The sequence below is a fragment of the Brevibacterium sp. HMSC063G07 genome (genome assembly GCF_001810665.1).
Classification (GTDB): Bacteria; Actinomycetota; Actinomycetes; order Actinomycetales; family Brevibacteriaceae; genus Brevibacterium.
Genome location: NZ_KV802321.1, coordinates 229,506 through 287,176, shown reverse-complemented (window position 1 = coordinate 287,176; position 57,671 = coordinate 229,506). Strand labels below are relative to the sequence as shown.

Here is a 57,671-nt window from a genome sequence, read left to right as displayed (position 1 = left end):
TCACCGGCGTCTACCAGGGTGACGCAAGCGGCGACGGCATTGTCCTGACCACCGAAGCGTTCGCCACTGTTTCCTCGTGGTTCCCGATCTTTGTCACCGTTGCGGCGATTCTGTTCGGCTTCTCGACGGTTCTGTCCTACGCCTACTACGGCGAGGTTGCCATCGGCTTCCTCACCAAGAAGAGCCGCGCAGCCGTTCGGGGCTTCCACATCGTGTGGGTCTTGGCCGTCGTCGTCGGTTCGGCTATGACCCTTGAGAGCGTCGTCGGCATTTCTGACGCCACGCTGTTCATCATGGCCTTCCCGAACCTGCTGGGAATCTACTTCCTGGCGCGCAGGACCAAGAAGGAGATCTGGACCTACCGTGCCCGCGTCAAGGCCGGAACTCTCGACGAGATCCCAGAAGACCTGCAGGTCGGTCTGCGCGATCACGAACCGACACAGCAGCAGATCAAGGAAGAAGACGCCCGCCTGAAAGCAGAAGGCGAGAAGCAGTCGCGCGTTCGCCGGGCATTCCGAAAGATCACCGCTGACCGTCGCGAAGGACGCGAAGACAAACACACCAAGCTGTAGACAGCAGCTTTACGCAGCGGACGTCAGTATGCCGCAGCGACTGAGGGCCTCGCAGCGTATGGCTGCGAGGCCCTCAGTCATGATGCCGACAGGATCTGGATACGGGGCAATAGGCGCAAACACGCATCGCACTGCGCATCCGTCTGATTCCGCATCTGCACAAAAAGCGCCGCTGCCGTTGCGGCAGCGGCGCCTATGCGCGGCTTAGGTCCTACTGGAAGCGGACGATGAGTCCCAGAAGCACAATGCAGGCAACCCACACAATCGCCGTCAGCGCGGTGAACCTGTTGAGGTTGCCTTCGGCGACGCCGGACGAACCGAGGTTAGAGCTCATACCGCCGCCGAACATATCGGACATGCCGCCGCCCTTGCCTTTGTGCAGAAGAATGAACAGCACAAGAATGAAGCTCGAGAGCACGAGCACGCCAGTCAGAATCCACGTCAGAATAGTCACGCCGAATATCCTATCAGTCAGCCGAAGCGCGGACAGCGGTCTTGCACAGTGCGGCGAAGCCAGTCGGGTCCAAACTCGCCCCTCCGACCAGCGCACCGTCGACGTCTGACTGGCGCATGATGTCCCCGACGTTGTCCTGGTTGACCGACCCTCCGTAGAGGAGTCGCACCAACTGCGCGAATCCATCACCGTAGGTGTCGCTCAGCAGTCCGCGCACGGCCGTCGCCATCGTCCCGGCGTCATCAGCCGTCGCAGTTTCTCCCGTGCCGATCGCCCAAACCGGCTCATATGCGATGACAAGGCCTTCGAGCTCGTCTGCCGATTGGCCTTCAAGTGCCCCGGAAACCTGAGCCAGGGTGTATTCGATGTGCGTGCCCGCGGCGCGCACGTCCTGTGATTCGCCCACGCAGAGGATCGGGGCCAGCCCGTGGCGACGAGCCGCCCGAACCTTCTGGCCAATGATTTCGTCGTCCTCACCGTGATGTGCTCGCCTTTCAGAGTGTCCGACGACAACGTACTGACAGCCGAGCTGATTGAGGAAGCGTCCGCTGATCTCGCCGGTGAAAGCGCCTTCGTCATGAGCCGAAAGGTCCTGCGCGCCATAGGACACAGGGATCTTATCGGCCTGAACGAGGGTCTGCACCGAACGGATGTCGGTGAACGGAGGGATCACCGCAATGTCAGCGGTCGATCCGTCGAAACGCGCATCGCGCAGCGACCATGCCAGCTTCTGGACCGAGGCGATCGCCTCGAGATGATCGTTGTTCATCTTCCAGTTGCCGGCCAGGAGTGGTTTGCGGGTCATTGGTGTGCTTTCAGTTGAGTGCTGTCAGTCCGGGGAGTTCTTTGCCTTCGAGGTATTCCAGGCTCGCGCCGCCCCCGGTGGAGATGTGGCCGAAGTCGGCTTCGGAAAAGCCCAGGGAGCGCACTGCTGCCGCGGAGTCTCCCCCGCCGACAACTGTGAGGCGGCCGTCGGCTTCAGATCCGTGAACTGTCGTCAGCGCCTCGGCTACCGCTTTGGTGCCCGCAGCGAAGGCAGGGATCTCGAATACGCCCATGGGGCCGTTCCAGAACACCGTCTTTGCCTTCTTGATGATCTCTGCGAAGTGCGCTGCGGATTCGGGCCCGATGTCGAGCCCCATAGCGTCGGCACCGGCCGGAGTGCCTTCCAAAGCGTCGACGGACGCAACCCAGTGGTCCGCGTCAGCCCCGAACTTCTCGGCCATGACGATGTCAGTGGGCAGGACGATGTCGACGCCGGCTTTTTCTGCCTTTTCCAGGTATCCCCGGACGGTGTCGATCTGGTCTTCTTCCAGCAGCGACGAGCCGACCTTGCAGCCCTGCGCTTTGAGGAAGGTGAAGACCATGCCGCCGCCGATCAGCAGCGAGTCAGCCCGGTCGATGAGCGAATCGATGACGCGGAGCTTGTCGGAGACCTTCGAGCCGCCGAGAACAACAGCGTAGGGCCGCTCAGGATCATGCAGCAGACGTTCGCTGACTTCGACTTCAGCCGCGACGAGCCCCCCGGCATAGTGCGGGAGTCGTGCGGGAAGGTCGTAGACGCTTGCCTGTTTGCGGTGGACCACGCCGAAGCCGTCAGAGACGAAGACGTCGCCCAGAGCTGCCAGCTGATCGGCAAAAGCAGCGCGCTCGGCGTCGTCCTTCGAAGTTTCGCCCGGGTTGAAGCGCAGGTTCTCCAAAAGCAGCACCTCACCATCAGCCAGTGCAGCGACGCAGGCCTGAGCGTCTTCGCCCACGGTGTCCGCGGCGAACTGCACCGGACGGCCGATGGCCTCCGTCAGGACCGGCGCCACCGGGCCAAGGCTGAATTCGGGGTTCGGCTCTCCCTTGGGTCGGCCCAGGTGGGCAATGACGATGACGCGCGCACCCGCTTCTGCAAGAGATGCGATGGTCGGCGCGGAGGCCTCGATCCGACCGCGGTCGGTGATTGTGTCGCCGTCCATCGGGACGTTGAGATCGGAGCGGACGATGACGCGCTTGCCGGCGAAGTCACTCGGGTTGGTGAGAGTCTGCATAGTGTCCTTTTCTCGGTGCCGGAACTCAGAGCCGTTCGGCAACATAGTCTGTCAGGTCGACCAGGCGTTCGGAATAGCCCCATTCATTGTCGTACCAGGAGACCACCTTGATCTGGTCGCCGACTTTGCGGGTCAGCTGAGCGTCGAAAATCGACGAACGGTCTTCCATGACGATGTCCGATGACACGATTGGGTCTTCCGTGTAGCCCAGAATGCCCTTGAGGGAGCCTTCCGCGGCCTTCTTGACCGCGGCGTTGACTTCGTCGACGGTGACGCTCCTGCTCGGCAGGAAGGTCAGGTCGACGAGAGATCCCGTGACAACCGGAACGCGGACGGCGAAGCCGTCGAGCCTGCCTTTGAGCTCAGGCAGAACCTTGCCGACGGCATTGGCCGCGCCGGTGGTGGTCGGCACGATGTTGACCGCGGCGGCACGTGCTCGGCGCAGATCTTTGTGCGGGCCGTCAACGAGGGCCTGACCACCGGTGTAGGCGTGGATCGTAGTCATGATCCCGGATTCGATGCCGAACTCTTCGTGAAGGACTTTTGCCAGCGGGGCCAAGCAGTTGGTGGTGCAGGACGCGTTGGAGAACACGTGATGCTTCTGCGGGTCGAATTCTTCGTGGTTGACGCCCATGACGAACATGCCGTCGTCTTTTTTGCCCGGTGCCGACAGCAGGACCTTCTCAGCGCCGGCGTCGATGTGCTTCTGCGCCTGATCGCGCTTGCGGAACTTGCCGGTGGCTTCGATGACGATGTCGACCCCGAGCTCTCCCCAAGGGATGTCGGACGGGTCTTTGTGGGCGCTGGCGTGAATCGACTTGCCGTCGATGATGAGCGAATCGTCAGTGTGCTCTACGGTCCCGCCGAACCGACCCCACACGGTGTCATAGCGGAAGAGATGGGCGAGGCTGGCGTTGTCGGTGAGGTCATTGACGGCAACCACTTCGAGTGAAGTGCTTCCGGCGAGGATCTGGCGCAGAACGGAACGGCCGATGCGGCCGAAGCCGTTGATTCCGATGCGGACTGTCATGGTGTCTGCCTTTCGCGTGTTCTGAGTTCCGTGAGTTCGAGGTGGGGGGGGTCAGACGTCGTCGAGCATTTCGGGTGTGAGACTGGCTTTGGTGTCGGGAACGCCCGTTTCCTCGGCCTTTTTGTCCGCGGTGGCCAGCAGCCTGCGAACACGGCCGGCAATGGCGTCTTTTGTCATGGGGGGATCGGCCAGCTGGCCGAGTTCTTCGAGCGAGGCCTGTTTGTGCTTCAGCCTCAGCTCTCCAGCGTAGCGGAGGTGATCGGGTACGTCGTCACCGAGAATCTCCAGGGCTCGCTCAACACGCGCACCGGCTGCGACTGCAGCCCGCGCGCTGCGGCGCAGGTTGGCGTCGTCGAAGTTCGCCAGGCGGTTGGCGGTGGCCCGGACTTCGCGGCGCTGCCGTCCTTCTTCCCATTCACTGCGCACTTCGGCGGCACCCATGGCTTCGAGGAGTTCGCCGATTGCCTCACCGTCGCGGATGACAACGCGATCGACCCCGCGGACCTCCCGGGCTTTGGCGATGATGCCCAAACGCCGCGCAGCGCCGACCAGCGCCAGTGCTGCTTCCGGTCCGGGACACGTGACTTCGAGAGCTGACGACCGGCCTGGTTCGGTGAGTGACCCGTGAGCGAGGAATGCTCCGCGCCAGGCGGCTTTGGAATCGTTGGTGGAGCCGTTGACGACTGCCGGGGGCAGTCCGCGGACGGGACGGCCCCGGTTGTCGATAAGCCCGGTCTGTCGGGCCAGCGCAGGCCCTTCTTCGGTGACGCGCACAATGTAGCGTTCCCGCTTGTTCAGACCCGAGGCTCCCGCAACGGCGACCTCCGGCGAAGCCCCGTAGAGAGTTGCAATCTCGCCGTAGAGGCGGCGGGCAGCCGCCGCAGTGTCGAGCTCAGCTTCGATGACGATTGAACCGGCCACGATGTGCAGAGCCGAAGCGAAGCGCAGCGTCGAGGCGACCTCGGCCTTGCGGGCGGGCGAGCGGCGTTCTTCCACCCTCGTGAGTTCGTCTTTGACCTTTGCGGTCAGGGACATGGGGTTCCTTCCTCAGTCACCACTGTTCATCGGTCTTGAGACCGGCGTTGACAAACATATCGCGATAGCACGCGGCAAGCTTCAGCGTGTCGTGCTGACCGCGGATCCGCGCGGCCAGGGGCCGGGCCCACAGCCTGGCCGCAAACAGCTTCTCTGCGGCATCGCGCAGACCGGCTTCTTCAGCGGCTGCAGCTTCGTCGACGAGAATGTAGTCGAAGCTGAGCCCGGGCGCGTGCTCTTTCAGCGACTCCAGGTGCTCGGTCAGGCTCAGGCCTCGGGTTTCCGCTGTCGCTCCCGGCAGGTTGAGAGTCAACGACTTCACAGCGGTCGAGGAGCAGATCGTCTCCGCCAGTTCCGGCACCAAGAGGTGCGGCATGACCGAGGTGTACCACGAACCGGGGCCGAGGTTGAGAACATCGGCCTGCTCCACCTCGGCGATTGTCTCCTTCCGCGCCGGCGGCGCGGCTGGAACCAGCTGAACCTGGGACACGGTCGCCCGGCACGAGGCGACTTGCGACTGACCGCGGATCACACCGGAAGTTCCCTGGCTGTCAGTGAAATCTGCTTCGATTGTCAGCGGCACCGACGACATGGGCAGCACGCGGCCGTGCGCCCGCAGGAGCCGAGCCACCCAGTCGAGGCCCTCGACTTCGTCCCCGTGGATCTGCCACAGAGCGCTGATGAGCAGATTGCCCACCGAATGCCCGTCAAGGCAACCGGAAGAGTCGAAGCGGTGCTGAATGACATCGCGCCAAATGCGACCCCACTCGCTGTCATCAGTCAAAGCGGCAAGCGCCATGCGCAGGTCCCCCGGCGGTAGACCGCCGAACTCCTGGCGCAGCCGGCCAGACGAGCCGCCGTCGTCGGCGACGGTGACCACGGCGACGAGATCTTCCGTCAGCAGGCGAAAAGCGCGCAGAGCGGCATACAGTCCATGACCGCCGCCGAAGGACACGACCTTCGGCCCGGTGCGCCGGGCCGGGTGCTTCAGATACAGGGGAAGTTCCGCAGTGTTGACTGGGGGCTCCATGTCATTCCTTCCCCAGGTCCCTGTGGCGCAGGGTGACCGATGCGTGAGTCAGTTCGGCAAGTCTGCGGTGGACGGCTTCGGCGACCGCGACCGAACGGTGTTTGCCGCCCGTGCAGCCAATCGCAATGGTCGCGTAGGGGCGGTGATCGGCGAGGTAGCCGTCGATGACGATTTCCAGCGCTGACACGTAGCGGTCGATGAAGTCCTGAGCACGCGGCTGTGTGAGCACATATTCGGCAACCGGTTCGTCTGTTCCGCGCAGGGCTTTGAGCTCCGGCACCCAGAAGGGATTCGGCAGAAAGCGGACATCCGCAACGTAGTCGGCGTCTTTCGGGGTGCCGTATTTGAAGCCGAAGCTCATAACCGTAAGCCGCAGCGCCGATGAACCGTCCTTGTCGAACAGACGGCGGATTTCATCGCCCAGCTGGTGGACATTGAGGTCGGAGGTGTCGACGATGACATCGGCACTGGAGCGCACCGGCTCAAGTTCTCGGCGTTCGGCTTCCAGACCGTCGACAATGGTGCCCTCGCCCTGCAGCGGATGGGGGCGGCGAACAGATTCATAGCGGCGCACAAGAGCGTCGTCGGACGCATCGAGGTAGAGAACGCGGATGCCTTCGGGGCCGTGGAGATCACGCAGGGTGTCCTTCAGTGTTGCGAACATGCCCCGCCCGCGCACATCGGCCACAACAGCGACTTTCGGGGCGTCACCGTCAACCCGACTGACAATATCGACAAGACCGCTGATCATCTGCGGCGGCAGATTGTCGACAACGTACCAGCCCATGTCCTCGAGGGCCTTTGCCGCGGTTGAACGTCCGGCACCGGACATGCCCGTTACGACGAGCACGGTGTCACGCTGATTGGTCGTCATGCGATCTCCTTATTCTTCCCCGCTCAATTCTTTCAGTCTTTTCTGAACGCGGCCACAATGCGCTCCACCAAGGCCGGGCCGATCCCCTTGACCTGGGTCAGCTCATCAGCGCTGGCCCTTTTGATCTTCGTAACAGACCCGAAGTGGTCAAGCAGCGCCTGCCTCTTGGCCGCGCCGAGGCCTTCGACCGTATCGAGTGCGGAAGCTGTGATTCTGCGTTTGCTGCGCTGGAAGGTGATGGCAAAGCGGTGGGCTTCGTCACGCACGCGCTGCAGCATGAACAGGCCCTCGGAGTTGCGCGGAAAGATGACGGGGAATTCGTCCCACGAAACCCACACCTCTTCGAGCCGCTTGGCCAGGCCGACGACGGTGATGTCGACAAGGCCCAGGTCATCGAGCGCTCGCCTGGCAGCTGACACCTGCGGCAGGGCGCCGTCGACTACGAGCAGCGACGGCCGGTAGCCGAACTTGGGATCATCGTCTTCACTGGCCAGGGACTCCAGGTACCGGCTGAATCTGCGAGACACCACGTCGTACATGGCCGAGGTGTCGTCCCTGGCCGCGTCACCGGTCACCGAGAACCTGCGGTAGTCGCGTTTGACCGGCAGCCCGTCTTCGAACACCACGAGCGAGCCCACGACGTCTTCGCCGTGGAAGTGCGAATTGTCAATGCACTCGATGCGCAGCGGAGGCTCTTCCAGACCCAGGTTCTCTTGGATCTCGTTGAGCGCCTGGCTGCGGGTGGTCAGATCCGACGACCGGCGCTTCTTGTGCAGCTCCAGAGCCTGTTCGGCATTGGCGACGACAGTTGTCAGCGCGGCAGCTTTTTCACCGCGCTCGGGAACGCGGATTGTGACCTTCGCGCCCCTGGTCTGGCTGAGCCAGTCCTCTAGGGTCGCGTGGTCTTCCGGCAGGGTGTCGACGAGGATTTCCTTCGGAATCGCCTCTGCTTCAACATCGAGGTAGGCCTGGCGCAGGTAGTCGCTTGTGAGCTGAGCGGCCGAAAGGTCCTGCATCCGCTCGATGATCCATCCGCGCTGACCGCGAATCCGACCGCCGCGCACGTGGAAGACCTGGACGGATGCCTCGAGCTCTTCGACTGTCAGTCCGAAGATGTCTGTGTCGACGTTCTGCGAGAGGATGACTGAGGACTTGTCGACGATCTTTTCGAGAGCTTCAATCTCGTCGCGCAGCTTCGCGGCCCTCTCGAAATCGAGTTCACCGGCGGCTTCTTTCATTGCCCGCCGGCGCGTGGAGATGATCTTCCCCGTGCTGCCCGACATGAATTCGGTGACGCCCTCAACGAGCTCCCGGTGCGCCTCCGGGGTGATCCGATCAACACACGGGGCAGAGCACTTGTCGATGTAGCCCAGCAGACAGGGCCTGCCCGAACGCGCGGCGCGGTCGAACACCGTCTTTGCGCACGTGCGCACGGGAAATGCCTTCAGCAGCAGGTCGAGAGACTCTCGGATGGCCCACACTGCGGTGAACGGACCGAAGTACTTCACGCCCTTGCGCCGTTTGCCCCGCGTGACGAAGACCCGCGGATAGCGGTCTTTCACCGTGACCGCCAGGTAGGGGTAGGACTTGTCGTCGCGGAACATGACGTTGAACCGCGGCTTGAATTCGTTGATCCACGTCCATTCAAGCCGCAGCGCCTCAACTTCGCTTTCCACGATCGTCCATTCGACGGACATCGCCGTATGGACCATCGTGAATGTCCGCGGGTGCAGGCCCGCCGGGTTGGCGAAATAGGAATTCAGCCGATTGCGCAGGTTCTTCGCCTTGCCGACGTAGATGATCCGCCGCTCATCATCGCGAAATCGGTAGACCCCGGGAAGAGTGGGGATCTCCCCCGGCTTAGGCCGATACTGACTGGGGTCAGCCAATGCGGCTCGCAATCTCGGGCATGGCTGCCAGATAGCGTCCGGTGTGGCTTGCCTCAACCTGAGCCACTTCTTCAGGCGTGCCGGCAGCCACAACCGTACCTCCGCCTCGACCGCCTTCGGGCCCCATGTCGATGATGTAGTCACTGGCGGCAATCACGTCGAGGTTGTGCTCGATGACGATGACGGTGTTGCCCTTGTCTACGAGCCCCTGAAGCACCAGCAGCAGTTTCCGGATGTCCTCGAAGTGCAGGCCCGTGGTCGGTTCGTCAAGAACGTAGACGGCCCGGCCGCGCGTGCGCTTCTGCAGTTCTGCAGCGAGCTTCACGCGCTGGGCTTCGCCACCGGACAGCGTGGTTGCCGGCTGGCCCAAGCGCACATAGCCCAGGCCCACCTTGACGAGCGTGTTGAGGTGACGGGCAATTGCGGGAACCGCCTCAAAGAACTCGGCGGCCTCTTCGATCGGCATGTCGAGCACTTCGGCAATCGACTTGCCCTTGAACTTCACTTCGAGCGTTTCGCGATTGTAGCGCGCTCCCCCGCACACTTCGCAGGGCACGTAGACGTCCGGCAGGAAGTTCATTTCGATTTTGATGGTGCCGTCACCCGAGCAGTTCTCGCAGCGGCCGCCCTTGACGTTGAACGAGAAGCGGCCCGGCTGGTAGCCGCGCATGCGCGCTGTTTCGGTTTCGGCGAACAGGCGCCGCACGTGGTCGAAAACGCCCGTGTAGGTGGCCGGGTTCGACCGTGGCGTGCGTCCGATGGGCGACTGGTCGACGTGGATGACCTTGTCGAGCTCTTCAACGCCCGTCACCCGCTTGTGCAGACCCGGGACCCGCTTGGCGTTGTTGAGCTTGTTGGCCAGTTCGCTGTACAGGATGTCGTTGACCAGCGTCGATTTCCCAGACCCGGACACGCCGGTCACAGATGTCAGCACCGACAGCGGGAACTTCACCGAGATGTCTTTGAGATTATTGGCCCTCGCCCGCTCCACGCCGAGCATTCGCTTGCGGTCGACCCGGCGGCGCTCGTCCGGGACCCCGATCTTGCGGCGCCCGGCAATGTAGTCGCCCGTCGCGGACCCTTCCGCACGGGTCAGCTCCTTCACGGGACCGGAGTAGACGACCTGACCGCCGTGTTCGCCAGCACCGGGGCCGATGTCGACAATCCAGTCGGCCGCATCAATCGTCTCTTCGTCATGTTCGACGACGATCAGGGTGTTGCCCAGGTCGCGCAGCTTCATGAGTGTGTCGATCAGCCGCCTGTTGTCCCGCTGGTGCAGGCCGATTGACGGTTCGTCGAGCACGTACAGCACGCCTACGAGTCCCGAGCCGATCTGGGTGGCCAGGCGGATGCGCTGTGCTTCGCCGCCCGAGAGCGTGCCGGCGGCGCGGTCGAGTGACAGGTATTCCAGGCCGACGTCCAGCAGGAACTGCAGGCGGGCGCGAATTTCCTTCATCACCTGGTCGGCGATCTGCGCATCGCGCGCGCTCAGTTCGAGGCCGCCGAGGAATTCTGCTGCCTGATCAATCGCCATCCGGCTGACATCCGCTATCGAGGTGTCGGCCACCGTGACGGCGAGTGCTTCCGGCTTGAGCCTGGTTCCATCGCAGGAGGCGCACGGGACTTCCCGCATGTACGCTTCGTAGCGGTCACGGGCGGTATCGGATTCGGTCTCGCCGTGTTTGCGCAGGATGTAGTTGAACACACCCTCAAAGCCCGTTGAGTAGGTGCGCTCGCGTCCGAAGCGGTTGCGGTACTTAACGTGGACCTTGTAGTCCTTGCCCTGAAGAATCGCCTTGCGGGCTTTCTTCGGCAGATCCTTCCACGGGGTTTTCAGGTCGAAGCCGATTTCATCGCCCAGTCCCTTAAGCAGGCGGTTGAAGTACTTCATGGTCGACTTGCCGTGCGACCACGCGGCGATTGCGCCCTCGCCGAGTGTCATTTCGTCATCGGGGACCACGAGGTGTTCGTCGACCTGCAGGCGCACCCCGATTCCATCGCACGCGGGGCAGGCGCCGAACGGCGAATTGAATGAGAATGTGCGCGGTTCGATCGTGTCGGTGGTCAGCGGGTGGTCATTGGGGCAGGACATGTGTTCGGAGAACGTTCGCATCTCGTCTGAATCGACCAGCAGAACGTCGAGGCGTCCGTCCGCCGTGCGCAGGGCGGTTTCCACCGAATCCGTCAGGCGCTGCCGGATGCCGTCTTTTGCGATGAGACGGTCGACGACAACCGAGATGTCGTGCTTGTACTGCTTCTTCAAGGTCGGCGGTTCGCTCAGGCTGATCTGTTCGCCGTCAACCCATGCACGTGAGAAGCCCTGGCTCTGCAGCTGTTGGAACAGATCGGCGAACTCGCCTTTGCGCTGCCGGACTACCGGCGCCATGACGATGAACTTGGTGCGCTCCGGCAGACCGAGCAGCTGGTCGACGATCTGCTGGGGGGTTTGGCTGGAGATCTCCTCGCCGCACTGGGGGCAGTGGGGAATTCCGATTCGCGCCCACAGCAGGCGCATGAAGTCATAGACTTCGGTGATGGTGCCGACAGTCGAACGAGGGTTTCGCGAAGTGGACTTCTGATCGATCGACACCGCCGGCGACAGGCCCTCGATCATGTCGACGTCGGGTTTGTCCATCTGCCCTAAGAACATCCGCGCGTAGGAGGACAGGGATTCGACATAGCGGCGCTGGCCCTCGGCGAAGATCGTGTCGAACGCAAGTGACGATTTGCCGGAGCCGGACAGGCCGGAGAAGACGACGAGGCTGTCCCGCGGCACCTCGACATCGACGTTCTTGAGGTTGTGCGCCCGTGCGCCCTGCACGATGATCGTGTCGAGGTGAGACACTCCCCCGCCCGCGGGCCGATGAATCTGAGATTCGTATGTGGTCATGTGTCAGCTCTCCATTTCCGAACGCGGGGCGACGTCGATGATCGTCACCGCGGGTTCTCCAAGATCGTCCGAGGCGTCGAGGTCGACCCGGGCGCGGATGGCCCAGTCTTTGTCGCCTTCCGGATCGTCGAGTATCTGGTCGACCAGCCAGGTTCTGCCGTCGCGGCGGATGTGAATGAAATCAGCCGAACGCGCGTCGGCTCCCACCCCGAGCTCACCGTATTCGTCGTAGAACGCCTCGACGGCGTCCTCCCAGCGCCGGTGGTCCCAACCGTCGTCCCCGTCGAGCTCTCCCAGCGCCCGGTAGGCGGCGCGTTCAGCCAGCAGCACCCGGTGGAACAGTGCGTTGCGAACCAGGACTGTGAAAGCGCGCTCGTCGTCTGTGAGCTTACGCGTCGCGTGTTCCAACGGCAGTGTGTCGGTTTCCTCCGCACCGGCCCTGCGAAGCGCTTCCCATTCCTGCACGAGAGAAGAATCGACGCGCAGAACAAGATCGCCCAGCCAGTCGATGACGTCCTTCAGCGGCTCTGTCACGAGGTCTTCCGGCACGGTCTGCACCAGTGCGCGATAGACATCAGTCAGATAGCGAAGCAGTCCGCCCTCCACGCGTGCGAGCTTGTAGTACATGACGAACTGCGAAAAGTTCATGGCCTGGCTGATCATGTCGGCCACAACCGCTTTGGGCTCAATCCCGATTTCGCGCAGCCAGGGCGCGTGCTGCGTGAACGCCTCGAAGGCTTCGTCCAGAACTTCGCCGTTGGGGCGGGGCAGCTCCATTTCGTCGATGATCGCCATGCGCTCGTCATAGGGCACGCCCTCAGATTTGAGCGCTTGGATCTCTTCGCCCTTCAGCCGGTCCAGCTGTCCGCGAAGAACGTGGTACGGGACCTCCGTTGTCGCTTCGATGACGCTGAGCACATTGTCCGCCCAGTCGTCTGCTTCGGGATCGAAAAGCTCCAGGGCCGCCAGGGCGAACGGCGAAAGCGGCTGGTTGAGAGCGAACTGCGGGCCGAAGTCCTCGGCGAGCTCAAAGCGGACCTGACCGCTGTGTTCTGTGCGCACGAGAACTTCCGCGTTCAGCAGCGCACGGCCGATCCGCAGTGCGCGCAGCTGCATATCGAGCTTGCGGGCGGGTGTTTCATGGGTCGAGGCGATGAAGTCGCGCACGGTCTTGACGACGTCTCCCCCGCGTGCGGCAAGGTTGATGACGGTCGAATGCGCAATCTTCATGCGGGAGCGAAGCTCTTCGACCTCGCTGTCGCGCAGGTTCTCAAAAGTCTCCTGCGACCAGCCGACGAAGCCCGCCGGCGGCTGTTTCTTGGCCGGTTTTCGCTTCTTGCCGCTGTTGGCAGCCTTATCAGCTGCCTTCTTGTTCTCGATTTCGTGTTCGGGCGCCTGCGCGACCACATAGCCGACCGTGTCGAACCCGGCCCGACCCGCACGTCCGGCAATCTGCTGGAATTCACGAACCGAGAGCCTGCGCATCTTCGAACCGTCGAATTTCGTCAGAGCGGTCAGCAGCACAGTTCGGATTGGCACGTTGATGCCGATGCCGAGCGTGTCCGTGCCGGATATGACCTTGAGCAGACCCCGGCCCGCCAAGTGCTCGACAAGCCTGCGGTACTTGGGCAGCATGCCGGCGTGGTGAACGCCGATGCCGTGCAGCAGCAAGCGTTTGAGGGTTGTTCCGAACCCCTTCTGAAAGCCGAAGCCGCGGATCTCATCGGCGATCGCCTCGCGTTCTTCCCGGGTGGCAAGGTTCGCGCTGACAATCGACCCGGCGAGTTCCGCGGCCTGCCGCTGGGAGAACGAGACAACGTAGACGGGCGCCTGGTCGTGGCGAACGAGCGCGTGGAGTGTTTCGTGCAGCGGCTCTTCTGAGTAGCTGAACTCCAGCGGCACCGGCCGCTGCGCACCCGTGACATAGGAGGTCGATCTGCCGGTGAGCTGTTCCATGCCTTCGGCTATCGCTGTCGTGTCGCCGAGCGTGGCGGACATGAGAACGAACTGCGACTGCGGCAGCGTCAGCAGCGGCACCTGCCACGCCCAACCGCGCTGAGGGTCGCCGAAATAGTGGAATTCGTCCATGATGACAATTCCCACGTCCAGCAGCGGACCTTCGCGCAGCGCCTGGTTGGCAAGAATCTCCGCTGTAGCGCAGATGACGGGAGCGTCCGCGTTGACTGAACTGTCGCCGGTGACCATGCCGACGTTGTCAGCGCCCAAGCGCTCGCTTAGGTCGAAAAACTTTTCTGAGACGAGCGCCTTGATCGGCGCGGTGTAGTAGACCCTCACCCCGGTGCTCACACCCCAGTAGGCGGCGGCGAGGGCGACCATCGACTTACCCGAGCCAGTGGGAGTTGCAACGATCGTGTTGTCGCCTGCGAGAACTGCGAGTATCGCTTCCTGCTGCGCGTCGTACAGGTCCAGACCCAAACCGCTTACATAGTCTTCGAATGCTTCGTACACGGTGTCGGCAGAGGCGAATTCCTCCGGTATCTGCTCAAGTGCACTCACGAAGCGATTACCCATTCCTCAACTAGACTGACTGGGACTACCCATTATTCCCCATGAGAGGAACGCCATGGCTTTCTATGCGGTCACCTATCGCTACAGCGACGACGAGCAGACGCGGATGGAGGTCCGTCCCACGCATCGGGAGTGGCTGGCCAAACTGGCTGACGCCGGAATGCTCATGGCTTCAGGCCCTCTTGTCAACACTCAACAGCCGGGAGCCCTCCTGATATTCCAGGCTGAAGAGAAAGCCAACGTCGAAGACCTCTTGACGAATGACCCCTTTGCCGAGGCTCGGGTGATCATCGAAACCACCATCGACGAATGGGATGTCGTCATCGGCGGCTTCGGTCAGGCACGCTGATCTGATCTTCACTGACAAGGGCGGACGCCGGTGCGTCCGCCCTTTCTGTGTGCCCGACTGGCATCACCCGCCGAGGTGCTCGCTGCGGAAGTGCCGGTAGTCGCGTTTGCGCTTGAGAAGGCTGGCGATGACAGCCACCGTCATGGAAACCACGATCACACCGAGCGAAACCGCCAGCGGGATCTCCGGCAGCTGGTGGGCCAAGGTTTCCCGGGCTGCCGTGTAGATGAGCTTGAAGCCGATGTAGCCGAGGATGACAGCGATGCCGTACTTGAGGTACTGCAGTTTGTCAGCCAGGTTCTCCAACAGGAAGTACAGCTGACGCAGCCCCATGAGCGCAAACAGGTTCGCAGTGAAGATGATGAACGCCGAACGAGTCACCGCCATGATCGCCGGAATCGAGTCGAGCGCGAACATGACGTCCGTGGTGCCGATGGCCAGGAACACCAGAAGCATCGGCGTGGCAAATCGCTTGCCGTCAATCTTCACGAAGATCTTGTTGTCGTGATAGTCATCCGTGAAGGGAAAGCGCTTCTTGACCATGCGGACGAGGAAGTTGTCGCCGCTGCCCTCGCCGTCGCCGTCTTTTTCCATGGCCTGCTTCCACGCAGTCCACAGCAGGAACGCGCCGAAGATGAAGAACACCCAGATGAACTTCTCGATGATCCACACGCCCGCAAGAATGAAGATGCCGCGGAACACCAGCGAAATGATGATGCCGACCATGAGCACTTCCTGCTGATAGCGCGGCGGCACCTTGAAAGCAGACAGCACGATGATGAAGACGAAGACGTTGTCAATCGACAGCGAATACTCCATGAGCCATCCGGCTAGGAACTCACCGCTTGCCTGCTTGTTGCCGAACAGGAAGAGCACTCCCGCGAAGATCAGCGCGAGGACAACGTAGAAGCCGACCCACAGGCCGGCTTCGCGATTCGAAGGCCGGTGGGGCCGTTTGAGGATGAGCAGCAGGTCTGCCAGGAGAAGAGCGCAGAGTACGCCGAGAACGATGAATTCGAAGGTCAGCGACAGTCCGCTGGCTGATTCGTGGTGCACGGGAGTTCTTTCTTAGGGGTCGTTGGAATCCGTGAAAGTCTTTCCTGCGCCGAAGCACCTGCTGCGTACGCTGCTGACCCGGATCCCGGTCCGACCGGACGCCGGACGGTTTCGTGTTGACGAGTCAGCACATGAGGATACTCCCCTTCACCGATCACCCAGTCTAGAGCACAGTGAGGGCCAGCCTGTCAGCTTTCGCGCTGGATCTGACGCAGATCACGTTTGAGCTCCTGCAGTTCATCGCGCAGGCGGGCTGCGAGCTCGAACTGCAGGTCGGCTGCCGCCTGGTTCATCTGCTCGGTGAGTTCGGCAATGAGCTCAGGAAGGTCGGTCGTCGGCGGACGCACGGATGTCGGCTGTCCTGTCTCCTGACCTGCCGAGCGGGCGCGCTGCTCATCGGTTTGGGCCGAGTTGTAGCCGCGTTTGCCCTTGCCGTAGTCGAAGTCGTTGAGAAGCTCGGCGGTGTCTTCGTTGTCGCGTTTGAGCCGCTCCGTGATGTCGGCGATCTTCTTGACCAGCGGCTGCGGATCGATTCCGTGTTCCCTGTTGAACGCGATCTGCTTTTCGCGTCGGCGTTGTGTTTCGTCGATGGCCCGCTGCATGGATTCGGTTCGCGTATCGGCGTACATGTGCACTTCGCCGTTGACGTTTCGGGCGGCACGGCCGATGGTCTGAATGAGCGAGGTGGTGGACCGCAGGAAGCCCTCTTTGTCGGCATCGAGAATCGACACGAGCGACACCTCGGGCAGGTCGAGACCCTCACGCAGCAGGTTGATGCCGACCAGCACGTCGAACACACCGGAGCGCAGTTCGCTCAGCAGCTCAACGCGGCGCAGAGTGTCGACGTCCGAGTGCAGGTATTCGACCCGCACATTGTGGTTCAGCAGATAGTCCGTGAGGTCTTCCGCCATCTTCTTCGTCAGCGTCGTCACGAGCACGCGTTCGTTGCGCTCCACCCGCAGATTGATTTCATCCAGCAGGTCGTCAATCTGACCGCGCGTGGGTTTGACGATGACCTTCGGGTCGACCAGGCCAGTGGGGCGAATGATCTGTTCGACAACGCCGTTGGAGCGCTCGAGTTCGTAATCACCGGGTGTAGCCGAAAGGTAGACGGTCTGGCCGATCCGATCCTGGAACTCCGAGAACCGCAGCGGCCTGTTATCCAGGGCGCTCGGCAGGCGGAAGCCGTGCTCAACGAGTGTGCGCTTGCGCGACATGTCGCCTTCGTACATACCGCCGATCTGCGGGATCGTCACGTGTGACTCGTCGACCACAAGCAGGAAGTCTTCCGGGAAGTAGTCAAGCAGACAGTTCGGAGCGGTGCCCGCCGCACGACCGTCGATGTGCCGCGAATAGTTCTCAATCCCGGACGTGAAGCCCATCGACTGCATCATTTCGAGGTCGTAGGTGGTGCGCATCTTCAGCCGCTGGGCTTCCAGCAGCTTGTTCTGCCCCTCGAGTTCAGCCAGTCGCTCCTGCAGTTCGGCCTCGATGTCTGCAATCGCACGCGCCATACGGTCTTCGCCTGCCACGTAGTGCGAAGCCGGGAAGATGTGAATGACCTCTTCTTCGCGAATGATTTCGCCCGTCAGCGGGTGAAGAGTGTAGAGAGCTTCGATTTCGTCGCCGAAGAACTCAATTCGAATGGCGAGCTCTTCGTACTGAGGGATGATTTCGACGGTGTCGCCGCGCACGCGGAAAGTGCCGCGGGTGAACGCAACGTCGTTGCGGGTGTACTGCATTGTCACGAACTGCTTGAGCAGCGCGTCGCGGTCAACTTCTTCGCCGACCTCGAGGGAAACCATGCGCTCCACGTACTCTTCCGGTGTTCCAAGACCGTAGATGCACGACACGGTGGAGACGACGACAACATCGCGTCGGGTCAGAAGCGCATTTGTTGCCGAGTGGCGCAGGCGCTCGACTTCGTCGTTGATCGACGAATCCTTTTCAATGAACGTATCCGTCTGCGGTACATAGGCTTCCGGCTGGTAGTAGTCGTAGTACGACACGAAGTACTCGACGGCGTTGTTCGGCAGCAGCTGACGGAACTCATTGGCCAGCTGGGCTGCCAGCGTCTTGTTGTGCGCCATGATGAGCGTGGGCCGCTGCACCTCTTCGATCAGCCACGCTGCTGTCGCAGACTTGCCCGTGCCCGTCGCACCCATGAGGACAACGTCTTTTTCTCCCGCGCGAAGCCGCTCGGCCATTTCGGCAATGGCCGTGGGCTGATCGCCCGACGGCTTGTATTCGCTGACGACCTCGAACGGGGCCACCGAACGGGTGACTTCCGGCCGGTGTCCGATCTTGGGAACGGGAAGAGACTGCTGCGCCATGCATCCAGGCTACTCTGCACGGCAGCGCTCCACGAGCGCCGGAGGGGCCAGAGCGCATAGAGTTGGAGTGAACCCCAATCTGAGGAGGCAAAATGAGCCGCGTAACAAAAGCACAGGCCACCTGGAAGGGCCACCTGGCTGACGGCGAAGGATCCGCTTCGCTGGAAAGTGCCGGAATCGGCCCGTTCACCGTCAACTGGACAAACCGCGCCGAAGCCGAAGTCGACAAGGTGACAAGCCCCGAAGAGCTCATCGGAGCTGGTCTTGCGTCGTGCTTTTCGATGGCGCTTGCCAACATCGTCGCTGAAGAGGGCGCCACTCCCGAGCAGATCACCACGGGGGCCGACGTCACCTTCGACCCAGTCAAGGGCATCAAGGAGATCCACCTCGTCACTGTCGGCCGCGCAGGGGGCATAGAGCAGAAGACGTTCCAGACACTCGCTGAGCGGGCCAAGAAGACCTGCCCGGCGGCAAAAGCGCTGTCGGGTGTGAAGATCACGCTCAGCGCCACTATGGCCTAAAAGATCAGAGAGCCACGAGAAGAGAACAGCGCCGTCATCGACGGCGCTGTTCTGTGCTCATGGACGGCTCGCGCCCACTGCTTCCCAGAACTCACGGGGTAGTCAGCAGCAGAACGCTGTCACCGGCCGGGCTGGGAGCTCCTGGCTTTGCGCGCGGCTGGTTGGATCACGCTTTGGAAGGCCTCTTCGAATCGCTCTTCGAATTCCTCGGGGGTGCCGGAATTGTCGAGAACAACATCTGCGATTGACTTGCGCTGATCGTCTGAGGCCTGGCGGAGAATCCGCTGGCGAGCATCAGCTTCGTCCATTCCGCGCAGCTGCACCAGCCGCTGTAAGCGCACTTCGGCGGGAACGTCGACGACGACGACAAGGTCATAGTCGTCTTCCATGCTGTTCTCAGCCAGCAGAGGAACATCGTGGACGACGGTCCCGCTTCCGGCCTGCTCGGCAAACAGCTCAGCGGTGCGCTGTGCAATAGCCGGGTGCATGATGTCGTTGAGGGCCCGTGTGGATTCGGCGTCGACAAATGCGATTCGAGCAAGTTCAGCGCGGTCCAGTTCTCCGTCCTTGACAACTGACTCTCCGAAGCGCTCACGCAGTGCCCGCAGGGCGAGCTGTCCGGGTTCGACGACTTCGCGTGCAACAACGTCCGAGTCGATGACGGGTACGCCCCGCGCTCTGAACAGCGCTGCCGCAGTTGACTTTCCGGCTCCGATACCGCCGGTCAGACCTATTTTCAGCATCCTTGCTCCTTGTTCAGCTTGATCATCCACACCCCGCCTGTATGTTGAGGCGTCACACCGGCGGCTTCGCCGACGGCCTGTGCGATGTCCGGGGCTGACTGCGGCAGGTAGAAGCCGTCGTCGGCAATGAGGATGTAGTCAACTCCCCCGCCGCACAGCTCTCTGACTCCGTCTTGCAGTTCTGCAGCACTCGGCACGGGACCGCCGCGCTTTTCTTCTAGGAGGATATCCAGCGAATCGGCGGGCGCGGCATAGGTTACGGGTGCGTCGTCGCGCCCGCCGATGAAGTAGCCCCCGGTCTCGCGGTAGTGCATACCGGACACGGCCTGCCAGACCATCGCCTCGTCTGCCCGAGGATAGGCCCAGGCCCGCGGCCTGGGAAGTGTTTTGACCAGCGATCCTGCTGGGATCGTGTCGTGAATCGACTGGGTGTAGAACGCGGGGATGTGGAGGTCACGCGCGGGAACTGGGGCCGCGGTTGTCAATACGAGCACACTTGCCAGTCCAGCGCCGGTCAGAGCGCGAACCGGCAGAGCACGCGCACGTTCCATCAGCAGCGCCGACAGAACAGAACAGGCGAGCACAACATGGATCATCAACCGCATCGGAAGAATATTTCCAAGCACGGGTGTAAGCTCCACCAGCCGGAACGGCCCTAGGGGCAGCACCTGCTCGCCGCCTAAAAGCACCGGTGAGCCCAGGGACAGAACCCACACGCCAGCCCCGGTCAGGGCAGCGGTGCGGGCCGCTGGGCTTCGCTTCCACAGCACGATGAGGGCGATAAGACACAGCACAAGCCACAGTGCGCTCAGGTAGCCGCCAAGTTCCGAGGGGTCAATCGGCTCAATCCGCGGCAGCTTCGCTCCCCCGCCGATTCGGGTGTAGTGGCCCGGGGTGACCGCATCGAGAACATCGGTGTTCCACACCCCGTGCGGGCGGATGGCTTCCCGCGGAGCGTTCGGTCTGAACCACATGGTGAACAGCAGAGGCGCAGCTATGACAAGTCCAATGACCGCAGCGATTGCACCTCGGCGAAGAACAGCAGGCGCAGAGGCCCGAACGTGAGACCACGCCGACAGGCTTGCTGAAGCCGCGAAGACAAGGACTGCGAGGAAGGTGCCCGCCAACAGCTCAGTTGAAATATAGAACTGCCAGCCCAGAACAATGCCGAAGGGCACCGTCCAACGGCGGTCGCGTGCAATGAGCAGCATCAGCAGCACCACCAAAGGCGGGAAGGCCGCGCTGGCCAGATTCAGGTGGCCCGAAGACTGGGCGATGGTGTAGGTGGAGAAACCGTACAGGGCGCCGGCGAAGAATGCGGGCAGATGAGCGGTGAAGCGTCGGCAGAGAAGCGCTGCCGCAAGGGCTGACACCACCGGGGCGCACACGATGGCGAGGTTGTAGCTTACGATCGGACCAAACGCCCAGGTGATCGGCACGAGCGGCAGGCCTATGCCGACAAGCGAGGTGTTCCACGCTCCGTTGACACCGTCTGGGGCGTTCATTGCGGTGGTGTAGAGCAGAGAACTGTCAAAGGTGGGTCTGCCCAGCCATCCGCCGACAACATCGGCCGTGTGGGCTATCCACCAGATGAAGAGGGACGAATCGTCGTTGTCAGCAAAGACTCTTGAGCCGAAGCCGCCGAAGAGCTCCGCGTAGACGACCGCGGACAAGCAGGCCAGGACGGCAGTGTAGATCAGCCAGGGAGCGAGTTTTCTGATGTGGAAAGCAGAAGCCGCGGCCCCTCCCCGTGGGAGTGGCCGCGGCTTCATCTCAGAGGAGATCAGCTGCCTGCAAGCTTCTCGCGCAGAGCGGCGAGAGCTTCGTCCGAAGCGAGGGTGCCTTCGTCATCAGCCGATTCTTCCGTGCTGAACGAAGCGCCCGCACCGGCGGCGTCGTCGCCGGCCTGAGCGGCGGCTTCGGCGTCGGCGGCGATTGCGCGCGCAACCTGCTTCTTGTGCTCTTCCCAGCGCTCCTGGGCTGCAGCGTACTGCTGCTCCCATTCTTCGCGCTGCGCTTCGTAGCCTTCCATCCATTCCTGGGTTTCGGGGTCGAAGCCTTCGGGGTACTTGTAGTTGCCGTCTTCGTCGTACTCCTGGAGCATGCCGTACAGAGCCGGGTCGAGGAATTCCTCCGCGTCCGGGTCGACACCTTCGTTGGCCTGCTTGAGCGACAGCGAGATGCGGCGGCGGTCCAGGTCGATGTCAATGACCTTGACGTAGATGGTTTCGTCAACCGACACGACCTGCTCGGGCAGGTCGATGTGCCGAACGGCGAGCTCGGAGATGTGAACGAGACCTTCGATGCCGTCTTCGACGCGAACGAACGCACCGAACGGAACGAGCTTGGTGACCTTGCCGGGCACGATCTGGCCGATGACGTGAGTCCGAGCAAAGTGCTGCCACGGGTCTTCCTGGGTGGCCTTGAGCGACAGTGAAACGCGTTCGCGGTCCATGTCGACATCGAGAACCTCCACCGTGACCTCGTCGCCGACTGCGACGACCTCGGAGGGGTGGTCGATGTGCTTCCAGGACAGTTCGGACACGTGGACGAGTCCGTCGACTCCGCCCAGGTCCACGAATGCACCGAAGTTGACGATCGACGACACGACACCGGGGCGCACCTGGCCCTTCTGCAGGGTCTGCAGGAAGTCGTGGCGGACGGCCGACTGGGTTTCTTCCAGCCATGCGCGGCGCGACAGAACGACGTTGTTGCGGTTCTTGTCGAGCTCGATGATCTTGGCTTCGACTTCCTGGCCGATGTACGGCGTGAGGTCGCGCACGCGGCGCATTTCCACAAGCGAAGCAGGCAGGAAGCCGCGCAGTCCGATGTCGACGATGAGGCCGCCCTTGACGACTTCGATGACCGAACCGGTGACGACGCCGTCGTCTTCCTTGATCTTTTCGATGTCGCCCCAAGCGCGCTCGTACTGTGCGCGCTTCTTCGAGAGCATCAGGCGTCCGTCTTTGTCTTCCTTCGTCAGCACGAGTGCTTCGATCGGATCCCCGACTTCGACAACCTCAGAGGGGTCGACGTCGTGCTTGATCGACAGTTCGCGCGAAAGGATGACGCCTTCCGTCTTGTATCCGATGTCGACCAGGACTTCGTCGCGGTCAACCTTGACGACTGTGCCTTCAACGATGTCGCCGTCGTTGAAGTACTTGATGGTTTCGTCGACTGCCGCGAGGAAATCTTCCGCAGATCCGATGTCGTCGACAGCGACCTGCTTGGTGTTCGCCGCGTCCGGCGTGGTAGTGGTCATAAAGTTAGGGACTCCGATTTGGATTATCCGGTCCGGGCGGGCTGCTCGGTCCGGAGCTCGTGTTGATATGGACAGATTATTGTGTGTACGCGGGCGAGCAGAGCGGCGCAAGCATTACACAATGATCAAGCGTAACATCCATTGAGTCGCTTTAGAATAGACAGCCCGCTGCTTAATGAGGATGGAAGTGTATGAGCACGTCTGACGGCTACCCCAGCATCATCTCCGGCGGATACTTTCCGATCGACGAGGAGGCCTCTGTTCGGGCCAATCGCACCTACTGGGACAACTCCGCGGAGGACTACCTGGCCGAGCACGGCTCTTTTCTCGGTGCCAAAGAATTCATCTGGTGTCCAGAAGGGGTTAACGAAGACGACGTCAACCTGCTCGGCGATGTTGCGCGCAGACAGGTGCTCGAGATCGGCTGCGGGGCCGGGCAGTGTTCGCGCTGGGTTGCAGAACAGGGCGGAATCGTCACCGGATGCGATGTATCGTCCGGCATGCTCGAACAGGCCGCCCGACTCTCCAGGGAAAACCCGCTGAGCGACTCCGCCACCCCGCCGACGTTCCTGCTGGCAGATGCCCGCCAGCTGCCGTTCCCCTCGGGCTCATTTGACATTGCCTTTTCGTCCTACGGTGCCCTCCCCTTTGTCAAAGACGCCGAAAAGGTGCTTGCTGAAACCGCGCGCGTTCTGCGCCCCGGTGGTCGGTGGGTATTCTCCGTCACCCATCCGCTGCGTTGGATATTCCCTGATCTGCCCGGCGAAGACGGCCTGTGCGTCGAATACTCCTATTTCGACCGCACCCCCTATGTCGAACTCGACGAACAGGGAAATCCGGTCTACGCAGAACACCACCGCACTCTGGGCGACTGGATCTCACTGATCCACGGAGCCGGCTTCACACTGGAAAAGCTCACCGAACCCGAATGGCCCGAAGACAACGAAACCTCGTGGGGCGGATGGTCCCCCCTGCGCGGCAAGCTCATGCCCGGCACCGCGATCTTCTCCACCCGCTTGGCACAGTGACTCAGTACGGCTGTGGCCCCACTTTTCGGGTGGGACCACAGCCGTATGAGCGCCGCGTCAGTGAGCCGCGGACTGCCAGTCCGGCCCACGGCCCACATTGACGTCAAGGGGAACGCTGAGCTCAGCGGCATCGCGCATCGTATCGACCACAATCTTCTCGACGCTGTCGAACTCTCCGGCGGCGCACTCGACAATCACTTCATCGTGCACCTGCAGGAGAATGCGCGAGGCGAGATCCGCCTCGGCAAGGGCGTCGGCAATGCGGAACATTGCGATCTTCATAATGTCCGCCGCAGTTCCCTGGATAGGACTGTTGAGAGCCGCCCGCTCGGCCATTTCGCGCTGTGGGCGGCTTGAGGACTGCAGTGCCGGCAGATAGCGACGGCGACCGTACATTGTCTGGGTGTAGCCCCTCTGGCGAGCTTCTTCGACCGAACCGTCAAGGTACTTCTTCACCGCACCGAAACGCGAGAAGTACTCGGCCATGAGATCCGACGCTTCGGTCGGGCTGATGCCCAGCTGATTCGACAGCCCGTAGGCCGACAAACCGTAGACCAGCCCGTAGGACATGGCCTTGACCTTTTCGCGCTGCTGCCGACTGACATCCTCAACCGGGATCTGAAAAACCTGGCCGGCCACGAAGGAGTGCAGGTCCTCACCGGCGCGGAAGGCCTCGATGAGCGCTTCGTCACCGGACAGGTGAGCCATGATCCGCATTTCGATCTGCGAATAGTCAGCGCTCATAAGGTCCGTAAAGCCCGCATCGGCATCGGCCGTGAATACACCGCGGATTCTCCGGCCCGAATCGGTGCGGACCGGTATGTTCTGCAGATTGGGGTCTTTTGAGCTCAATCTGCCGGTTGCAGTCATCGTCTGCAGGTAGGTGGTGTGAATCCGTCCGTCGTCGGCGATCTCCTTCTTCAGACCCACAACCGTCTGCTTGAGCTTGATGCGTTCGCGGTGAGCCAACAGGTGCTCCAAGAAAGGGTGCTGGGTTCTGCGAAACAGGTCGTGCAGAGCATCGGCGTTGGTGGTGTAGCCGGTCTTCGTCTTCTTGGTCTTCGGCATGTCGAGTTCGTCGAAGAGCACGGTCTGCAGCTGTTTGGGCGAACCCAGGTTCACGGTGTGGCCGATGGCGCTGTAGGCGTCTTCGGCGCTCTGGTCGGCTTCGCGTCCGAACTCGTCGATGAGGTTCTGCAGCTGCGTGGAGTCGATGTTGATGCCGATTCGCTCCATCGCCGCCAGGACCGCCTGCGCGGGCATCTCGATGTCGTCGAGAACTGCAAGCTGACTGTACTCTTCGAGCTGGTCCCGCAGAATCGGGGCCAGCCGGGATGCGAGAAAAGCCTTTCTGGCCGCTGCTTCATCATTCGTGTTCTCCAGCAGAGTGCCGGCGTTTTCGTCCGGCTCAGCCGCAGCGATGCCAGCACGGCTCTGGGCAAGTTCTTCGAGGTCATAGCCGCGCGCGTCCGGTGTCAGCAGGTAGGCGGCAAGCTCCGTGTCCGTCCACACGCTCACCCGAAGACCGTTGTCGGCTAAAGCTTTGATCTGCGGTTTGGCGTCGTGCATTGCAATCTGCGGATGCTCAGTCAGAAGGGCCGACAGCTGCTGTTGGGCGTCCGGGCTGAGAGTGCTCAGGTCAATAAGCCACGCGCTGTCACCTGCGGCAAAGCCCAGGCGGTCGGGCGTGTCGAGATCGACGTCCACACCCAGGACACTGCCGGAAGCGGCTTCCGCAACAGCGCGGATGCTGTCGGTCTTCTGTGGAGCGGGAGCTTCGCTCCCGGTGGGCGCAGGGATTTCCCCGCCGCCGAGGAATGGCCCGATTTCTGCTGCCAGCTGACGGAATTCGAGCGCGTCGAACAGCTCGGTGATCTCTTCGGCGCTGCCGCGGCCCAGAGCTGCATCAGCAAGATCCAGCGGGATGTCAAGGTCGTCGATGAGCCTGTTGAGGCGGTAGTTGCGTTCGACATCCGCAATGTGATCGCGCAGGCTCTGCCCGACCTTGCCGCCGACGTCCTCGGCGTTGTCGATGATCGAGGGAAGGTCACCGTACTTGGTCAGCCATTTTGCGGCCGTCTTCTCGCCCACCCCGGGCACGCCGGGCAGATTGTCCGCCTTTTCGCCCACGAGCGCGGCAAGGCCCCGGTAGTTCGCCGGAGTGACACCGTACTTGTCTTCCACTGCCTGCGGCGTCATGTGCTGCAGATCGGTGAAACCCCGTTTGGGGTACATGATTGTGATGTTGTCATCAGCCAACTGGAAGGAGTCTTTGTCACCCGATGCGATGAGGGTGTCATAGCCCTCCCCCGCACCCCGGCGCGCCAGCGAGGCCAGGAGGTCATCCGCCTCGTACCCCTCCCGAGTGATGACCGGGACGCCGAAGGCGGTGAGCATGTCCTTGATGAGGTCCACCTGACCGTGAAAGTCCTCCGGAGTCTTTGCCCGACCGGCTTTGTACTCCGGGTACTCTTCGAGCCGAAAGGTCTGCCGACCCAGGTCGAACGCCACGGCCACGTGAGTGGGTTCGAGCGAATTGACGGCGGTCAGCAGCATTCTGGCAAAGCCGAAAACAGCGTTCGTGGTCTGACCGTCAGCCGTTGAGAAGTTCTCCGGCGGCAGAGCAAAGTAGGCCCGGTAGGCAAGGGAATGACCGTCAATCAGAAGAAGTCTCTTGGTGCTCACACCCCCCACACTACCGGCAAAACCACTGCGCTAACCGCCGGCTGGGATCGGCTAGAGTGACCACAGCAAGGAGGAACATGAAGCAGATCACACCACTGGCACCGGGACTGAGCGAAACCGAGTACGCGGCGATCCTCGCCGGCCATCCGCAATTCGGCGATGACACCCTCATGGCCGCAATGAACATGTCAATTGACTCACTCGGCTACGACTTCCTGAGCGGAAGCGTGCCCGTTGAGGGCAACAAGCAGCCAGCCGGGCTGTTCCACGGCGGCGCCCACGTAGCACTTGCAGAAACCCTGGCCTCCCAGCATTCCTTTCTGCGCGCGGGCACCAACGTCGTCGGCGTCGACCTCAACGCAACTCACCTGAAAGCCGCCCGCAGCGGTCGCGTCCGGGGACGTGCCGAAGTGATCCACGCCGGTCGGACCATCATCAACCACGAAGTCCGCATGACCGACGACGACAGCAGACTGCTGTCGATCGTGCGGATCACCAACCTGGTGCTCCAGCCCCAGGCCTGAGGCTAGAGCATCAGCTTTACACCAGGTCCGGCCGTTCACGGCCACCGCACGGCGAAGGCGGTCCTGTCCGAGCGTCGGTCAGGACCGCCTTCAGCGAAAGCTCAGTCTTTCGAATCGAGCTGGTTGAGAACAGTTTCGGCGACTTCGCGCATTGTCAGACGACGGTCCATTGACGTCTTCTGAATCCAGCGGAACGCTTCGGGTTCGGTCAGCCCCATATTGGAGATGAGCAGGCCCTTGGCTCGTTCGACCAGCTTCCGGGTTTCGAAGCGGTCGGTCATGTCCGCAATCTCAGATTCCAGTGCTTGGATCTCCTGATAGCGCGACTGTGCGATCTCCAGGGCCGGAACCAGGTCGGCGGCCGTGAACGGCTTGACGACATAGGCCATGGCACCGGCATCGCGGGCGCGCTCAACGAGTTCCGTCTGGGAGAACGCGGTGAGCAGCACGACGGGAGCAATGCTGGCCTTGGCAATCTTTTCGGCTGCGGAAATGCCGTCGAGCTTCGGCATTTTGATGTCCATGACCACAAGGTCGGGACGGAGCTCTTCGGCAAGGCGGACGGCTGATTCGCCGTCGCCTGCTTCGCCTACGACGTCGTAGCCGACTTCCCGGAGCATTTCCACAATGTCGAGTCGGATAACGGATTCGTCTTCGGCGACGATGACTCGGCGTACGGGCTGAAGTTCTTGATCTGGGTTAGACACGCCTCCATCGTAGTCGGCTCAGCGCGCAAACGGTATGGCAGGCCAGGTCTGCGCACAGAAGACGGCGCTGGTGGCGCCTGTTTTGTGCATCTGAGCGCGTGCACTACGATTACCCTGATGCCGGATTGGCGGAATTGGTAGACGCGGAGCACTCAAAATGCTCTATCGCAAGATGTGCGGGTTCGAGTCCCGCATCCGGTACAGGTCAACACCCCACCTGACCAGGGAGAACACTAGGCGGAATACCGAAGTGTGACTCAGAATCAGGGAGAGTGTGACTCTTGCGGCTCGTTTCTTCGCTGATGAAGGGGCGAGCCGCACGTGTAGCATCCGCATAGGGCGGATGCCCAGTGCAGGAGCTCGCTGTGTTTGAAACGACTTCGACGATCATCGCCCGCCTCGCCCGCGCACACGAGAGCGGAGTTTCCGAAGCCACCATTCAGTCAGATGTACGACAGCTCATCCTGTCGTCGAACCTCAACCTCATCGACGACAACGTCGAAGAGGTCAACCTCGAATCTCCGACCGGAGACGGCACCCGCCGCAGGATCGACATCGAAGTCGCCACCACGGTCATCGAGGTGAAGCGAGACCTCCACGCCGGCAAGGTGCTCGTCGATGCAGAAGCACAGCTCGCAGGCTATGTCCATCGCCGTGTGAGGGAGACCGGCACCCGCTTCTACGGCATCCTCACCGACGGCCGGCACTGGCGGCTCTACATTCCCGAAGTCGGCGACCACCGAGGTATCGTCCTCGTCGGCGACGAACTCGTCATCTCTTCAGCGGCAGACGAGACGAAGCTCCTCGACTGGCTCGGCGCGATCCTCTCCCGTGTTGAGGGCATCTACCCGACTCCCGAACGCATCGAGCAGGTGCTTGGTGCATCGTCTCCCAGCTATAAGGCCGACCACGCGACACTGCTGGCGCTCTTCGAGTCTGCAGTCGAGGATCCCGAAGTGCAGCTCAAACGGGAACTGTGGGACAAGCTGCTGCGGACAGCATTCGGCGAAGACTTCGACGGCGACATCCAGCTCTTCGTCGACCACACGCTCCTTGTCCTCACCGCTGAAATCATCGCCCACGCAGTCATCGGCTACGACGTGTCGAGGTCCGGATCACTCACAGCCGATCAGCTCGCACAGGGCACCCTCTTCACTCAGGCAGAGATCAACGGTGTCGTCGAAGCCGACTTCTTCGACTGGCCCCTCGAAGTCGACGGCGGTCACGAGTTCATCACAACGCTTGCCAACCGCCTGGCTCGTTTCGACTGGAAGCACGTCGACCACGATGTGCTCAAACACGTCTATGAGAGCATCGTCACCCCTGAGACTCGTCAGAACCTCGGAGAGTATTACACGCCAGACTGGCTGGCGGAGCACATGCTTGATGAACTTGGCTACGACCCGTTGGAGAACCGTGTCCTCGACGCCTCGTGTGGTTCAGGCACATTCATCTTCCACGCTGTCCGTGACTACCTCGAAGCCGCGGATGAGGCCGGGATCGACAACCGTGAGGCGATCAACGGCGTCGTCTCTCACGTCTTCGGCATGGACATCCATCCGGTCGCCGTGGCGCTTGCCCGAGTGACCTATCTTCTCGCGATCGGCACGGAGCGGCTGCAGAAGCCGCGTGATGGCTTCTCAGTTCCGGTCTACATCGGTGATTCAGTGCAGTGGGAGCAGTCGAAAAACTTGTTCGCTGCCGCCGACACGGTAACTATCCCGACGTCCGGATCTTCGATCCTCTCGGCTGACGAAGCGCTCATCTCAGAAGACCCGCTGAGGATTCCGGTCTCTCTCATGCGCGACACCCAGAGGTTCGACGAAATCATCAACTCGATCGCGGCTGCCGTCGTCAGCTTTGAGTCGTCCGATCAACGATCCCGCCACGACAACCTCTCCAAACTCGAAGGCACGTTCGCAAAGGATCTGAACAAGAGCCTGCAGGCGAATTTCCCGGAGCTGAGCAAGGACGAACTGGAGACGATGACGCAGACGGGAACCAGGATGTTCGGGCTCGAGCTCATGGGCCGTGACCGTATCTGGGCTTACTACGTCCGCAACCTCATCCGTCCCGTGTGGCTCTCCATGCCCGACAACCGTGTCGATATCCTCGTCGGCAACCCGCCGTGGCTGCGCTACAACAAGATGAACGCCTGGATGCAGAAGAAGTTCCTCGACCACTCCCGCGACCACAACCTCATCATCGGTCGACTCGGAGCCTCGGGTCGCGACCTCGCCACGCTGTTCGTCGCACGGGCGTGTGAACTGTACCTCCGCAGCGGAGGCCGGTTCTCCTTCGTCATGCCCCACTCCGCACTGACGCGGAAGTCGAGCGCTGGGTTCCGCACAGGCAACTGGGCACTCCATGTCGGTGAGGACCGCCCACACGAATACGCTCAATTCGACGAGGTGTGGGACCTGCAGAACGTCTCGACAGGCTTCCCCATCACGTCGGGTGTCATCGTCGGGCGCACGTCTCCGGACAAGGCCAACAAGATGCCGATGAAGGCAAAAGCGTTCTCAGGGCGCCTCAATCCCCCATCACAGCCGTGGGACAAAGCTCGTGATTCGATCACAACGAAGAACGTCCGGTTGGAGCAGGTCACATCGGACGACCTACCCAAATCTCCTTATGCGCGGCGGTTCAGACAGGGAGCGATTCTCGTACCGCGTCGGCTCATGTGGGCAGTTGAGCAGGAGGCTGGTCCGCTCGGGGTCGCAGCAGGCAAGGTCATGCTGCGGTCCCGCGTTGCAAGGCTGGACAAAGCACCGTGGAAGTCTCTAGCGCCGATCTCGGCAGCAGTCGGTGCTGAATATGTGTTCGACGGTGTTCTCGGCGAACACCTCATGCCCTATGACTCGCTCCCTACGGAGCGAGTAGTTCTACCGATTCGCGACGACAGTCTGATTCCGCGTGACGATGCCTTCCGTGATCCGAATATCGAGCCGTGGTGGCGAACGGCAGAAGCACACTGGGATGCGAACAAGAAGCCCGGCACGGAAGAAACTCTGGCTGAACACGTGGACTTTCTCGGTCAGCTTTCAGCACAGCTCGGCTCGTCGGGCGGCTATCTCGTCCTATACCCAAAGTCAGGGAACAACATCGCTGCATCTTGGATTAGGAACAGTGCAAGAACGATGATCGACCACCAGGCATACTGGATGCAAACGGATTCTCTATTAGAAGCCCGTTACCTCACCGGTATCCTCAATTCTCAGACGCTGGTCGAGCGAGTTCGCCCATTTCAAGCCGTAGGTTTGTTCGGCGCAAGGCACTTCGACAAATACGTGTTCTCAGTTCCCTTTGACCTCTTTGACCATGAGAACGACGACCACGCCCAGCTTGTCGATCTTGTCTCTCGGGCGGAAGAAGTAGCCTCATTGACGGATGTTTCTGGCGGAAAGACGTTCCAAGCCAAGCGCAAACTCATACGAAAGGCGTTGCAGAAGGACGGCATCGCGGAGAAGATCGAAGCCGTCGTCAACCGCATCCTGCCGGAGCTGACGTTGGATGATGATGTCGAGGACTAGGACACGCAGGGCCAGCTCGACCTTCACTGAAGACGTCTGAGCACTCTCCTAGAAATCGGGTCAGAATAGACCTGTCCGTCCCCGACAGAAAGGTGGCACTCATGTCCTCCTCTGGGGGCATTACGGCGAGCATCCGTTAAGGCAAACCGCGCAAGGATGGCTCTCATGGCTGGCAGGTGGTCTGGCGGCCGCATGGACGGGCAGGAAAGTAGGCCACGCAGCTTCTCAACACACGAGCTGAGGCTCAGCTCTACCAGTGCGCTGTGGAAGCCGCCGGCGGGAACCGAGATGAGGCCGACGACCGTTACATCGCCGCGGTCAGTGATGGCAGGCGCGAAACGATCTCGCAGTCGATCGCGAGGTGGATCGCCGACGGCAGCACGGCATCGGAGTCAGGACGCCCGGACTATGAGCGGATGAGTGCCCGCCACATCGAGGCCCACATCGGACACAAGGCCACGGAGGTACTCACGCACGACGATGTGCTCACCCTTGTCCGCGCGACGTGGAAGGCGATGGCACCCAAGACGGCGAAGAATCACTTGGCCATCATCTTCGGCGCTCTCGATCTCGCTGTTTGCCGTCAAGTGGTGACGACGAACGTCGCCACCCCATCGCCTTCGGACGTGTCTCTGAGCAGAGCCGCGACCGCTACATGACCCGGGAGATCAGCTACAGGCTCATCCGCGCGATCCCCGACCCGGAGGCGCGCCTCATGGCACTATTCCTCCAACTGACGGGCTGCCGCATCAGCAAGGCAACGGCGCTGAAGGTCGAGGACCTTAACATCGGCGCCCCAGAGGAGGCCACCGTCACGATTCGCTCTGAACGGAAGAAGACGGTGACCGAGAAGCCGGACGGCACAAAGACGATGGGCACAAAGGCAGACGGCACGACGAAGACGTCAGCAGGCGCTCGACGACTCCCTCTCCCCCGTGAACTCGCGCTTGTCCTCAACGCACATCTGGGCCAAAGCAGGCGTTATGGCAGCGACTACGTCTTCCAGAACAGGAACGGAGTCCCTTTCAACGACTCGGGTTTCCGCACTCACCTCTGGCACTCGGCACGACGGCAGGCGGGCATCACGATACCACATGCGCCACACGATCTGCGGCACAGCTGGATCAGCGGTCTCGCCGCCAGCGGCCTAACCGACATCATGACCATCTCGAAGCTGGCCGGGCACAGGAGCATCACCACGACCGCGGATAGATACGGGCACCTGACACCCGATGCGACCGACATCCTGCGCCCCCACTGGACCACGTCAACGCACAGGCCAAGCGAGAGAAGGACCGGCAGGCACACCAACCTAAGCGGTAAAAGCCTCCTCTACCCATCCTGTTCTCGCATTTTGTCCAGTCGCTCCTGAATCTTGGGAAACATCGAGCCGATGAAGACAGCTTCTCCGTTGGTGGCGCGAAGATGGCGGATCTTGAGCGCCTCGAAGTCCTCGAGAATGGCCCGCTCTGCCCTGCGGTCTCCGAGTCGTCGAAGGATGACTGCACTTTCCCACCAATACCACGGTGCGGGCGTGGCGGGCGCACGCATGTACCCGTCTTCCTCGTGCGGGTACAGCGCCTCCATCGTCACAGCTTCGCGGCAGCGACTGAGCAGGTCGAACGCCTCTCGGAATCGGCCTTCGCGCTTGAGCTGCTTGATCTCCTCGACCTGCTCCCAATACAGGAATCGCTCTGCCATCCCGCCTCCGTTGCCTCGTCCGTAGTGGTCATGCTGATCCTATGGGTCGGCGGTCTTGACACGATACTGCCCCGGCGAATATTGACGGGAAAGAAATCGACAACGACGTCACTACGCTGCCGCAAACACTCCTGACGACGCCCTCGACCCGCGCGTCTCTGTGCTCGCGGCTGAGAGCCTGACGCGCCGACGACGGCCCCGGAGTCATCTGCCTCTCGGGCGAGCACGCAGGCGGCTTCCAAGTCGGACTCGAGGCCACTCCGGCTGAATCGTGGAGCGCTTGAGCCGAACCGGCGGCAGGGTATCCGACCGAGATCGACCTCGCTCAGTAGGTACGCCTGGTAGCGTCCCAGAACGTCCGCGGCTTCGGCGCCGGTGAACGTCATTGGGGGCGGATACTCCACCATGCATCGTGTCTTTCATGCATATATTCCGTCGGGCGCCTACACACCGTCGATCACGTGTGACTCTAAATCACACATTCTCAGCCGAAGTCCGACCAAACGGCCTTTAGACGCCGCGTTCTGACCGGAGATACCCGCGAAAACAGCCCAAAATCAGCCAAAATGTAGGTTCGAGTCCCGCATCCGGTACGAAACAATCTCGGGACATCGTAGAAACGATATCCCGAGATTTTCTGTTTGGGGCAGCCTGCGCGGCACCGCTGGTGAAGCACACGAGGCGGCCGGCAGGTTCTGCCGGTTACCTCACGAGGCGCCGGTCACCGGTCAGAAGTTCGGTTCGGTGATCTTGCCGTAGCCTGCTTCCGGGTGGCTGAAGATCTGGTTGTCATCCCGGTATGCCGGCGCCAGGCCCTTGATGGCGTCACCGAGTTTGTGCACGCGCAGGGCGTTGGTCGACCCGGGCAGTCCCGGGGGCGATCCGGCCACGATGACGCAGTAGTCGCCCTCTTCGGCCATTCCCTCGCCCAGCAGGATTTCATCGGTCTGCCGGGCCATCTGGTCGGTGTGGCTGACTTCGTTCACGAGGATCGTTTCAACACCCCAGGTGAGTGCCAACTGGTGACGCACCTTGACGTCAGGCGTGAATGCAAGAAGTCGACGAGGCGCACGCAGCCGCGACATGCGGCGCACCGAGTCTCCCGTCTGCGTGAACACGCACATGTGGTCGATGTCGAGATCGTGGGCGACCTGCACGGCAGCCGCGGTGATTGCACCGCCGCGGGTCTTCGGCTCACTGCCCAGTTCGGGAATCAGGTGCAGGCCCTGCTGTTCGGAGGATTCGATGATGCGGGCCATGGTGCGAACCGCATCGAGCCAATGCTGACCGACCGAGGTTTCACCGGAGAGCATAAGAGCATCCGCCCCGTCGAAAACAGCGTTGGCACAGTCGGAGGCTTCAGCGCGAGTGGGCCTGGGCTCTTCGATCATCGATTCGAGCATCTGGGTGGCCACAATGACAGGCTTGGCTTCGCGGCGGCACTTGGCGATGGCGCGCTTCTGGACGAGGGGAACCTGTTCCAGCGGAACTTCGACACCCAGGTCGCCGCGAGCCACCATGAGGCCGTCAAAGGCGTCAACGATCTCATCGAGCTTCTCTACCGCCTGCGGCTTTTCCAGTTTGGCGATCACGGGGATGTGAATTCCCTCGTCGTCCATGATTGACCGAATGTACTCGGCGTCGGCGGCGTCGCGCACAAAGGACAGTGCCACCCAGTCAACGCCCATGCGCAGACCGAAGCGGAGGTCTTTGATGTCCTTTTCGGTCATCGCCGGCACCGAAACGGCAACACCGGGCAGGTTGACGCCCTTGTGGTCAGACAGGTAACCGGGAACCTCAACTTCGACCAGGATGTCGGTTTCGCCGACTTCGACAGCGCGCAGGCGCACGCGGCCATCGTCAACCAGCAGAGGATCGCCCACACTGACATCGCCGGGCAGGCCCTGATACGTGGTCGAGATGCGCTCGACGGTTCCTTCGACGTCTTCCGTTGTGATTGTGAACTGCTGGCCGCGCTCAAAATAGTGCTTCTGGCCGTCGGCAAAAGTGCCCAAGCGGATCTTAGGTCCCTGCAGGTCCATAAGGACCGCAACCGGCCGTCCTGTGTCGTTTGCCGCTTCGCGCACCCAGCCGTACAGGCGTTTGTGGTCAGCGTGAGTGCCGTGGGAGAAGTTGAAGCGGAGGACATCGACTCCGGCATCGATTATGGCGCGAATGTCTTCGTAGGTTTTCTGAGCAGGTCCGAGGGTCGCAACGATCTTGGCTAGCCGCATGGTTCCACCCTAGTCGAATGTCGTCCCCGGTGAGAGCTCCACCGCAGATCAATCAGCTTTCGCGCTGCTCATCCTCGCGTTTGCGCACCTGTGGAATGATCGAAATCGTCGATGTGACCGCCCCGAAGTAGCCGAACGACCGACCCGATACCGGAAGTTCAGCTGTTTCGGGGTCGGCAATCACCGGCAGTGTGTGCGTGACGGGTCCGAACCCGATCTCCTGGCCGCCGTCGGCCTGCAGGGGCAGCGCGGAGGTCTCAGTCGAAGGCCCGCTCGGCTGGGTGTCGGGAGCACCCGATGATCCGCTCAGGGTGATGTCCGGGTTGAAATCGGGGTGCCGAAGTCGCGACACGGCCAGCAGAACGGCTCCCAGCACGAACACCAGGATGGACGTCCACACATTGAGCCGCAGGCCCAGAATGTGCTCGGCGGTGTCGATGCGCAGCGCCTCGATCCACACGCGACCGAGCGTGTAATAGCAGATGTATGCAAAGAACACCTGACCGTGATCCAGGCGGAACCGCCTGCCCAGCCAAATGAGCAGCAGAGCACCCAGAATGTTCCAGACTGATTCGTACAGGAACGTCGGGTGGAACAGCGTGCCCTCGGGGATGGCGGGATCCGGCCAGTTGGGGTTGGGGCGGCCGTTGAGCACCCGGTCGATCTGCAGACCCCACGGAAGCGTGGTCGGAGCGCCGAAGAGCTCCTGGTTGAACCAGTTCCCCCATCGTCCGATCCCCTGTGCCAGGAGCAGGCCGGGAGCTGCCGCATCGAGGAAGGCCCCGAACCGGATGTCGAGCCTGCGCGCTGCAAAGTAGGCAGCCAGCACACCCAGGGCGACAGCGCCCCAAATGCCCAGTCCGCCGTTCCAGATGTAGAGTGCCGCGACCGGATTGCCGCCCGGTCCGAAGTACGGGTCGGGGGTAGAGAACACGTGGTAGAGGCGACCGCCGATGATGCCAGCCGGGATCGCCCACATGGCAATCGTCCACAGGTCATCGGAATCTCCGCCTCGTGCAGTCCACCTGCGGTTCGTCAGCCACAGGGCCACAAAGATCCCGGCGATGATGCACAGAGCGTAGGCGTGGATCGTCAGAGGGCCGAACGAAAAGCCCTGCCACGTCGGTGAGGGAATAGCCGCCTGATATGTCACGAGCGGACCGTGCCTTCGCTCAGTTCTTCAGCAAGTCGGCCGACCGCGGCCGAACCGCCCTCATCGAGAGCCCGCACCAGTGCGGAGCCGACGATCACACCGTCAGCATAGGCGGCAACCTCGGCGGCCTGTTCGCGATTCGACACACCCAGGCCCACGCACACGTGCTCGGCACCGGCCTCGCGCACGCGGCTGACGAGGCCTTCCGCGTGCGAGTCCACCTGAGCGCGGGTTCCGGTCACGCCCATAGTCGAAGCGGCGTAGACGAAACCGCGCGACCGAGAGCTGATGAGAGCGAGCCGTTCGGGAGTTGAGGACGGTGCGGCGAGGAAGATTCTGTCAAGGCCGTGTGCGTCCGAAGCGGCGTCCCAGGCTGCGCAGTCATCCGGAAGCAGATCCGGGGTGATGATGCCATGGCCCCCGGCCGATGCGAGGTCACGTGAGTAGGCTTCGACGCCGTACTGCAGGATCAGATTCCAGTAGCTCATGACGACGGGAACGGCCCCGGCGCTCGCCGCCGCTTCGACAGCGCGCAGCGAATCGGCAACGCGCACGCCGCCGCGCAGGGCAGCATCGGCTGCCCGCTGGATGACCGGTCCGTCCATCCCGGGATCGGTGTACGGGATGCCGATTTCAATGATGTCGGCCCCACCCCGAGCCAGTTCGCCGATGGCCTCAAGTGAACCGGGAACGTCAGGGAAGCCGACCGGCAGGTAGCCCACGAGGGCAGCCCGGCCGTCATTCTTGGTCTGTGTCAGGACTTCAGCCGTGCTCATACCTGGACTGCTCCTTCGTCGATGTAGTCAAACCACCGGGCTGCGGTGGTCATGTCTTTGTCACCGCGCCCTGACAGGCTCACGACGATAACAGCGTCTTCTCCGAGTTCCCTGCCGATTTTCATTGCGCCGGCAAGCGCGTGCGAGCTTTCGATGGCGGGGATGATCCCCTCGGTGCGGGCAAGCAGGCGAAAGGCCTCCATGGCTTCGTCATCGACGATCGGCCGGTATTCAGCTCGCCCGGAATCGTTGAGGTAGGAGTGTTCGGGCCCCACGGACGGATAGTCCAGTCCAGCAGACACAGAGTGCGAAGGCAGGGTCTGCCCATCTTCGTCCTGCAGAATGTAGGTGGCAGAGCCGTGCAGAACACCCGGCCTGCCGCCGGAGAATCGGGCTGCGTGACGGCCCGTGTCGACTCCGTCGCCGCCTGCTTCGAAACCGTACAGGCGGACGTTTTCGTCGCGGATGAAGGCCGCGAAGATGCCCATGGCGTTCGAACCGCCTCCCACACAGGCGCATACGGCGTCCGGCAGGCGGCCTGCCTGCTGCTGGATCTGTTCGCGGGCTTCATCCGAAATGACCCGCTGGAAGCTTCGCACCATGGCGGGGAACGGGTGGGGTCCGGCTACTGTGCCGATCATGTAGTGCGTCGTTTCGACGTTCGCAACCCAGTCGCGCATGGCTTCGTTCATAGCGTCTTTGAGGGTGCGCGTTCCCGTGCGCACGGGAACCACTTCTGCGCCGAGAAGGCGCATGCGAGCCACGTTGAGCGACTGTCGCTGAGTGTCTTCTTCACCCATGTACACGGTGCACTCAAGGCCGAACAGCGCAGCAGCAGTCGCTGCGGCCACGCCGTGCTGGCCCGCGCCGGTTTCGGCTATGACCCGCGTCTTGCCCATTCGCGCCGTCAGCAGAGCCTGCCCGAGCACGTTGTTGATTTTGTGTGAGCCCGTGTGATTGAGGTCCTCGCGTTTGAGGAAGATGCGAGCCCCGCCGCAGTGCTGACCGAAGCGCGGCGCTTCCGTCAGCAGGCTGGGACGACCCGTGTACTCAAGCTGCAGTCGAGTCAGCTCTTCCGAGAACTGGGGGTCGACCATGGCTTTGCGCCAGGCTTCCTCAATCTGCTCGAGAGCGGGCACGAGGGCTTCTGGGAAGAAGCGTCCGCCGAACTCACCGAAGTACGGACCGGCTTCTGCTGCTGGGATTTCGGGCATAGTCACTTCCGTTCTGTGTGCGCGGTTTCGGGGCCGAAGGCGCCTGCGCGCGGGCGGCTTGCTTTGGGTGTGCGGCTGGTGGCGGTCAGCGCTGTGCGCGGCCAGCGCGGGTGAACTCGGCCACCTTGGCCTGCGGGTCGCCGTGCTTCACGAGTGCTTCGCCGACGAGCACCAGGTCTGCACCCGCCGCGGCGTAGAGTTCGACTTCAGCGCTCGTGGCCACACCGCTTTCGGCGACCAAGTGCGTGTGCCCTCTGGCTTGCGCCGCCAGCGGTGCAAAGCGGGCCGGGTCGACCGACAGGTCTTTGAGGTTGCGGGTGTTCACACCGAGCACCTTCGCGCCGAGCGCTGTGGCACGAACGATTTCTTTGCTCGTGTGCGCTTCGACGAGGACGGCCATGCCGAGTTCGTGTGCGAGATCGTACAGGCGGCGCATCTGGGAGTCATCGAGGGCTGCGACGATCAGCAGGATGATGTCTGCGCCGTAGGCCCGGGCCTCGTACACCTGGTATTCGTCGACCATGAAGTCCTTGCGCAGCAGCGGAACGTCCACGCGGGCGCGCACGGCTGCGAAGTCCGCCAGGCTGCCGCCGAAGCGGCGCTCTTCCGTCAGCACCGAAATGGCTGCCGCTCCCCCGGATTCATAGGCCGCGGCGAGCTCAGACGGGTCGGCAATGTCGGCCAGTGCGCCCTTGGAGGGCGACGAGCGCTTGACTTCGCAGATCAGCCCGAACTGCTCCGGCGCAAAAGAGCGCGCAGGGGCTGCTGCCGCTGCGCGCTCTTTTATCTGCTCGAGGTCGACACGAGCGCGGCGTTCTTCGAGGTCCTCGCGAACCCCGTCGATGATGTCACCGAGGACTGTCAACGCTGCAGGGTGTTGCGGTGAATCTTCGGTCCAAGGCCGGCCTTGACCAGGACCGGGCCGACAACCGCGCCGAGCACGACGAGTGCACAGCCGACGAAGAACAGCGCCCAGCCGCTGGTGTTGACGATAAGGGTGCCGATGCCGGCGACGGCAACACCGACGAACACGAGGATGACGCCGATCCACGCGCCTACGGAGTGCATGTGGCCAGGGTCCTGAATTGCTTCGTAGTCGATGCTCGACTTGTCGAGGTCGGGGGCTCCGTTGCGGTACTTGGTCTTAGACATTGTGCTCCTTCATTCTGCTGTCAGGATTCTCTCACGAAAGGCCGAGTCGCTGACAATCGGCTCGCCACTGTCGGCAGATCATCTGATGTCGTCAGGGTCTTCTCCCCGCGACAGCGCGTCCCAGGCGGCGGCTGGGTCGTCGTCAGGATGGGCTTCACCCTCAGCGGTTCCCGCTCGTTCGAATTTCTGGCTGGTGCGCCATTGATCGCGGCCGAAGCCGACAAACCCCGCGGCGGCAGCCGCTGCCAAGCCGGCCACCACGGCCGTCCACGCCCAGGGTGTGGCATCTTGGCCAAGCGCGATGCCAAGGCTCGCACCGGCGTAGCCGAACCCCAACAGCACCATGAGGATGCCGGTGATTCTGCGGCCGAGCGTGCCCAGCATCGCCAGCAGCAGAGCCGTGACCGCAAATGCCGCCGCCTGTGCTGCAAGGACGGGCGAACCCCCACCTTCGGAGGCGGCGGGTTCCCCATTGGCCACACCTGCCGGACCGGTGCTGCCCGCTGGAGTCAGCATCACGAGTTCACGCGTCGAAATGAACCACAGGATCCCGGCGATCACCAGCAGCAGAAGAACGGACCGGCCGCGGGTCATGCGCGCTCCTCGCGTCCTTTGAGGTCTTCCGCTGAGCCTGCTGCCCGCAGCGCCTGCGCGGCAGCGGCCGAATTGAGCACGGATGCGGCCTTGGAGCGCGTTTCCTGATACTCGGCTTCCGGTGCAGAGTCAGCAACCACACCGGCCCCAGCGTAGACGGCAATGACGCCGTCCTTGAGGACTCCTGTGCGAATGGCGATTGCCATGTCGAGGTCCCCGGCGAACGACAAGTAGCCGACAACACCGCCGTACAGTCCGCGTCCGACCGGTTCGAGTTCGTCGATCAGCTGCAGCGCCCGGGGCTTCGGCGCACCCGAAAGCGTGCCCGCTGGAAATGCCGCGCGGATGACGTCCATGCAGTCGACGCCGTCGCGCAGTGTGCCGGTCACGGTCGATTCGATGTGCATGATGTGGCTGTAGCGTGCGATTTCCATGAACTCTGCGACGTCCACAGTTCCCGGCCGACACACTTTTGCAAGGTCGTTGCGCGCCAGATCTACCAGCATGATGTGTTCGGAGCGCTCTTTCGCATCGCCGATGAGCTCTTCGGCCAGCCGCCGGTCTTCGGCTTCGGTCTTGCCCCGGGGGCGCGAACCTGCAATCGGATGTGTGAGGACTTCTCGGTCCTTCACGGTCACGAGCGCCTCGGGTGACGAGCCTATGACGCTGAACGGCTCGCCCTCGGAGTTTTCGATGTCGAGCAGGTACATGTACGAGCTGGGGTTGGTTCGCCGCAGCACGCGGTAGATGTCGAGCGCCGATGCCGAGGTGTCGCTTTCGAAGCGCTGTCCGGGCACAACTTGGAACACGTCGCCGCGGCGGATGTGCTCTTTTGCGGCTTCGACGGTGGTGAGGAAGTCTTCGTGCTCCGTGTGCGATCGCACTGTCGGCTCCGGCCAGTCGAGTGTTGAAATGACCGGTGTGCGCGGGGAGTTGAGATCGTGCAGCATGGCGTCGATCCTGCTGCGCCCGTTCTCGTAGGCCTGCTCGATCCGCTCAGGGGATCCGTCGGCGTTGAGCACGTTGGCCACGAGAGTGATTTCTGCGGTGTAGTGGTCGAACACCACGACGTCACCGGGGATCGACAGGTGGATCTCGGGGATGTTCGAGACGGCGTGCGGACCATCGGCGAGCTTTTCAAAGCGACGGACCGCGTCCCAGCCGATGTAGCCCACAAGCGACGATGTCATCGGAGGCAGATCAACCGGGGGCGGGCTCTTGAGCAGACTGAGCACGTGCGAAATGCCCTCCAGCGGATCGCCGCCTGTCGGTGCACCCGCGGGGACCGTGCCGTGCCAGGTCAGTTCGCCGCCGCGCTGTGCGGTCAGCGTCGACAGGGGGCTGCGTCCCACAAAGGAGTAGCGCTGCCAGGATCCCTGCGAAGCTGATTCCAGCAGGAACGCGCCCGGGCGGCCGTGGGCAACAGCCCGGTAGATCGACATCGGGGTTTCCCCGTCGCCGAGAACTTTCGCGGTGACGGGAACGACCCGGTGATGTTTGCCGAGTTCGCGGAATTCACTGAGCGGCGTGATCATCCATCCTCCTGTCAGAAAAGCACGACGGCGTGTTCGTGTGGCAGGCAGCCCCCGTCTGGCGCACTTCGTACAGAACCGTGTCACCGTCACAGTCGTGGCTGACTCGTACGACCTGCTGTGCGTGGCCAGAGGTTTCGCCCTTCACCCAGTACTCCGCGCGGGAACGCGACCAGTACGTGGCTCTTCCCGTGGCCAGTGTGCGGCGCACCGCCTCGGCATCGACCCAGGCGAGCATGAGCACTTCGCGAGTGTCGTACTCCTGAACGACGGCAGGCAGAAGACCATCGGCGCCATAGCGCAGGTCGTCGGGTCCCCAAACGTCGGTCATCGAACTTCGATGCCCTCTGTGCGCAGAGCGTCTTTCACATCGGCAATTGTGAATGTTCCGTAGTGGAAGACCGAGGCGGCCAAAACCGCATCTGCTCCGGCTCGCACGGCGGGTGCGAAGTGCTCGAGCTTGCCTGCACCACCGGATGCGATGAGCGGAACCGTGATATGCGGGCGCACGTGGCGAATGAGTTCGAGATCGAAGCCCTCCTTGGTGCCGTCGGCGTCCATGGAGTTCAGCAGGACTTCGCCCACGCCGCGCTCCTGGGCTTCGCGTACCCACTCAAGCGCGTCCAGGCCCGTTCCCTTCTTGCCGCCGTGGGTTGTGACCTCATAGCCAGAGGCGGTTTCGCCGCGGCGCACATCGGCAGACAACACGAGAACCTGCGAACCGAAGCGGTCGACGATCTCGCCGATCACCTCGGGCCGGGCGATGGCGGCGGTGTTGATCGACGCTTTGTCAGCTCCACAGCGCAGCAGCCGATCGACGTCTTCGGCGGTGCGGACTCCCCCGCCGACGGTCAGCGGAATGAAAACCTGTTCAGCGGTCTTCTTGACCGCGTCGTACAGGGTTTCGCGGTTCGAACTGGAAGCTCCGATGTCGAGGAACGTCAGTTCGTCTGCTCCGCCGTCGCCGTAGCGGGCAGCGAGTTCAACCGGGTCGCCCACGTCCTGCAGACCCTTGAAGTTCACACCCTTGACGACACGCCCGCCGTCAACGTCAAGGCACGGAATGATGCGCACGGCAGGCATTACACACCCAGCTTTCGGTAGCGGTCGATCCGCTGGTAGCGGCGGCGCGAAGGATGGACGCGCATGAGGTTGATGATTTCGTATTCCAGCGTCTGAGCCACGCGCTCGGAGAATTCACGCGGTTCGGCAGCGGCGTTGGGCTTCTCGGCGATGACTCTGTCGACGATTCCGTGTTCAACGAGCTTTTCGCAGTGCACCTGCTGGGCCTGTGCCATGTCAGCGGCGTAGTCCTTTGTCCGGTGCACGATCGCCGAAGCGCCTTCTGGCGGCAGCGGAGACAGCCAGCCGTTTTCTGCGCTGAGCACGCGATCGGCGGGGATGAGAGCCAAGGCTCCGCCGCCGGATCCCTCACCGAGGATGACCGACACCGTCGGTGCCTTCAGGGCAATGAGATCGGACAGAGACCGGGCGATTTCACCGGCGAGGCCGCCTTCTTCAGCATCCTTGGACAGAGCCGCACCCGGGGTGTCGATGACGGTGACCAGCGGAATGTGCAGTTCATCAGCCAGGCGCATACCGCGGCGAGCCTCCCGCAGGGCCGCCGGGCCCATGGGCTCGTATTTGCGCTGTCCGCGGCGGTCCTGTCCCAGCACAATGCAGGGGGCCGAACCGAACGTGGCCAGCGCAAGAATCATGCCGCGGTCCTTCTCACCCTGACCGGTTCCGTTCAGCGGCAGCACATTGCGCGCCCCGTAGCGCAGCAGTTCGCGTACTCCGGGACGGTTGTCATCGCGCGAGGCGGTGATGATGTCCCACGCGTTGGTGCCGCTGGGCATCGGGTCGGGCGAGGTGTCGGGATTGTCCACCGGGGCCGGAACCTCGAGTGCGCCCATGAGGACGTCGAGGGCTTTCGCTGCGGTTTCTGCCAGCCGCTCAGGCCCCATGACGGCATCCACCAGGCCGCGCCGGTGGAGGTTGTCGCCGGTCTGCACGTTGGTTGGGAAGGGCTCACCGTAGAGCTCTTCGTACACGCGCGGGCCGAGAAAGCCCACGAGCGCGCCCGGTTCGGCGACTGAGAAGTGGCCGAGTGAACCCCACGATGCGAACACTCCGCCCGTGGTGGGGTGGCGCAGGTACACGAGGATCGGCAGACCGGCTTTGCGGTGATCGTTGACTGCGGCGGTGATCTTCACCATCGACAGGAAGGCGACCGTACCCTCCTGCATGCGCGTACCGCCGGAAGCGGGCCCAGCCAGCAGCGGCAGGCCCTCGGCTGTCGCCCGCTCGACGGCGGCAGTCAGGCGCTCAGCTGCGGCAATGCCGATTGAACCGGCAAGAAAGCGGAACTCGCTGGCCACAATGGCCACGCGACGACCGCGCACACGGCCTTCGCCGGTGAGGATCGCTTCGTCAGCCCCGGATTTTTCGGAGGCTGCGGCAAGTTCAGCCGCGTATTCTTCGGAGATCCCGGCCGCCGGTGTGATCGGTTCGGTGTCCCAGGATTCGAATGTTCCCTCATCGACGACGAGTTCAATGAGTTCGCGAGCGGAGTAGCGCTTGGTCATGATTCACCGTCCAACCAGGCGCGGATGGTCTCGGAGTCGGCGTTGAGGACAGGAGGTGCTTTGTGGTCGGCGAACGTCGTTTCGACTTCGCCGGCTTCGCCTCCGTCGAAGAAGCGCAGCACCGGCCCTGCCAGGTCCATGTCGCCGACAACCGGGTGGTCGACGGTGATCTTCAGGCCCTGTGAGAGCGCCTGATCCCAGCTGTAGACTTCGTCAATCGTGCGGACGACACCGGCGGGAATTCCCGCCTCGCTGAGCTTCGCGAGGGCTTCTGCGGAATCGAGGTCCGCAAAAGCGCCTTCAACGGCAGCTGTCACGGCTTCGCGATTCTTCACGCGCGCGTCGTTGTCGGCCATGCCCTCAGCTTCGGGGTCAAGGCCGAAGGCGCTGCAGAACTTCTGCCACAGCGACTGGTTGCCCACCGACATCTGGACCGCACCTCCCTCGCCGCCCTTGCAGCGGAAGAGGCCGTAGGGCGACAGCGCCGGGTGGTGGTTGCCGTTGGGTTTGGGTGTCACACCGCCGACGAGCTGCGAAGTGGCCTGGAAGGCGTGCACGCCGACAATTCCCGCAATGAGCGAGGTGCGCACGATCTTGCCCCTGCCGGTCCTTTCGCGCTCAAGCAGAGCCGCCAGGACTCCGAGGGTTCCGTTGATGCCGCCCAGGAGGTCGCCGATCGGCACGCCGACCCGCTGGAAGTCGTCCGGGCCCGAACCCGTGACCGACATGAGCCCCGCCTCGCCCTGGGCGATCTGGTCATAGCCGGCACGGCCGCCTTCGGGACCGTCGTGGCCGAAACCGGTGATGGACAGGATCACAAGGCGTGGGTTGAGCTCCAGACAGCGCTGCGTGGAGAAGCCCAGACGATCCATAACCCCGGTGCGGAAGTTCTCGATGAGAACGTCTGCGCGCTTGATCAGCTCTTCGAGGACGTGCTGGCCGTCCTCGCTTTTGAGATCCAACGCGATGGATTCCTTATTCCGGTTGCACGCCAGGAAGTACGTGGCCTGCTTTTGGTCTTCGGGACCCACGTACTGCGGTCCCCAGCTGCGGGTGTCATCACCGCTGGCGGGGTTTTCCACTTTGATGACCCGCGCGCCGAGGTCACCGAAGATCTGGCCTGCGTGAGGGCCGGCCAAAGCGCGGGATAGGTCTACGACGGTGTAGCCGTTGAGTGGTCCTTGCGACATGTCAGTCCTTCCTGGTGTGGCAGCCGTCGGCGTCGGTGCTGACGGCCGATATCAGATACGACAGGCGTCGATGCGGCTGACGAGGATCGCCCGCGCGCCAACGCTGTAGAGCTTGTCCATGAGAGTGTGCTGTTCAGCCGAGGGCACCATGGCCCGCACGGCGAACCAGCCGCGGTCGTGCAGGGTCGAAACGGTTGGGCTTTCGAAGCCCGGGGTGATGCTGATGGCCGCTTCGAGGTTTTCTTCGGCGACGTCGTAGTCGATGAGCACGTAGTCGCGGGCGACGATGACGCTTTCCAGGCGGCGCAGCAGAATATCGGTTCTGAGTTCGATCTGCTCGGGGTCTTCTGCTTCGCGCGGCGGTCCGTCCCGACCTATGAGCACTCCCTCGGAGCGCAGAATCGGCTCCCCTATTGTCTCCAGTCCCGCAGCCCGCAGGGTGGTGCCGGTTTCGACAACATCTGCGATCGCGTCGGCAACACCCAGTTGGATCGACACTTCGACAGCGCCGTCCAGCGGCACGATCGAGGCGCTCATGCCCCGCTGGGCGAGGTCCTGCTCAACGAGTTCCGGGTACGAGGTCGCAATGCTCTTGCCGTCCAGTTCGCGCGTGTTGGCAAAAGCACCGGCCGGGCCGGCGTAGTGGAATCGCGAGGCGCCGAAGCCAAGCGACATGATCTCTTTGGCTTCCGCACCGGATTCGAGCAGGAGATCACGACCGGTGATGCCGATGTCAAGGATTCCTCGCCCGATGTACACCGCGATGTCGCGCGGACGCAGGTAGAAGAACTCGATTTCGTTGACGTTGTCAGTGTGGGCCAGCGTCTTCGCGTTCGACCGCAGCGAATAGCCCGCTGCGCGGAGCATTTCCGTGGCTTTTTCTGACAGGGATCCCTTGTTCGGGACTGCAACTCTGAGCACGGGGCCTTCCTTACAGGTACCGGTAGATGTCTTCGGGGGTCAGTCCGCGTGCGAGCATCATGACCTGCAGGTGGTAGATCGCCTGGGAGATCTCTTCGGCCAGTTCGCTGTCGGACTGGTATTCGGCGGCCATCCACACCTCGGCGGCCTCTTCGACGACCTTCTTTCCGATCTGGTGCACTCCGGCGTCGAGTTCGGCCACGGTCGAGGACCCTTCCGGGCGGGTCTGCGCTTTGTTCTTCAATTCGGCAAAAAGCTCGTCAAAGGTCTTCACGCTGTCAGATTAGTACACGCCTCGTGCCGCATGTGCCGCGGCTCGCTGTGCGAGAATCACAGCTGCTCACACCCGAGGTGCCCTCGGCTCAGACGGCCTCGTCACCGTGGATTGTGGCAGCGGCCGATGACGGCGACGATATTGTCTGCCTTGACCGCTTGGCCCAGTCGCGCATGCCCATGAGCACCATGATGAGGAAGATGAAGTAGACGATCCCGGAAAAGAGCAGTCCGCCCATAACGGCCAGCGGGATTCCCACGAGGTCGACAGCCAACCACACGAACCAGAATTCGACGATCGCCCTGCCCTGCGCGTACATCGCAGCGAGCGAGCCGATGAAGATGTACGCGTCCGGATAGGGGTTCCAGGACCAGTCCCCCAGTTTCAGCACGGTGCCGAAAACAGCGGTGCCCACAATGAGCGCGGCAAGGAGAACAGCGCGCTCTTTCCACGTTGCCCAGCGAACCTCAATCGAGCCGGTTTCGCTCTTCGACTTCTGCCACGTGCTCCACCCCCACACGGCTGCGGCGATGATGACGACCTGGCGGCTGGCGTTGCCTCCCAGATGCGCTGACAGGGACGCGCTGAGCAGAAGCAGGGAACCCAGAATCTGCACCGGCCAGGACCACACGCTGCGTTTGAGCGCAAGGCCCACCGTCAGCAGGGCGAAGACATTGCCAATGAGGTCTGACCACGGGACGGCCTTGCCCGCCAGCCAGAAGGCGGGCGTGTTGAGGATTCCGAAGAGGTCTGTCAGCAAGCGTGCTCTCCCGCAAGTTCGCGCAGACGCGCAATCTGCGCGGCCGGGCTGTCGGCACCGTATACGGCTGAACCGGCCACGAAGACATCCGCCCCTGCCTCTGCGGCACGGCCGATGGTCTGCTCCGAGATTCCCCCGTCGACCTGAACTGTCAGTTCGAGATTGGCCGCCGAGATCGCATCGCGGATCCGCTGGATCTTCGGCAGGCACACGTCGAGAAACTTCTGTCCGCCGAAGCCCGGCTCAACGGTCATGATGAGCACCTGATCGAACTCTCCGAGCAGGTCGATGAGCGGTTCGACCGGGGTGGCCGGTTTGACTGCGACGGATGCCTTTGCGCCCAAACGTCGAAGTTCGCGGGCGGTGCGCACCGGAGCAGCCGATGCTTCCAGGTGGAAGGTCACTGACTCACAGCCCATTTCGGCGTAGACCGGGGCGTGCCTGTCGGCATCGGCGATCATGAGGTGCATGTCCAACGGGATGGGCGAAACGGCCTGGATCCGCTCTACAACGGGCGGACCGAAGGTGAGGTTGGGCACGAAGTGGTTGTCCATGACGTCGACGTGCGCCATGTCGGCATCGGCGATTCGGGCCAGTTCGCGATCGAACTGGGCGAAGTCACAGGACAGGATGCTGGGGTTGATGGAAATCGGCACGGGTGTCCTCTCAGGCTGGACGGCGGATGAGGCAGACGAACATTCCGTCGGTTTCGTGCACGTGAGGCCACAGCTGGGCTGCTGTGCCGTCGCCCACGGCGGACGATGCGAAGCTTTCGGCAGGCTGTCGCGTCACCTGGGCCAGGTGGTCGGGTGTGTTGAGAATCTGGGCCTCGGGAGTGTTTTCGGCGAAGGCGCGGACCACGTCAAGGGTTTCGTGTCGGTGGGGTGAGCACGTGGAGTATGCGATGACCCCGCCGGGCGCACACGCCTGCCACGCCGCGCGAAGCAGTTCGTCCTGCAGCGGCCGCAGTGTCTGCACGTCTTCGGCACTGCGCCGCCACCGCGCTTCCGGCCTGCGCCGCAGCGCACCCAGACCGGAGCATGGAACGTCAACGAGAACCCGGGTGAAGTCCCCGGGGTAGGCCTCGGCGAATTCCCGCCCGTCGGCTTTGAAGACTTCGACCGTGTCAGCAAAAGCGCGCGTGCTGTCTACCACGAGGTCGGCTCGGTGCCCGGAGGCGTCGAGCGCTGTCACGGGTGTGTTCCGCTGTGCTGCCGTTGCCGCCAGCACAGCGGTTTTGCCCCCGGGACCTGCGCACATGTCCAGCCATTCCCCGTCTGGGGCGGTGGCTTCGAGCAGTGTGAGCGCTGTCAGCTGCGAGCCTTCGTCTTGCACGCGGGCGCGCCCGGCGCGCACCGCTTCGAGGTTTCCCGGGTCGCCGCGGTCGAGAACAGCGCCCAGGGGCGACAGTTCGGTCGGCGTTCCGGGAAGTTCGCTGCGATCAAGGCCGGGCAGCGCGGTCAGCACAACGGGGGCGGGAACGTTGTGCGATTGCAGCAGCAGATCGATTTCGGATGCGCTGCGCCCGTGAGCGGTGAGCGCCTCTTCAAGGGCGGTGACAATCCAGGCCGGGTGAGAGTACCGCAGGGATTTCGCCTGTGTTTCGGCCAGGCCCGCACTGACTGCCGCAAGCCAGTCGTCATAGCTGCGCTCACCGATCCGACGCAGGACGGCGTTGACGATGCCTGCCGCCCTCGGCAGCGACTGTTTGATGACGGCGACTGTTTCGCCGACCGCCGCGTGGTCGGGAACGCGCATTGCCAAAAGCTGGTGTGCGCCGATCCGCATGGCATTGACCACGGGCGCTTCAAGGCTGTCGACTTTTCGGGATGCGGCTTCGGCGATGATCGCGTCGTACAGGCCGCGGGCTCGCAGTGTGCCGTAGGTCAGTTCAGTAGCCAGGGCGGCGTCGTCTGCCCGCAGGCGCGTGCGCTCAATCTTGCGCGGCAGCAGGAGGTTTGCATAGGCGTCGTCTTCGTCTACGGCGACGAGCACCTCCCAGGCGAGAATGCGGGCGAGATTTGCCTTCTGTCGGTTGTTCCTCCCTCGGCTGCGACGAGCGTCGGGGCGACTCATTCAACGTCTCCCAGGTCAAAGCGAACATCCGGGTTGCCGCGCAGGAAGTCAGCTGCGGCCATGCGCTGCTTGCCGAACGGCTGGATAGTCGGGGCGAATACGGGATGGCTGCCGGTGCCGATGAGCATGCCGCCGTCAGCACTGGCGACCCGTCCCGGTTCGAGTGCGCCGTCTGCGGCTTGGAGCGGACCCAGTTTGGCTCTCTTGCCGTTGATTGTGCTCCACGGTCCCGGAGCCGGCGAGGTGCCGCGGGAGCGTGCGATGAGCTGTTCGGCTGGGCGCCGGAAGTCCAGGTGGGCATCAGCGGCGGTGATCTTGGGTGCGAGTGTGCCCTCATGCGGCTGAGGGGTGAACTGTGCGGTGCCGTTTTCCACGGCTGTGAGCGCATCAGCCAGAACCGCCGCTCCCCTGTCCGCGTAGTCGACAAGGGCTGCACCTGCGTCAGCGTGGTCGAGCGGCAGTTCGAGGGCACTGACAATATCGCCGGTGTCCATACCCTCATCAAGCCGAAACACGGTGACACCGGAAGAGGTGTGCCCGTCGATGAGAGCACGCTGCACGGGAGCGGCGCCCCGATAGTCGGGCAGCAGCGAAAAGTGCAGGTTGTACCAGCCCAGGCGGGCGGCCGCGAGAGATCGGGGGCCGGCCAGCGCTCCGTAGGCGACGACTGCCACGGCATCGACTTCGAGTTCTTCGATCTGCGTGACGGCGTCGCCGACCAGGCGGCTGGCCTCAATGACGGGCAGGCCGAGTTCCTGTGCGGCGATCTTGACCGGACTGGGCGTCAGAACGCGTTTGCGCCCAAGGGGTGCATCGGGACGGGTGAGCACGGCTGCCACGCTGTGCTGCGAGGCCACCGCGAGCAAGGAGGGAACAGCGGGTTCCGGGGTGCCGGCAAACAGGATTCTCACGCCGCTCAGTCTAGTGGGCGGCAGCTGTCACAGAGCGTCGGGATCGTCCATGCGGACGCGAATCTGCGCGTCACCCCGCATGGACCGGGCTGCGGTTTCGGCGGCCAAGTGCTCAGACAGGGTGTTGCCGGTTGCGGCCGGAATGCCGATAACCGCGGTGACGACGGACTCATCGACATCGTCACCGGGTCGGGTGAAGCGGGAACGAGGCGGGCCGTCGCGCAGTTCGTACAGGCGTGCGCCGAACTGATCACAGCAGGCTTCTGAAACGTCTTCGACCGCGCTGCGGGCACCTGTCACCTCGGCTGTTCGCCAGGCCGGCGGGAAGCCGGCCTGCGTTCGATCGGCGGCTTCCGCTGCAGCGTAGACATCGGGATCCCAGCGGGTCAGGGTCCGCACAACATCGGGATCGTCGTCGAGTATGAGCACCCGACCGCCTGCGCGAGACGAGCGAACCATGCCCGCGGCCCGCATGCGCCGGGCAATTGCCCTGTCTGTCGCCCTGAGAACCGGACCGGGCCACAGCGTGTCAAGAAGAACCGCTGCCGCGTATCCGCCATCCACATAAGGCTCGGCACCCGTCGAGGCAACAACGATGTCAGCAGGATCGTCAAGCCGGGAAAACACTCTGCTGCCGCCGGAGCGCACAACGCTGAAGCCGGGAAATGCCCGGCCGAGCTGCGCGTGAATGCCGTCGAGACCGGCGCTGTGGAAGCTGAAGCGCCGACTGCGGCAACTGCGGCAGGACAGGTGCTCGATGTGCCACCCGCAGCGCGAGCAGGCGAAGGGGCCCTCCGGCCCCGCCGCACTCAGCGGGGCTTCGCACGACGGGCAGAGAGCAGGACTGCGGCACGCCGCACACGTCAGAAACGTCGAATAGCCGGTCCGCGGAACCTGCACGAGCACAGGCCCAACAGCGGCATCGCTTTTCGCACGCCCCAGCGCAGCGCGGATGACGCTGAAGACCGCATCCGGCAGCTGGGTCAGGTCACTGACGCTGCGCTGAGTCTGCGGGCAGAAGACTACCGGGGCACCGTCGCGTCGCTCCTGGCGAGAAGTCTGCAGCTGCCCCACCCAGCCGGAGTCGATGAGGAACTGCACGTCGACTGTGCGCGTGCGGTCAACAAACAGCAAAGCGGCACCGGATTGACGGACCCTCTCCTGCAACACAAAGCGCGCATGAACGTACGGTGCGCGCCCAAAAAGATAAGAGTCATTGCCGTCGTCGAACATCTGAATGAGCCCGAGGTCCTGCAGGGGTGCAAAGGCTGCCGCCTGTGTGCCCAGAACCATGCGCGACCGTCCGGTCAGCACGCGAACCCACGCGGCCCATCGTGCTTCTGGACCCTGGTCAGCGCTGAGAACAGAAGTGAACTCAGCAAGCCTCCCGAGCCGACGCTTGACGGCTTCGAGTTCCCGGTAGTCCGGGACGAGCCACAGCACGGTCCGCCCCGCGGCAATCACCCCGGCAGCAGCCTCAAGCCCGAAGCGCACCCAATCGAGACCTCCGGAATCTCCCGGAAGCACCGTGTAGGCACCACGCGGGCCCGGTGGGAACTCAGACGACTCAGACGAACCCGCGTTCTCAGCCCACGAATGCAGTGCCGCAAGGAAATCGGCTTCTGCAGCTGGGGCCGTGTCGGCCTGTGTCGACTCCGAAACGGCGCGGGCGGCCTCAGCTGCCAGTGCTGGATCACCGGGAGCAGATTTCAGAACGCTCTTTTCGCCCCTGGCGTGGCGTGCGGGCACACCCAGTCTGACAACATCGGCCGTTGTTCCGGCAAAGCGCGCGGCAACAGCCCTGCACAGGCCGTACAGCTGCTCACCCAGCACAGGCAGCGGCGAAACAACAGAGGCCAGCGGCGCAAGCTCGCCGTCGACATCGGTCGTATCTGTGCGCTGCACAATGAAACCCGACAGCCTGCGCCCAGAGAACCGGACGCGGACGCGAGCCCCGACGACCGCCTCGGTTTCCTGCTCTTCGGTCACCGCATAGTCGAACAGCCGATCCAGGTGCGGAAGCGGTGATTCCAACAGGACGCGCGCCACGGGACGGTCCGCCGCAGGCTGTGCACCGCCGCGGATCCTCAAGCGAGGCTCCTCAGCGTCTGTGAACAGCTGAGCGTCGTCCACAGCGCTCAGCTGAAATAGGACTTCAGAGCATCGGCGCGGTCGGTGTTCTCCCACGTGAAGTCGGCGTCTTCGCGACCGAAGTGGCCGTAGGTTGAGGTTTTGCGGTAAATGGGCCGGTTGAGGTCGAGTTCGTCGATGATGGCCGCCGGCCGCAGGTCGAAGACGTCCCGAACCGCGTCAGCCAGCTTCACCGGGTCAACCGTGCTGGTGCCGAAGGTCTCGACGTACAGGCCGACGGGACTGGCAGCGCCGATTGCATAGGCGACCTGGACTTCGGCGCGGTCGGCCAGGCCGGCGGCGACAAGGTTCTTGGCCACCCAGCGGGTTGCGTAGGCACCGGAGCGGTCGACTTTCGAGGGGTCCTTGCCGGAGAACGCACCGCCGCCGTGCCGGGCAAAGCCGCCGTAGGTGTCCACGATGATCTTCCGCCCGGTCAGACCGGCATCCCCCATGGGGCCGCCGGTGATGAACGGCCCGGCGGGGTTGATGAAGTAGTTGGTCTTGGTGGTGTCAAGACCGGATTCTTCCAGCACGGGATCGACCACGTGCGTGCGGATGTCCTGGGCGAGCTCGGCGTGTGTGACAGTCTCGTCATGCTGTGTAGACAGGACAACAGCTTCGACAGACACCGCCGCGTCGCCGTCGTAGCCGACCGTGACCTGGGATTTTCCATCGGGCCGCAGATAGGGCAGAGTGCCGGACTTGCGGACTGCGGTGAGTCGTTCGGTCAGACGATGCGACCAGTAGATGGGCGTGGGCATGAGAGTGGGCGTCGAATTGTCCGCGTAGCCGAACATGAGGCCCTGGTCGCCAGCACCCAGAGCGCTGTACAGGTCCGTTGTGCCCGACCGCGCTTCGAGGGAGCGCGTCACACCCGACGAGATGTCGTTCGACTGGGCGCCGATCGACAGGGAAACACCGCAGGTGTGCCCGTCAAAGCCCTTCGCTGAAGAGTCATAGCCGATGTCGGTGATGACGTCGCGCACCAGCTGAGCAATGTCAGCGTAGCCAGAGGTTGTCACCTCGCCGGCGACGTGCACCAGGCCGGTGGTGACCATCGTTTCGACGGCCACGCGGGCCCGACGGTCCTGTTCGAGAAGGGCATCGAGCACGGCATCGCTGATCTGATCGCAGATCTTGTCCGGGTGGCCCTCAGTTACGGATTCAGAGGTGAATTGACGAAGTTCAGACACGCTTCAATCCTATTCGACCGCGTGCTTGGCGATCGTGTCCATGACAGAAACCGACACATCGGCCTTGTCTCCGGTGAACTCTCCGAGCCCCACAGCCCCCGTGTCGGTCAGGGCGAGCACTTCGACGCTCGTGGTGTTGTGGCCGAAGGTCTTGCCGCCGGACACATCGTTGAAAACCAAAAGGTCGCAGCCCTTGCGCACGATCTTCTGCCGAGCCATTTCCGCGGCAGGAGTTTCCGGGCTGCCCGTTTCCGCGGCAAAGCCGACGATGGTCTGGCCTTCGCGCCGATTTTCAACAAGACCGGCGAGGATGTCGGGGTTCTGCACGAGTTCGATGGTCAGACCGGCATCGCCGTCTTTTTTCATCTTGTGGCCTGCCGTCTGGGCCGGACGGTAGTCCGCCACAGCGGCTGCCATGATGACGATGTCTGCTTGTGGGGCCTGCTCGCGGCACACGCTTTCCAGCTGTGCTGTCGTTTCGACTTCCCGAATGTCAATGCCGGTCGGCAGGGACGCAAGGATCGACGAATCGATATTGGCCGACGCCAAACAAACCTCAGCGCCGGCCCTGTGGGCTGCGGCAGCAAGCGCTGCGCCCTGTTTGCCGGATGACCGATTGCCCAGGAAGCGCACCGGATCGAGTGGTTCGCGGGTGCCGCCGGCGCTGATGAACACTCGGCGCCCGGCAAGGAGTCCGCTGGCTGGTTGGGCAGCGGCTTCGCGGTGGACGGACAGGGCGAAGTCGACGATCTCCTGCGGTTCCGGCAGCCGTCCGGGACCGGAGTCCGCTCCGGTCAGGCGACCGGAAGCAGGTTCCAGGACGTGCACTCCGCGACTGCGGAGAACGATGACGTTGTCGACGGTTGCCGGGTTGAACCACATCTCGGTGTGCATTGCGGGGGCAACCACGACCGGTGCGGTGGTCGTCAGAACCGTGGCGGTCAGAAGATCGTCGGCAATGCCGGCGCGGATGCGCGCCAGGCTGTCTGCCGTTGCCGGTGCAATGAGCACGAGGTCGGCTTCTTGGCCGATGAGTACGTGCTCGACATCTTCAACGCGTGTGAAGACATCCGTCTGCACGGCTTGGCCGGACAGCGCCTCCCACGTGGGCGCGCCGACAAAGCGCAGGGCGCTTTCGGTGGGAACAACGCGAACGCTGTGCCCTGCCTCTTTCAGAATCCTGACAATATGAGCCGCTTTGTACGCGGCAATGCCCCCGGTGACGCCGAGAACGATGTTCACAGTGCGTCGGGGTCCAAGCTGAAGTCGAACTCTTCGGCGAGAGCTTCTTCCTGAGCGAGTTCTTCGGGGCTGGCCTCACGGCTGACGAGCTTGCCCTCATTGATTTCGCGCAGGGCGATCGACAGCGGCTTTTCGCCGGCTTCCGGGGTCACGAGCGGACCGACGTTCTCCAGCAGTCCGTCCTGCAGCTGTGCGTAGTACGAATTGATCTGGCGGGCGCGGCGGGATGCTTCGATGACGAGTTCGTACTTCGACGGCGTCACATTGAGCAGATCGTCGATCGGCGGATTGGTGATGCCTTCGGGGTTAGCAGTCAAGAAATTTCTCCACATTCACCTAGGGGTGTCTGATGACAGTCCCATCAAGTCTACTAGTTCGGCAGCGGCTGCCGAAACATCGGTGTTGACTATCACGTGATCGAATTCGTCCTTCGCCGCAAGTTCAGTGCGCGCAGTTTCAAGACGACGGGCAATCTGCTCGGGCGTTTCGGTGCCGCGACCGGTGAGTCGGCGAACGAGTTCGTCCCAACTGGGCGGAGCCATGAACACAAAACGCGCATTCGGTGCGTGCTGACGCACTTGACGCGCCCCGTCGAGGTCGATTTCCAAAAGCGGTGCAAAGCCCTCGGCCAAAGCCTGCTCAACAGGCTCTGACGGCGTTCCGTAGCGGTGCTTACCGTGGACGACAGCATATTCGAGCATTCTGCCCGCGTCGATGAGGTCGTCGAACTCTGCGTCCGTCACAAAGCGGTAGTGCACGCCGTCCACTTCTCCCGGGCGGGGGTCGCGCGTAGTTGCCGACACCGAGAGCCACAGTCGGTCAGCGCTGTTCTTGGCATGCTGGACAACGGTGCCCTTGCCGACCGCCGATGGGCCGGTGAGCACGGTCAGAACTGGTTCAGTCAAATTTCTCCAATAGCGCGGCTCGCTGGTGGACGCCCAGGCCTCTGATCCTGCGTGAACGGGCGATGCCGACTTCTTCCATAATGGCCTCTGCGCGCCTGTCCCCCACTTTGGGGATTGCGCGCAGAAGGTCGTAGACCTTCATCTTCTGCAGGGCTTCGCTGTCATTGGCTTCTGCCAAGACCTGGGCGAGCTTCTTTTTGCCTGATTTCAAATCTGCTTTGGCTTCCGCCCGCTCAACGCGAGCGTCGAAGGCCTTGCGCAGGGCAGCTGATCGCTGTTCGTCAGTCAGCGGTGTCAGTACCATGTGTCCCCCTCCTCAAGATCCGCTTTGTAGATCGGGACACTCGCAGTCTAGCGGCCTTTTGGGGTCACCGCTTCGGCAATCGAGGCTATTTCCTCAGCAATATCGGCACTGTCAGGACCGCACCGCGACAGCGACCGCGAGGCGTTGACGATTACCCTTCCGGCACGGTAGGCCTCACCGAAAACAGCCTCAAGATCGGCAGTCCCGGCCCCCTGCGAACCGAAGCCCGGTGAGAGCACCGGGCCCGAAAATCCCCCGAGGTCAATGCCGAGATCAGCAGCGGCAGTTCCGATCGTCGCGCCGACTACCAGTCCGATGAGCGGAACATCCAGCTGGCGATTGACCTCCTCAGCCTGCCTGACCACCTCGGCGGCAACTGCCCTGCCCTCCGGAGTGCGCGCGTGCTGGACTTCTCTGCCTTCGGGGTTCGAGGTCAGCGCCAGCACGAACAGGCCCTTGCTGTGCTCGGCCGCGGCTTCCATGGCAGGTCGCAAGGACCCCACTCCCAGATAGGGCGACACGGTCAAAGCGTCGGCGGCGAGGGGGCGTGCGGGATTGAGGTAGGCGTCTGCGTAGCCGGCCATCGTCGAACCGATATCACCGCGTTTGGCATCGAGAATCGACAGCAGACCAGCCTCGCGAGCCTGGGCGAGCAGATCTTCGAGAACGGCGATGCCGGCTGAGCCGTGGCGTTCGAAAAACGCCGACTGGGGTTTGATGAACCTCGCCCGTCCGGCCGCAGCGCTCAGCACATTGTTTGAGAATGTGCTGAGTGAGTCCGGACTGTCCGGCAGACCCCACTGTGCGATCTGCTCCGGGTGCGGATCGATTCCGACGCACAAGGGGCTTGCCCAGGCCGCGTCGTGCCACTGTGTGAACGTCATGCCCAGTCCTGAAGCGAACGGACTTCGGCGGTGTTGCGCCGGCGCACGTCAATAGCGCCGACAGCCGAGGAGAACGCCGCTGTCGTCGTCATAATCGGAACGTTCGCAGCGACAGCGGCCGCGCGAATCTCATAGCCGTCGGAGCGCTCCTGGCGTCCCGACGGCACATTGACCACGAGGTCGATTTCCCGCTGGTCGATCTTGTGCAGAATGGTGTCCTCGCCCTCGGCCGCTTCGTGCTGCTTGGCAATGCGGGTGCTCGGCACGCCGTGGCGGGCCAGGACATCAGCAGTGCCGGCGGTGGCGACGATTTCGAAGCCCATGTCGGCAAGGGTTTTCACCGGCAGGACGATAGAGCGCTTGTCGCGGTCTGCGATCGACACGAACACCCGCCCTTCGGTGGGCAGAGCGGTCGAAGCGCCCAGCTGGGCTTTTGCGAAAGCCTCCGGGAAGTTCGGGGCGATGCCCATGACTTCGCCGGTTGAGCGCATTTCCGGGCCGAGAATCGAATCGACTGCCTTACCGTCGGGGGTGCGGAAGCGGCGGAACGGAAGGACGACCTCTTTGACTGTCACGGGGTGGTTCAGCGGAAGGTAAGAGCCGTCGGACTCCTCTGCCAGGATCGTTCCGCGCAGCTTGCTGATAGTGCGGCCGACCGCTATGAGGGCTGCTGCCTTGGCCAGCTGGCGATGGGTTGCCTTCGACACGAACGGCACGGTGCGCGAAGCACGCGGATTGGCTTCGATGACGTAGAGAATGTCGGCGGCCACCGCGAACTGAATGTTGAGCAGGCCGCGAACACCCGTTCCGCGGGCAATCGCCAGAGTCGCTTCGCGCACACGCTGCAGAACGCT

At 62.9% G+C, this 57,671-nt stretch carries 52 protein-coding genes and 1 tRNA gene (2 of these 53 cut by a window edge); 9 read left to right on the top strand and 44 right to left on the bottom strand.

Annotation, left to right across the window (positions count from 1 at the left end):
* Positions 1-572, top strand: partial view of an alanine/glycine:cation symporter family protein gene (locus HMPREF2757_RS01330; RefSeq protein WP_256278242.1) — the 3' portion only. It extends 1,090 nt beyond the left edge of the window; 572 of the gene's 1,662 nt are visible here — the last part of the coding sequence; its start codon lies off the left edge, out of view; the stop codon is at positions 570-572.
* Between the two features lie 211 nt (positions 573-783).
* Here HMPREF2757_RS01330 and secG read toward each other — a convergent pair whose 3' ends face one another.
* Genes secG through HMPREF2757_RS01280 form a run of 10 tightly spaced genes read right to left on the bottom strand, consistent with a single transcriptional unit; the run spans position 784 to position 14,342 of the window.
* Positions 784-1,026, bottom strand: a complete 243-nt coding sequence (secG, locus tag HMPREF2757_RS01325; protein WP_070572641.1) for a preprotein translocase subunit SecG — start codon at positions 1,024-1,026, stop codon at positions 784-786.
* A 13-nt stretch (positions 1,027-1,039) separates the two neighbouring features.
* Positions 1,040-1,831: a triose-phosphate isomerase gene (tpiA, locus tag HMPREF2757_RS01320; RefSeq protein WP_070572640.1), complete on the bottom strand. Its 792-nt coding sequence runs from the start codon at positions 1,829-1,831 to the stop codon at positions 1,040-1,042.
* Positions 1,832-1,841: 10 nt separating this feature from the next.
* Positions 1,842-3,062, bottom strand: coding sequence for a phosphoglycerate kinase (gene pgk, locus HMPREF2757_RS01315; protein ID WP_070572638.1), 1,221 nt, complete (start codon positions 3,060-3,062; stop codon positions 1,842-1,844).
* 25 nt (positions 3,063-3,087) lie between these two features.
* Positions 3,088-4,092 carry a type I glyceraldehyde-3-phosphate dehydrogenase gene (gap, locus tag HMPREF2757_RS01310; protein WP_070572636.1) on the bottom strand — a complete coding sequence of 335 codons (1,005 nt, stop codon included), beginning with the start codon at positions 4,090-4,092 and terminating at the stop codon, positions 3,088-3,090.
* A 51-nt stretch (positions 4,093-4,143) separates the two neighbouring features.
* Positions 4,144-5,127 carry a DNA-binding protein WhiA gene (gene whiA / locus HMPREF2757_RS01305; protein ID WP_070572635.1) on the bottom strand — a complete coding sequence of 328 codons (984 nt, stop codon included), beginning with the start codon at positions 5,125-5,127 and terminating at the stop codon, positions 4,144-4,146.
* Between the two features lie 16 nt (positions 5,128-5,143).
* Positions 5,144-6,157 (bottom strand): gluconeogenesis factor YvcK family protein, encoded by a 1,014-nt coding sequence (gene yvcK, locus HMPREF2757_RS01300; RefSeq protein WP_070572633.1) that lies wholly within the window; start codon positions 6,155-6,157, stop codon positions 5,144-5,146.
* A gap of 1 nt (position 6,158) precedes the next feature.
* Positions 6,159-7,031: an RNase adapter RapZ gene (gene rapZ, locus HMPREF2757_RS01295; protein WP_070572631.1), complete on the bottom strand. Its 873-nt coding sequence runs from the start codon at positions 7,029-7,031 to the stop codon at positions 6,159-6,161.
* Positions 7,032-7,063: 32 nt separating this feature from the next.
* Entirely contained in the window at positions 7,064-8,920 is a 1,857-nt protein-coding gene (gene uvrC, locus HMPREF2757_RS01290) for an excinuclease ABC subunit UvrC (protein ID WP_070572629.1), read from the bottom strand.
* The gene (gene uvrA / locus HMPREF2757_RS01285; protein WP_070572628.1) at positions 8,913-11,810 is read right to left on the bottom strand and encodes an excinuclease ABC subunit UvrA; all 2,898 of its coding nucleotides are present in this window, start codon (positions 11,808-11,810) and stop codon (positions 8,913-8,915) included. Before uvrA ends, uvrC begins: the two co-directional genes overlap by 8 nt.
* Before the next feature lie 3 nt (positions 11,811-11,813).
* Positions 11,814-14,342: a DEAD/DEAH box helicase gene (locus tag HMPREF2757_RS01280; protein WP_070572626.1), complete on the bottom strand. Its 2,529-nt coding sequence runs from the start codon at positions 14,340-14,342 to the stop codon at positions 11,814-11,816.
* Positions 14,343-14,394: 52 nt separating this feature from the next.
* Between HMPREF2757_RS01280 and HMPREF2757_RS01275 the strand changes: the two genes are divergently transcribed.
* Complete coding sequence (locus HMPREF2757_RS01275; RefSeq protein ID WP_070572624.1) at positions 14,395-14,688, top strand: YciI family protein; 294 nt, start codon at positions 14,395-14,397, stop codon at positions 14,686-14,688.
* 63 nt (positions 14,689-14,751) lie between these two features.
* On the opposite strand, the gene HMPREF2757_RS01270 is transcribed toward HMPREF2757_RS01275, so the two are convergent.
* The gene (locus HMPREF2757_RS01270; RefSeq protein WP_070572623.1) at positions 14,752-15,744 is read right to left on the bottom strand and encodes a TerC family protein; all 993 of its coding nucleotides are present in this window, start codon (positions 15,742-15,744) and stop codon (positions 14,752-14,754) included.
* A 188-nt stretch (positions 15,745-15,932) separates the two neighbouring features.
* Positions 15,933-18,077: an excinuclease ABC subunit UvrB gene (uvrB, locus tag HMPREF2757_RS01265; protein ID WP_070572621.1), complete on the bottom strand. Its 2,145-nt coding sequence runs from the start codon at positions 18,075-18,077 to the stop codon at positions 15,933-15,935.
* 92 nt (positions 18,078-18,169) lie between these two features.
* On the opposite strand from uvrB, the gene HMPREF2757_RS01260 reads away from it, so the two are divergent.
* A complete protein-coding gene (locus HMPREF2757_RS01260; RefSeq protein ID WP_070572619.1) occupies positions 18,170-18,598 on the top strand; it encodes an OsmC family peroxiredoxin in 429 nt (142 codons plus the stop codon).
* A 119-nt stretch (positions 18,599-18,717) separates the two neighbouring features.
* Here HMPREF2757_RS01260 and coaE read toward each other — a convergent pair whose 3' ends face one another.
* From coaE to rpsA, 3 genes are read right to left on the bottom strand one after another with little or no spacing between them, the layout of a single operon-like run.
* A complete protein-coding gene (gene coaE / locus HMPREF2757_RS01255; RefSeq protein ID WP_070572618.1) occupies positions 18,718-19,341 on the bottom strand; it encodes a dephospho-CoA kinase in 624 nt (207 codons plus the stop codon).
* Positions 19,335-21,113 carry a hypothetical protein gene (locus tag HMPREF2757_RS01250; RefSeq protein ID WP_070572616.1) on the bottom strand — a complete coding sequence of 593 codons (1,779 nt, stop codon included), beginning with the start codon at positions 21,111-21,113 and terminating at the stop codon, positions 19,335-19,337. The genes coaE and HMPREF2757_RS01250 overlap by 7 nt, the downstream gene beginning before the upstream one ends.
* Positions 21,114-21,124: 11 nt before the next feature.
* Entirely contained in the window at positions 21,125-22,603 is a 1,479-nt protein-coding gene (gene rpsA, locus HMPREF2757_RS01245; protein ID WP_070572614.1) for a 30S ribosomal protein S1, read from the bottom strand.
* A 191-nt stretch (positions 22,604-22,794) separates the two neighbouring features.
* On the opposite strand from rpsA, the gene HMPREF2757_RS01240 reads away from it, so the two are divergent.
* Positions 22,795-23,631: a class I SAM-dependent methyltransferase gene (locus HMPREF2757_RS01240; RefSeq protein WP_070572612.1), complete on the top strand. Its 837-nt coding sequence runs from the start codon at positions 22,795-22,797 to the stop codon at positions 23,629-23,631.
* A gap of 57 nt (positions 23,632-23,688) precedes the next feature.
* Here the strand turns inward: HMPREF2757_RS01240 and polA are convergent, their stop codons facing one another.
* Positions 23,689-26,316 (bottom strand): DNA polymerase I, encoded by a 2,628-nt coding sequence (gene polA / locus HMPREF2757_RS01235; protein ID WP_070572610.1) that lies wholly within the window; start codon positions 26,314-26,316, stop codon positions 23,689-23,691.
* Positions 26,317-26,393: 77 nt separating this feature from the next.
* Between polA and HMPREF2757_RS01230 the strand changes: the two genes are divergently transcribed.
* A complete protein-coding gene (locus tag HMPREF2757_RS01230) occupies positions 26,394-26,840 on the top strand; it encodes a PaaI family thioesterase (RefSeq protein ID WP_070572608.1) in 447 nt (148 codons plus the stop codon).
* A 101-nt stretch (positions 26,841-26,941) separates the two neighbouring features.
* Here the strand turns inward: HMPREF2757_RS01230 and HMPREF2757_RS01225 are convergent, their stop codons facing one another.
* Positions 26,942-27,547: an ANTAR domain-containing response regulator gene (locus HMPREF2757_RS01225; RefSeq protein WP_070572605.1), complete on the bottom strand. Its 606-nt coding sequence runs from the start codon at positions 27,545-27,547 to the stop codon at positions 26,942-26,944.
* A gap of 119 nt (positions 27,548-27,666) precedes the next feature.
* On the opposite strand from HMPREF2757_RS01225, the gene HMPREF2757_RS01220 reads away from it, so the two are divergent.
* From HMPREF2757_RS01220 to HMPREF2757_RS01205, 4 genes are all read left to right on the top strand, one after another.
* A tRNA-Leu gene (locus tag HMPREF2757_RS01220) sits at positions 27,667-27,748 on the top strand.
* Between the two features lie 164 nt (positions 27,749-27,912).
* Complete coding sequence (locus HMPREF2757_RS01215; RefSeq protein ID WP_176745861.1) at positions 27,913-31,080, top strand: N-6 DNA methylase; 3,168 nt, start codon at positions 27,913-27,915, stop codon at positions 31,078-31,080.
* A gap of 263 nt (positions 31,081-31,343) precedes the next feature.
* The gene (locus tag HMPREF2757_RS01210; protein ID WP_070572601.1) at positions 31,344-31,739 is read left to right on the top strand and encodes a hypothetical protein; all 396 of its coding nucleotides are present in this window, start codon (positions 31,344-31,346) and stop codon (positions 31,737-31,739) included.
* Positions 31,736-32,452 carry a tyrosine-type recombinase/integrase gene (locus HMPREF2757_RS01205; protein WP_070572599.1) on the top strand — a complete coding sequence of 239 codons (717 nt, stop codon included), beginning with the start codon at positions 31,736-31,738 and terminating at the stop codon, positions 32,450-32,452. The genes HMPREF2757_RS01210 and HMPREF2757_RS01205 overlap by 4 nt, the downstream gene beginning before the upstream one ends.
* Here the strand turns inward: HMPREF2757_RS01205 and HMPREF2757_RS01200 are convergent.
* The 27 genes from HMPREF2757_RS01200 to carB all read right to left on the bottom strand — a co-directional run.
* Positions 32,413-32,781, bottom strand: coding sequence for a hypothetical protein (locus tag HMPREF2757_RS01200; RefSeq protein ID WP_070572597.1), 369 nt, complete (start codon positions 32,779-32,781; stop codon positions 32,413-32,415). The genes HMPREF2757_RS01205 and HMPREF2757_RS01200 overlap by 40 nt on opposite strands.
* A 728-nt stretch (positions 32,782-33,509) precedes the next feature.
* Positions 33,510-35,015, bottom strand: a complete 1,506-nt coding sequence (gene pyk / locus HMPREF2757_RS01195; RefSeq protein ID WP_070572596.1) for a pyruvate kinase — start codon at positions 35,013-35,015, stop codon at positions 33,510-33,512.
* Positions 35,016-35,067: 52 nt separating this feature from the next.
* A complete protein-coding gene (gene lgt, locus HMPREF2757_RS01190; RefSeq protein WP_070572594.1) occupies positions 35,068-36,168 on the bottom strand; it encodes a prolipoprotein diacylglyceryl transferase in 1,101 nt (366 codons plus the stop codon).
* The gene (gene trpA / locus HMPREF2757_RS01185) at positions 36,165-36,944 is read right to left on the bottom strand and encodes a tryptophan synthase subunit alpha (RefSeq protein WP_070572592.1); all 780 of its coding nucleotides are present in this window, start codon (positions 36,942-36,944) and stop codon (positions 36,165-36,167) included. The genes lgt and trpA overlap by 4 nt, the downstream gene beginning before the upstream one ends.
* Positions 36,941-38,158, bottom strand: coding sequence for a tryptophan synthase subunit beta (gene trpB / locus HMPREF2757_RS01180; RefSeq protein ID WP_070572590.1), 1,218 nt, complete (start codon positions 38,156-38,158; stop codon positions 36,941-36,943). Before trpB ends, trpA begins: the two co-directional genes overlap by 4 nt.
* Before the next feature lie 85 nt (positions 38,159-38,243).
* On the bottom strand, positions 38,244-39,023 hold the full coding sequence (gene trpC / locus HMPREF2757_RS01175) for an indole-3-glycerol phosphate synthase TrpC (RefSeq protein WP_070572589.1): 780 nt from the start codon (positions 39,021-39,023) through the stop codon (positions 38,244-38,246).
* Entirely contained in the window at positions 39,020-39,310 is a 291-nt protein-coding gene (locus HMPREF2757_RS01170; protein WP_083304032.1) for an HGxxPAAW family protein, read from the bottom strand. Before HMPREF2757_RS01170 ends, trpC begins: the two co-directional genes overlap by 4 nt.
* Positions 39,311-39,388: 78 nt before the next feature.
* Positions 39,389-39,904, bottom strand: coding sequence for a Trp biosynthesis-associated membrane protein (locus HMPREF2757_RS01165; protein ID WP_070572587.1), 516 nt, complete (start codon positions 39,902-39,904; stop codon positions 39,389-39,391).
* Complete coding sequence (locus tag HMPREF2757_RS01160) at positions 39,901-41,439, bottom strand: anthranilate synthase component I (RefSeq protein WP_070572585.1); 1,539 nt, start codon at positions 41,437-41,439, stop codon at positions 39,901-39,903. The genes HMPREF2757_RS01165 and HMPREF2757_RS01160 overlap by 4 nt, the downstream gene beginning before the upstream one ends.
* Positions 41,420-41,767, bottom strand: a complete 348-nt coding sequence (hisI, locus tag HMPREF2757_RS01155) for a phosphoribosyl-AMP cyclohydrolase (protein ID WP_070572584.1) — start codon at positions 41,765-41,767, stop codon at positions 41,420-41,422. Before hisI ends, HMPREF2757_RS01160 begins: the two co-directional genes overlap by 20 nt.
* On the bottom strand, positions 41,764-42,519 hold the full coding sequence (gene hisF / locus HMPREF2757_RS01150; protein WP_070572582.1) for an imidazole glycerol phosphate synthase subunit HisF: 756 nt from the start codon (positions 42,517-42,519) through the stop codon (positions 41,764-41,766). Before hisF ends, hisI begins: the two co-directional genes overlap by 4 nt.
* Positions 42,519-44,024, bottom strand: coding sequence for a carboxyl transferase domain-containing protein (locus HMPREF2757_RS01145; RefSeq protein ID WP_070572580.1), 1,506 nt, complete (start codon positions 44,022-44,024; stop codon positions 42,519-42,521). The genes hisF and HMPREF2757_RS01145 overlap by 1 nt, the downstream gene beginning before the upstream one ends.
* On the bottom strand, positions 44,021-45,214 hold the full coding sequence (locus tag HMPREF2757_RS01140) for a CaiB/BaiF CoA transferase family protein (RefSeq protein WP_070572578.1): 1,194 nt from the start codon (positions 45,212-45,214) through the stop codon (positions 44,021-44,023). The genes HMPREF2757_RS01145 and HMPREF2757_RS01140 overlap by 4 nt, the downstream gene beginning before the upstream one ends.
* Positions 45,215-45,265: 51 nt before the next feature.
* Positions 45,266-46,135 carry an ATP phosphoribosyltransferase gene (gene hisG / locus HMPREF2757_RS01135; RefSeq protein WP_070572576.1) on the bottom strand — a complete coding sequence of 290 codons (870 nt, stop codon included), beginning with the start codon at positions 46,133-46,135 and terminating at the stop codon, positions 45,266-45,268.
* Positions 46,136-46,145: 10 nt separating this feature from the next.
* Entirely contained in the window at positions 46,146-46,409 is a 264-nt protein-coding gene (locus HMPREF2757_RS01130) for a phosphoribosyl-ATP diphosphatase (protein WP_070572575.1), read from the bottom strand.
* Positions 46,410-46,497: 88 nt separating this feature from the next.
* Positions 46,498-47,169, bottom strand: a complete 672-nt coding sequence (locus HMPREF2757_RS01125) for a nicotinamide mononucleotide transporter family protein (protein WP_070572573.1) — start codon at positions 47,167-47,169, stop codon at positions 46,498-46,500.
* Positions 47,163-47,825, bottom strand: a complete 663-nt coding sequence (gene rpe, locus HMPREF2757_RS01120) for a ribulose-phosphate 3-epimerase (RefSeq protein ID WP_070572571.1) — start codon at positions 47,823-47,825, stop codon at positions 47,163-47,165. Before rpe ends, HMPREF2757_RS01125 begins: the two co-directional genes overlap by 7 nt.
* Before the next feature lie 10 nt (positions 47,826-47,835).
* Positions 47,836-49,245, bottom strand: coding sequence for an RsmB/NOP family class I SAM-dependent RNA methyltransferase (locus HMPREF2757_RS01115; protein ID WP_070572570.1), 1,410 nt, complete (start codon positions 49,243-49,245; stop codon positions 47,836-47,838).
* Positions 49,242-50,156, bottom strand: a complete 915-nt coding sequence (locus tag HMPREF2757_RS01110) for a methionyl-tRNA formyltransferase (protein ID WP_070572568.1) — start codon at positions 50,154-50,156, stop codon at positions 49,242-49,244. Before HMPREF2757_RS01110 ends, HMPREF2757_RS01115 begins: the two co-directional genes overlap by 4 nt.
* Before the next feature lie 27 nt (positions 50,157-50,183).
* Positions 50,184-52,289, bottom strand: a complete 2,106-nt coding sequence (locus tag HMPREF2757_RS01105; RefSeq protein ID WP_083304031.1) for a primosomal protein N' family DNA-binding protein — start codon at positions 52,287-52,289, stop codon at positions 50,184-50,186.
* A gap of 5 nt (positions 52,290-52,294) precedes the next feature.
* Positions 52,295-53,482, bottom strand: coding sequence for a methionine adenosyltransferase (gene metK / locus HMPREF2757_RS01100; RefSeq protein WP_070572566.1), 1,188 nt, complete (start codon positions 53,480-53,482; stop codon positions 52,295-52,297).
* Between the two features lie 9 nt (positions 53,483-53,491).
* Positions 53,492-54,724 carry a bifunctional phosphopantothenoylcysteine decarboxylase/phosphopantothenate--cysteine ligase CoaBC gene (gene coaBC, locus HMPREF2757_RS01095; protein ID WP_070572564.1) on the bottom strand — a complete coding sequence of 411 codons (1,233 nt, stop codon included), beginning with the start codon at positions 54,722-54,724 and terminating at the stop codon, positions 53,492-53,494.
* Positions 54,721-55,041 (bottom strand): DNA-directed RNA polymerase subunit omega, encoded by a 321-nt coding sequence (gene rpoZ / locus HMPREF2757_RS01090; RefSeq protein WP_226829178.1) that lies wholly within the window; start codon positions 55,039-55,041, stop codon positions 54,721-54,723. The genes coaBC and rpoZ overlap by 4 nt, the downstream gene beginning before the upstream one ends.
* Before the next feature lie 15 nt (positions 55,042-55,056).
* Positions 55,057-55,629, bottom strand: a complete 573-nt coding sequence (gene gmk / locus HMPREF2757_RS01085; RefSeq protein ID WP_070572560.1) for a guanylate kinase — start codon at positions 55,627-55,629, stop codon at positions 55,057-55,059.
* Complete coding sequence (mihF, locus tag HMPREF2757_RS01080; protein WP_070572559.1) at positions 55,622-55,933, bottom strand: integration host factor, actinobacterial type; 312 nt, start codon at positions 55,931-55,933, stop codon at positions 55,622-55,624. Before mihF ends, gmk begins: the two co-directional genes overlap by 8 nt.
* A gap of 47 nt (positions 55,934-55,980) precedes the next feature.
* The gene (pyrF, locus tag HMPREF2757_RS01075; RefSeq protein WP_070572557.1) at positions 55,981-56,817 is read right to left on the bottom strand and encodes an orotidine-5'-phosphate decarboxylase; all 837 of its coding nucleotides are present in this window, start codon (positions 56,815-56,817) and stop codon (positions 55,981-55,983) included.
* Positions 56,814-57,671, bottom strand: the final stretch of a protein-coding gene (gene carB / locus HMPREF2757_RS01070; RefSeq protein WP_070572556.1) for a carbamoyl-phosphate synthase large subunit. Its footprint extends 2,415 nt past the window's final position; only the last 858 of its 3,273 coding nucleotides appear in the window; the start codon falls outside the window, past its right edge; its stop codon occupies positions 56,814-56,816. The genes pyrF and carB overlap by 4 nt, the downstream gene beginning before the upstream one ends.

Excerpts from the sequence above, each read along its gene's own strand:
- hisI (WP_070572584.1), bottom strand. The coding sequence starts at position 41,767 with ATGACCGACGTTTGGGGACCCGACGACCTGCGCTATGGCGCCGATGGT.
- pyk (WP_070572596.1), bottom strand. The coding sequence starts at position 35,015 with ATGCGGCTAGCCAAGATCGTTGCGACCCTCGGACCTGCTCAGAAAACC.
- pyrF (WP_070572557.1), bottom strand. The coding sequence starts at position 56,817 with ATGACGTTCACACAGTGGCACGACGCGGCCTGGGCAAGCCCCTTGTGC.
- rapZ (WP_070572631.1), bottom strand. The coding sequence starts at position 7,031 with ATGACGACCAATCAGCGTGACACCGTGCTCGTCGTAACGGGCATGTCC.
- HMPREF2757_RS01280 (WP_070572626.1), bottom strand. The coding sequence starts at position 14,342 with ATGGGTAATCGCTTCGTGAGTGCACTTGAGCAGATACCGGAGGAATTC.
- HMPREF2757_RS01165 (WP_070572587.1), bottom strand. The coding sequence starts at position 39,904 with ATGACCCGCGGCCGGTCCGTTCTTCTGCTGCTGGTGATCGCCGGGATC.
- trpB (WP_070572590.1), bottom strand. The coding sequence starts at position 38,158 with ATGCCCGAAATCCCAGCAGCAGAAGCCGGTCCGTACTTCGGTGAGTTC.
- HMPREF2757_RS01140 (WP_070572578.1), bottom strand. The coding sequence starts at position 45,214 with ATGTCGCAAGGACCACTCAACGGCTACACCGTCGTAGACCTATCCCGC.
- HMPREF2757_RS01240 (WP_070572612.1), top strand. The coding sequence starts at position 22,795 with ATGAGCACGTCTGACGGCTACCCCAGCATCATCTCCGGCGGATACTTT.
- HMPREF2757_RS01115 (WP_070572570.1), bottom strand. The coding sequence starts at position 49,245 with ATGAGTCGCCCCGACGCTCGTCGCAGCCGAGGGAGGAACAACCGACAG.
- mihF (WP_070572559.1), bottom strand. The coding sequence starts at position 55,933 with ATGGTACTGACACCGCTGACTGACGAACAGCGATCAGCTGCCCTGCGC.
- coaE (WP_070572618.1), bottom strand. The coding sequence starts at position 19,341 with ATGCTGAAAATAGGTCTGACCGGCGGTATCGGAGCCGGAAAGTCAACT.
- HMPREF2757_RS01250 (WP_070572616.1), bottom strand. The coding sequence starts at position 21,113 with ATGAAGCCGCGGCCACTCCCACGGGGAGGGGCCGCGGCTTCTGCTTTC.
- tpiA (WP_070572640.1), bottom strand. The coding sequence starts at position 1,831 with ATGACCCGCAAACCACTCCTGGCCGGCAACTGGAAGATGAACAACGAT.
- HMPREF2757_RS01205 (WP_070572599.1), top strand. The coding sequence starts at position 31,736 with ATGACCCGGGAGATCAGCTACAGGCTCATCCGCGCGATCCCCGACCCG.
- hisF (WP_070572582.1), bottom strand. The coding sequence starts at position 42,519 with ATGCCTGCCGTGCGCATCATTCCGTGCCTTGACGTTGACGGCGGGCGT.
- HMPREF2757_RS01230 (WP_070572608.1), top strand. The coding sequence starts at position 26,394 with ATGAAGCAGATCACACCACTGGCACCGGGACTGAGCGAAACCGAGTAC.
- HMPREF2757_RS01275 (WP_070572624.1), top strand. The coding sequence starts at position 14,395 with ATGGCTTTCTATGCGGTCACCTATCGCTACAGCGACGACGAGCAGACG.
- rpsA (WP_070572614.1), bottom strand. The coding sequence starts at position 22,603 with ATGACCACTACCACGCCGGACGCGGCGAACACCAAGCAGGTCGCTGTC.
- HMPREF2757_RS01160 (WP_070572585.1), bottom strand. The coding sequence starts at position 41,439 with ATGATCACGCCGCTCAGTGAATTCCGCGAACTCGGCAAACATCACCGG.
- trpA (WP_070572592.1), bottom strand. The coding sequence starts at position 36,944 with ATGAGCACGGCTGAAGTCCTGACACAGACCAAGAATGACGGCCGGGCT.
- yvcK (WP_070572633.1), bottom strand. The coding sequence starts at position 6,157 with ATGGAGCCCCCAGTCAACACTGCGGAACTTCCCCTGTATCTGAAGCAC.
- HMPREF2757_RS01200 (WP_070572597.1), bottom strand. The coding sequence starts at position 32,781 with ATGGCAGAGCGATTCCTGTATTGGGAGCAGGTCGAGGAGATCAAGCAG.
- HMPREF2757_RS01145 (WP_070572580.1), bottom strand. The coding sequence starts at position 44,024 with ATGACCAAGCGCTACTCCGCTCGCGAACTCATTGAACTCGTCGTCGAT.
- HMPREF2757_RS01260 (WP_070572619.1), top strand. The coding sequence starts at position 18,170 with ATGAGCCGCGTAACAAAAGCACAGGCCACCTGGAAGGGCCACCTGGCT.
- gap (WP_070572636.1), bottom strand. The coding sequence starts at position 4,092 with ATGACAGTCCGCATCGGAATCAACGGCTTCGGCCGCATCGGCCGTTCC.
- HMPREF2757_RS01170 (WP_083304032.1), bottom strand. The coding sequence starts at position 39,310 with ATGTCTAAGACCAAGTACCGCAACGGAGCCCCCGACCTCGACAAGTCG.
- uvrA (WP_070572628.1), bottom strand. The coding sequence starts at position 11,810 with ATGACCACATACGAATCTCAGATTCATCGGCCCGCGGGCGGGGGAGTG.
- whiA (WP_070572635.1), bottom strand. The coding sequence starts at position 5,127 with ATGTCCCTGACCGCAAAGGTCAAAGACGAACTCACGAGGGTGGAAGAA.
- uvrB (WP_070572621.1), bottom strand. The coding sequence starts at position 18,077 with ATGGCGCAGCAGTCTCTTCCCGTTCCCAAGATCGGACACCGGCCGGAA.
- pgk (WP_070572638.1), bottom strand. The coding sequence starts at position 3,062 with ATGCAGACTCTCACCAACCCGAGTGACTTCGCCGGCAAGCGCGTCATC.